The sequence below is a fragment of the Kitasatospora sp. NPDC058218 genome, assembly GCF_042882445.1.
In the GTDB taxonomy this organism is placed as follows: domain Bacteria; phylum Actinomycetota; class Actinomycetes; order Streptomycetales; family Streptomycetaceae; genus Kitasatospora.
Map to the genome: position 1 here is coordinate 1 of NZ_JBHVWC010000039.1, position 55,059 is coordinate 55,059.

Annotated in this window: 56 protein-coding genes (1 of these 56 only partly in view); 26 read left to right on the top strand and 30 right to left on the bottom strand. The window is 72.5% G+C overall.

Annotated features, from left to right (window positions below; translation table 11 throughout):
- Positions 1-465: 465 nt before the first annotated feature.
- From ACFVYI_RS23900 to ACFVYI_RS23925, 6 genes are all read left to right on the top strand, one after another.
- The gene (locus ACFVYI_RS23900) at positions 466-894 is read left to right on the top strand and encodes a DUF2690 domain-containing protein (protein WP_387888892.1); all 429 of its coding nucleotides are present in this window, start codon (positions 466-468) and stop codon (positions 892-894) included.
- A gap of 485 nt (positions 895-1,379) precedes the next feature.
- Positions 1,380-1,721: a spore-associated protein A gene (locus ACFVYI_RS23905; RefSeq protein WP_387888894.1), complete on the top strand. Its 342-nt coding sequence runs from the start codon at positions 1,380-1,382 to the stop codon at positions 1,719-1,721.
- Positions 1,722-1,850: 129 nt separating this feature from the next.
- On the top strand, positions 1,851-2,201 hold the full coding sequence (locus ACFVYI_RS23910; RefSeq protein WP_387888896.1) for a spore-associated protein: 351 nt from the start codon (positions 1,851-1,853) through the stop codon (positions 2,199-2,201).
- Between the two features lie 527 nt (positions 2,202-2,728).
- A complete protein-coding gene (locus tag ACFVYI_RS23915; protein WP_387888898.1) occupies positions 2,729-3,166 on the top strand; it encodes a hypothetical protein in 438 nt (145 codons plus the stop codon).
- A gap of 110 nt (positions 3,167-3,276) precedes the next feature.
- Positions 3,277-3,693, top strand: coding sequence for a DUF2690 domain-containing protein (locus tag ACFVYI_RS23920; RefSeq protein ID WP_387888901.1), 417 nt, complete (start codon positions 3,277-3,279; stop codon positions 3,691-3,693).
- A gap of 260 nt (positions 3,694-3,953) precedes the next feature.
- Positions 3,954-4,265 (top strand): hypothetical protein, encoded by a 312-nt coding sequence (locus ACFVYI_RS23925; RefSeq protein ID WP_387888903.1) that lies wholly within the window; start codon positions 3,954-3,956, stop codon positions 4,263-4,265.
- Positions 4,266-4,375: 110 nt separating this feature from the next.
- Here ACFVYI_RS23925 and ACFVYI_RS23930 read toward each other — a convergent pair whose 3' ends face one another.
- Entirely contained in the window at positions 4,376-4,852 is a 477-nt protein-coding gene (locus ACFVYI_RS23930) for a hypothetical protein (RefSeq protein ID WP_387888904.1), read from the bottom strand.
- 367 nt (positions 4,853-5,219) lie between these two features.
- On the opposite strand from ACFVYI_RS23930, the gene ACFVYI_RS23935 reads away from it, so the two are divergent.
- Positions 5,220-5,501, top strand: coding sequence for a peptidylprolyl isomerase (locus ACFVYI_RS23935; RefSeq protein WP_360642073.1), 282 nt, complete (start codon positions 5,220-5,222; stop codon positions 5,499-5,501).
- Positions 5,502-5,591: 90 nt separating this feature from the next.
- Here the strand turns inward: ACFVYI_RS23935 and ACFVYI_RS23940 are convergent, their stop codons facing one another.
- Complete coding sequence (locus ACFVYI_RS23940) at positions 5,592-6,029, bottom strand: PPOX class F420-dependent oxidoreductase (protein WP_387888906.1); 438 nt, start codon at positions 6,027-6,029, stop codon at positions 5,592-5,594.
- Between the two features lie 218 nt (positions 6,030-6,247).
- Here ACFVYI_RS23940 and ACFVYI_RS23945 point away from each other — a divergent pair, with 218 nt between their 5' ends.
- On the top strand, positions 6,248-6,562 hold the full coding sequence (locus ACFVYI_RS23945) for a hypothetical protein (RefSeq protein ID WP_387888909.1): 315 nt from the start codon (positions 6,248-6,250) through the stop codon (positions 6,560-6,562).
- 64 nt (positions 6,563-6,626) lie between these two features.
- Here ACFVYI_RS23945 and ACFVYI_RS23950 read toward each other — a convergent pair whose 3' ends face one another.
- Positions 6,627-7,283 carry a maleylpyruvate isomerase N-terminal domain-containing protein gene (locus ACFVYI_RS23950; protein ID WP_387888910.1) on the bottom strand — a complete coding sequence of 219 codons (657 nt, stop codon included), beginning with the start codon at positions 7,281-7,283 and terminating at the stop codon, positions 6,627-6,629.
- 228 nt (positions 7,284-7,511) lie between these two features.
- Here ACFVYI_RS23950 and ACFVYI_RS23955 point away from each other — a divergent pair, with 228 nt between their 5' ends.
- The gene (locus ACFVYI_RS23955) at positions 7,512-7,727 is read left to right on the top strand and encodes a hypothetical protein (protein WP_387888913.1); all 216 of its coding nucleotides are present in this window, start codon (positions 7,512-7,514) and stop codon (positions 7,725-7,727) included.
- An 86-nt stretch (positions 7,728-7,813) separates the two neighbouring features.
- Here the strand turns inward: ACFVYI_RS23955 and ACFVYI_RS23960 are convergent, their stop codons facing one another.
- The 3 genes from ACFVYI_RS23960 to ACFVYI_RS23970 all read right to left on the bottom strand — a co-directional run bounded on the left by ACFVYI_RS23960 (position 7,814) and on the right by ACFVYI_RS23970 (position 11,083).
- The gene (locus ACFVYI_RS23960; RefSeq protein ID WP_387888916.1) at positions 7,814-9,634 is read right to left on the bottom strand and encodes a methyltransferase; all 1,821 of its coding nucleotides are present in this window, start codon (positions 9,632-9,634) and stop codon (positions 7,814-7,816) included.
- A 79-nt stretch (positions 9,635-9,713) separates the two neighbouring features.
- Entirely contained in the window at positions 9,714-10,880 is a 1,167-nt protein-coding gene (locus ACFVYI_RS23965) for a 4-hydroxybenzoate 3-monooxygenase (RefSeq protein ID WP_387889091.1), read from the bottom strand.
- Positions 10,881-10,921: 41 nt separating this feature from the next.
- Positions 10,922-11,083 (bottom strand): hypothetical protein, encoded by a 162-nt coding sequence (locus ACFVYI_RS23970; protein ID WP_387888918.1) that lies wholly within the window; start codon positions 11,081-11,083, stop codon positions 10,922-10,924.
- Positions 11,084-11,159: 76 nt separating this feature from the next.
- Between ACFVYI_RS23970 and ACFVYI_RS23975 the strand changes: the two genes are divergently transcribed.
- A complete protein-coding gene (locus ACFVYI_RS23975; RefSeq protein WP_387888920.1) occupies positions 11,160-11,891 on the top strand; it encodes an HAD family hydrolase in 732 nt (243 codons plus the stop codon).
- Between the two features lie 52 nt (positions 11,892-11,943).
- On the opposite strand, the gene ACFVYI_RS23980 is transcribed toward ACFVYI_RS23975, so the two are convergent.
- Complete coding sequence (locus ACFVYI_RS23980) at positions 11,944-12,933, bottom strand: LuxR C-terminal-related transcriptional regulator (protein ID WP_387888922.1); 990 nt, start codon at positions 12,931-12,933, stop codon at positions 11,944-11,946.
- 800 nt (positions 12,934-13,733) lie between these two features.
- On the opposite strand from ACFVYI_RS23980, the gene ACFVYI_RS23985 reads away from it, so the two are divergent.
- The 4 genes from ACFVYI_RS23985 (at position 13,734) to ACFVYI_RS24000 (ending at position 17,139) form a co-directional block, all read left to right on the top strand.
- Entirely contained in the window at positions 13,734-14,237 is a 504-nt protein-coding gene (locus ACFVYI_RS23985) for a hypothetical protein (RefSeq protein ID WP_387888924.1), read from the top strand.
- 124 nt (positions 14,238-14,361) lie between these two features.
- A complete protein-coding gene (locus ACFVYI_RS23990; RefSeq protein ID WP_387888926.1) occupies positions 14,362-14,559 on the top strand; it encodes a hypothetical protein in 198 nt (65 codons plus the stop codon).
- Positions 14,560-14,803: 244 nt separating this feature from the next.
- Complete coding sequence (locus ACFVYI_RS23995; RefSeq protein ID WP_387888928.1) at positions 14,804-16,357, top strand: hypothetical protein; 1,554 nt, start codon at positions 14,804-14,806, stop codon at positions 16,355-16,357.
- A gap of 161 nt (positions 16,358-16,518) precedes the next feature.
- A complete protein-coding gene (locus ACFVYI_RS24000) occupies positions 16,519-17,139 on the top strand; it encodes an L-threonylcarbamoyladenylate synthase (protein ID WP_387888930.1) in 621 nt (206 codons plus the stop codon).
- A gap of 218 nt (positions 17,140-17,357) precedes the next feature.
- Here ACFVYI_RS24000 and sigJ read toward each other — a convergent pair whose 3' ends face one another.
- On the bottom strand, positions 17,358-18,281 hold the full coding sequence (gene sigJ / locus ACFVYI_RS24005; protein WP_387888933.1) for an RNA polymerase sigma factor SigJ: 924 nt from the start codon (positions 18,279-18,281) through the stop codon (positions 17,358-17,360).
- Between the two features lie 101 nt (positions 18,282-18,382).
- Between sigJ and ACFVYI_RS24010 the strand changes: the two genes are divergently transcribed.
- Positions 18,383-18,760, top strand: a complete 378-nt coding sequence (locus tag ACFVYI_RS24010; protein ID WP_387888936.1) for a hypothetical protein — start codon at positions 18,383-18,385, stop codon at positions 18,758-18,760.
- 90 nt (positions 18,761-18,850) lie between these two features.
- Here the strand turns inward: ACFVYI_RS24010 and ACFVYI_RS24015 are convergent, their stop codons facing one another.
- From ACFVYI_RS24015 to ACFVYI_RS24080, 14 genes are all read right to left on the bottom strand, one after another.
- The gene (locus ACFVYI_RS24015) at positions 18,851-19,270 is read right to left on the bottom strand and encodes a hypothetical protein (RefSeq protein ID WP_387888939.1); all 420 of its coding nucleotides are present in this window, start codon (positions 19,268-19,270) and stop codon (positions 18,851-18,853) included.
- A gap of 184 nt (positions 19,271-19,454) precedes the next feature.
- Positions 19,455-20,159 (bottom strand): hypothetical protein, encoded by a 705-nt coding sequence (locus ACFVYI_RS24020; protein ID WP_387888941.1) that lies wholly within the window; start codon positions 20,157-20,159, stop codon positions 19,455-19,457.
- A gap of 263 nt (positions 20,160-20,422) precedes the next feature.
- Positions 20,423-21,709, bottom strand: a complete 1,287-nt coding sequence (locus tag ACFVYI_RS24025) for an MFS transporter (protein ID WP_387888943.1) — start codon at positions 21,707-21,709, stop codon at positions 20,423-20,425.
- Positions 21,706-22,245, bottom strand: coding sequence for an ArsR/SmtB family transcription factor (locus tag ACFVYI_RS24030; protein WP_387888945.1), 540 nt, complete (start codon positions 22,243-22,245; stop codon positions 21,706-21,708). Before ACFVYI_RS24030 ends, ACFVYI_RS24025 begins: the two co-directional genes overlap by 4 nt.
- Before the next feature lie 301 nt (positions 22,246-22,546).
- Positions 22,547-24,043, bottom strand: a complete 1,497-nt coding sequence (locus tag ACFVYI_RS24035) for a hypothetical protein (protein WP_387888947.1) — start codon at positions 24,041-24,043, stop codon at positions 22,547-22,549.
- A 175-nt stretch (positions 24,044-24,218) separates the two neighbouring features.
- Complete coding sequence (locus ACFVYI_RS24040) at positions 24,219-25,133, bottom strand: ribosome-inactivating family protein (RefSeq protein WP_387888949.1); 915 nt, start codon at positions 25,131-25,133, stop codon at positions 24,219-24,221.
- Between the two features lie 367 nt (positions 25,134-25,500).
- A complete protein-coding gene (locus ACFVYI_RS24045) occupies positions 25,501-26,592 on the bottom strand; it encodes a VWA domain-containing protein (protein WP_387888952.1) in 1,092 nt (363 codons plus the stop codon).
- A gap of 230 nt (positions 26,593-26,822) precedes the next feature.
- A complete protein-coding gene (locus ACFVYI_RS24050) occupies positions 26,823-27,374 on the bottom strand; it encodes a hypothetical protein (RefSeq protein ID WP_387888953.1) in 552 nt (183 codons plus the stop codon).
- 341 nt (positions 27,375-27,715) lie between these two features.
- Positions 27,716-28,846: an FAD-dependent oxidoreductase gene (locus ACFVYI_RS24055; protein WP_387888956.1), complete on the bottom strand. Its 1,131-nt coding sequence runs from the start codon at positions 28,844-28,846 to the stop codon at positions 27,716-27,718.
- 125 nt (positions 28,847-28,971) lie between these two features.
- Positions 28,972-29,775 carry an SDR family oxidoreductase gene (locus tag ACFVYI_RS24060; protein ID WP_387888959.1) on the bottom strand — a complete coding sequence of 268 codons (804 nt, stop codon included), beginning with the start codon at positions 29,773-29,775 and terminating at the stop codon, positions 28,972-28,974.
- A gap of 49 nt (positions 29,776-29,824) precedes the next feature.
- Positions 29,825-30,718, bottom strand: a complete 894-nt coding sequence (locus tag ACFVYI_RS24065; protein ID WP_387888961.1) for an RNA polymerase sigma-70 factor — start codon at positions 30,716-30,718, stop codon at positions 29,825-29,827.
- Positions 30,719-31,038: 320 nt separating this feature from the next.
- Positions 31,039-32,010 (bottom strand): hypothetical protein, encoded by a 972-nt coding sequence (locus ACFVYI_RS24070; RefSeq protein ID WP_387888963.1) that lies wholly within the window; start codon positions 32,008-32,010, stop codon positions 31,039-31,041.
- The gene (locus ACFVYI_RS24075; protein WP_387889094.1) at positions 32,007-32,339 is read right to left on the bottom strand and encodes a PadR family transcriptional regulator; all 333 of its coding nucleotides are present in this window, start codon (positions 32,337-32,339) and stop codon (positions 32,007-32,009) included. Before ACFVYI_RS24075 ends, ACFVYI_RS24070 begins: the two co-directional genes overlap by 4 nt.
- A 133-nt stretch (positions 32,340-32,472) precedes the next feature.
- Positions 32,473-33,738, bottom strand: coding sequence for a chitinase (locus ACFVYI_RS24080; protein WP_387888965.1), 1,266 nt, complete (start codon positions 33,736-33,738; stop codon positions 32,473-32,475).
- A 381-nt stretch (positions 33,739-34,119) separates the two neighbouring features.
- Between ACFVYI_RS24080 and ACFVYI_RS24085 the strand changes: the two genes are divergently transcribed.
- The gene (locus ACFVYI_RS24085) at positions 34,120-34,677 is read left to right on the top strand and encodes a hypothetical protein (RefSeq protein ID WP_387888967.1); all 558 of its coding nucleotides are present in this window, start codon (positions 34,120-34,122) and stop codon (positions 34,675-34,677) included.
- 125 nt (positions 34,678-34,802) lie between these two features.
- On the opposite strand, the gene ACFVYI_RS24090 is transcribed toward ACFVYI_RS24085, so the two are convergent.
- Entirely contained in the window at positions 34,803-35,837 is a 1,035-nt protein-coding gene (locus ACFVYI_RS24090; RefSeq protein WP_387888970.1) for a hypothetical protein, read from the bottom strand.
- Positions 35,838-36,218: 381 nt separating this feature from the next.
- Between ACFVYI_RS24090 and ACFVYI_RS24095 the strand changes: the two genes are divergently transcribed.
- Together ACFVYI_RS24095 and ACFVYI_RS24100 are read left to right on the top strand one after the other, a co-directional pair.
- Positions 36,219-37,133 (top strand): hypothetical protein, encoded by a 915-nt coding sequence (locus tag ACFVYI_RS24095; RefSeq protein ID WP_387888973.1) that lies wholly within the window; start codon positions 36,219-36,221, stop codon positions 37,131-37,133.
- Positions 37,134-37,303: 170 nt separating this feature from the next.
- On the top strand, positions 37,304-39,655 hold the full coding sequence (locus tag ACFVYI_RS24100) for an FHA domain-containing protein (protein WP_387888975.1): 2,352 nt from the start codon (positions 37,304-37,306) through the stop codon (positions 39,653-39,655).
- A 339-nt stretch (positions 39,656-39,994) separates the two neighbouring features.
- Here the strand turns inward: ACFVYI_RS24100 and ACFVYI_RS24105 are convergent, their stop codons facing one another.
- Complete coding sequence (locus tag ACFVYI_RS24105) at positions 39,995-40,864, bottom strand: PhzF family phenazine biosynthesis protein (protein WP_387888978.1); 870 nt, start codon at positions 40,862-40,864, stop codon at positions 39,995-39,997.
- Between the two features lie 109 nt (positions 40,865-40,973).
- Complete coding sequence (locus ACFVYI_RS24110) at positions 40,974-41,285, bottom strand: EthD family reductase (RefSeq protein ID WP_387888981.1); 312 nt, start codon at positions 41,283-41,285, stop codon at positions 40,974-40,976.
- Positions 41,286-41,560: 275 nt separating this feature from the next.
- On the opposite strand from ACFVYI_RS24110, the gene ACFVYI_RS24115 reads away from it, so the two are divergent.
- The 4 genes from ACFVYI_RS24115 (at position 41,561) to ACFVYI_RS24130 (ending at position 45,999) form a co-directional block, all read left to right on the top strand.
- Positions 41,561-42,448, top strand: a complete 888-nt coding sequence (locus ACFVYI_RS24115; protein WP_387889096.1) for a LysR family transcriptional regulator — start codon at positions 41,561-41,563, stop codon at positions 42,446-42,448.
- Between the two features lie 534 nt (positions 42,449-42,982).
- Entirely contained in the window at positions 42,983-45,712 is a 2,730-nt protein-coding gene (gene lanL / locus ACFVYI_RS24120; protein WP_387888983.1) for a class IV lanthionine synthetase LanL, read from the top strand.
- 5 nt (positions 45,713-45,717) lie between these two features.
- Positions 45,718-45,837, top strand: coding sequence for an ALQxL family class IV lanthipeptide (locus ACFVYI_RS24125; protein ID WP_360642026.1), 120 nt, complete (start codon positions 45,718-45,720; stop codon positions 45,835-45,837).
- Positions 45,838-45,879: 42 nt separating this feature from the next.
- Positions 45,880-45,999, top strand: coding sequence for an ALQxL family class IV lanthipeptide (locus tag ACFVYI_RS24130; RefSeq protein WP_387888986.1), 120 nt, complete (start codon positions 45,880-45,882; stop codon positions 45,997-45,999).
- 641 nt (positions 46,000-46,640) lie between these two features.
- On the opposite strand, the gene ACFVYI_RS24135 is transcribed toward ACFVYI_RS24130, so the two are convergent.
- Together ACFVYI_RS24135 and ACFVYI_RS24140 are read right to left on the bottom strand one after the other, a co-directional pair.
- Positions 46,641-47,006, bottom strand: a complete 366-nt coding sequence (locus ACFVYI_RS24135; RefSeq protein ID WP_387888989.1) for a darcynin family protein — start codon at positions 47,004-47,006, stop codon at positions 46,641-46,643.
- A gap of 71 nt (positions 47,007-47,077) precedes the next feature.
- Positions 47,078-47,971 carry an NAD(P)H-binding protein gene (locus tag ACFVYI_RS24140; RefSeq protein WP_387888991.1) on the bottom strand — a complete coding sequence of 298 codons (894 nt, stop codon included), beginning with the start codon at positions 47,969-47,971 and terminating at the stop codon, positions 47,078-47,080.
- Between the two features lie 112 nt (positions 47,972-48,083).
- On the opposite strand from ACFVYI_RS24140, the gene ACFVYI_RS24145 reads away from it, so the two are divergent.
- On the top strand, positions 48,084-49,028 hold the full coding sequence (locus ACFVYI_RS24145; protein ID WP_387889098.1) for a LysR family transcriptional regulator: 945 nt from the start codon (positions 48,084-48,086) through the stop codon (positions 49,026-49,028).
- A 40-nt stretch (positions 49,029-49,068) separates the two neighbouring features.
- Here the strand turns inward: ACFVYI_RS24145 and ACFVYI_RS24150 are convergent, their stop codons facing one another.
- Positions 49,069-49,611: a hypothetical protein gene (locus tag ACFVYI_RS24150; RefSeq protein WP_387888994.1), complete on the bottom strand. Its 543-nt coding sequence runs from the start codon at positions 49,609-49,611 to the stop codon at positions 49,069-49,071.
- A gap of 440 nt (positions 49,612-50,051) precedes the next feature.
- Between ACFVYI_RS24150 and ACFVYI_RS24155 the strand changes: the two genes are divergently transcribed.
- Both ACFVYI_RS24155 and ACFVYI_RS24160 read left to right on the top strand, forming a co-directional pair.
- Positions 50,052-52,352: a tetratricopeptide repeat protein gene (locus ACFVYI_RS24155; protein WP_387888997.1), complete on the top strand. Its 2,301-nt coding sequence runs from the start codon at positions 50,052-50,054 to the stop codon at positions 52,350-52,352.
- A gap of 256 nt (positions 52,353-52,608) precedes the next feature.
- A complete protein-coding gene (locus ACFVYI_RS24160) occupies positions 52,609-53,364 on the top strand; it encodes a hypothetical protein (protein WP_387889000.1) in 756 nt (251 codons plus the stop codon).
- A 46-nt stretch (positions 53,365-53,410) separates the two neighbouring features.
- Here the strand turns inward: ACFVYI_RS24160 and ACFVYI_RS24165 are convergent, their stop codons facing one another.
- The gene (locus tag ACFVYI_RS24165) at positions 53,411-53,803 is read right to left on the bottom strand and encodes a nuclear transport factor 2 family protein (RefSeq protein ID WP_387889002.1); all 393 of its coding nucleotides are present in this window, start codon (positions 53,801-53,803) and stop codon (positions 53,411-53,413) included.
- Between the two features lie 120 nt (positions 53,804-53,923).
- Here ACFVYI_RS24165 and ACFVYI_RS24170 point away from each other — a divergent pair, with 120 nt between their 5' ends.
- Positions 53,924-54,367 (top strand): MarR family winged helix-turn-helix transcriptional regulator, encoded by a 444-nt coding sequence (locus tag ACFVYI_RS24170; RefSeq protein ID WP_387889099.1) that lies wholly within the window; start codon positions 53,924-53,926, stop codon positions 54,365-54,367.
- 149 nt (positions 54,368-54,516) lie between these two features.
- On the opposite strand, the gene ACFVYI_RS24175 is transcribed toward ACFVYI_RS24170, so the two are convergent.
- Positions 54,517-55,059 carry the final stretch of an oxygenase MpaB family protein gene (locus tag ACFVYI_RS24175; RefSeq protein WP_387889005.1) on the bottom strand. The gene runs 978 nt beyond the window's last position, so 543 of the gene's 1,521 nt are visible here — the last part of the coding sequence; its start codon lies beyond the right edge, outside the window; its stop codon occupies positions 54,517-54,519.

Sequence of the window (55,059 nt, forward strand, 5' to 3'; positions counted from 1 at the left end):
TACCGGGTACGGCCGGCCATGACCCGGTAGGTGACGTCCCCCGCGTCCCGGCGCAACTCGCGCAACTCGAACGCGAAGCGCTGGACCGGCCCGGCAGCCGGATCCAGCGGGCTCTCCTGGCGCCCCATCCCGTGTCCTCCCCCACTCGGCGACACCAACCGGACCGTCAACGTACGCACCGGGGAGAGCCGCTGCAACGGCTCCTCAACGACCCGTCCTGTTCCAGTCCTCGTTTCGGCCGACCGAGCGGCACTTTGTTTCACGTGATGAGGAGGCTGCGCAACAACCGGTCGGCCGTGAAAGCTCGGCTGTGTCAGGGCCGGAGCGCGACAACGGCCGGCCCTGGCGCCGGCACGGCTGCGCCACGGTGGCACCGCCCCCGTGCGGGCCGCGGTGCGCATGCGGCGGACGGTGCCGAGCCTGCTGGGCAGCGTCCGCCACCTCGTCTCCAGGGAGGGAATCCCCATGAAGCGCACGAATCGTACGGTCCGGATCCTGTTCGGCCTCGCGGCAGCTGCGACCGCGCTGACCGGGCTCGCCGCTCCGACCGCATCCGCCGCCACCACCCAGGTGACGGCCGGCTGCTACGGGTACTCCTGCAACGGACAGGACCCGGTGGACATGGGCTGCAACACGGACGCCTACACGGTGGAGTCGGTGGATTCGGCGAAGGGCAAGATCGAACTGCGCTACAGCTCTTCGTGCAGGGCGAACTGGGCCCGGATCTCCGGCACCTCGGTCGGGCAGAACTTCTGGGTGCAGAACACGAACGGAAACATCCACGGGTGGATCGCGACCGGCTCCACCGGTTTCGGCAACATGGTCAATGGTTCGGTCGAAGCGCGAGCCTGCATCGATAACTGGGACCAGCCCATCTGCACCGGCTGGCACTGAGGCGCCTCCGCCCGTCCGGGGATCCGGGGAGCTGCCGTGGTAGCGCAGATCCCCGTCTTCTTCAGGGCCTGTGGCTGATACATCGGCGGAACTCGGAATCCGCAGTGCGGGCATTCGCATGGCTCCAACCGTTCTGCCGAGATGGTACGAAGCGGGGCCGGTGCGACCGCCCGGGTGGGGCGTGACCGACGTTCACTCCCCACGTCTATGCCAAGGGAACGTGCGTGGACTGGGGCAGCTCGTACCTCTACGGAAAGACCCGGCAGTTCAACTCGCACTGCAGTTGCCCCCCAACACCACAGCGCTTTCCGATCTTCCACATTCCCGGGAATTCCGACGCGGATCATCCACCTCCACCCACTCGGTCAATCACACAAGGAGTCCCAGTGAGAAGAATCCATTCACTCCGCCTCCGCATCGCAATCGCCCTGTCATCGGCGGCCGTCGGTCTCTTTGCCTTTCCGGACGCGGCCGCAGCAACTCCGGTGAACGGGACCTACAACGGATCGTGCGGCGCCGGATACAGCGAGGTCGATTCGCTCGACATCGGCGGATACGGGCGCACCTTTCTGACCTGGAACAAATCCAACGGCTACAACTGCGTCGTCACACAGAAGTACGGAGCGAACGACGGACCCGTCGAGCTCTACTACATGACGGCCTGGATCCAGCGGACCGCCGACGGCTTCGAGGCGGAGGACAAGAACCTCTACCACCACTACGCGGGTCCGGTGTACGCGAACGGGCGGGCCACCTGCATCAACTGGGGCGGCTACGTGGACGACGCACCCACCGGGGCGTACCAGTTCAGGTCGCACTGCGGGTAGCGAGGAGAAGGAGGAACGATCATGATCGTCGAAGCACTCCATTGCGGTGGGGTCGGCCCTCGCGACGGTCCCGGACGGCTCCGGGGCCTCAGAAGTTCCGTTCCCGCCGTCATCGCGGGAGCCATGACGATGGGACTGCTTGCCCTTGCCACTCCCACCGCCCACGCTGCCGCGTCCGGACTCTGCGGGAACGGATACGAACCCATCGACTCCGCGCCGATCGGGAACCTCGGAACGGCCTACCTGACCTGGAACGCGGAGTCGGGCCGCAACTGCCTGGTCGTCGTGCGCAGCCACCCGGGCGCCGCCCTCTCGATGAATGCCTGGATCGGACGGGACGACGGTATCCAGGACGTCGACTCCGGCTACTACACCTCGTACGCCGGCCCCGTCTCGGTGAACGGCCGCGGCACCTGCATCGACTGGGGCGGTGTGATCCACGACCAGGAAGTCAGCCGGTGGCACACCCATTGCGACTAGGGTCCGTCTTCAAAGATCAAATCCAGAGCAGGATCGAGGCGATGGTGACGGTGGCCTGATAGGACTCGCAGGTCTTTTCGTAACGGGTGTGCGCCACGAGGCGCCGTGGAATCGAGTGAGGTGCGAGACCTTCATCGCCGGGTTGTCGCAGCAACCGGGTTGAAGCTGGGGGCAGTTCGTCTCGTCCTCCTGCTCCCCATCTGGAGCGCCACCCACTGACACCCGGGCCGGACGCTGCCCACCACCGCGCCCGACGCCCCCGAGCCACCGGTGGCAGGTGCCCCGACCGCCGCCATCGTCAGCTTCGAACAGCCGGGGGCTGCGCAACAACCGATCGGCTGTAAACACTCGAACTGCGCTGAAGTCCGAGTTCGGCAACGGCTGCTTTCGGACGTCGGCACCACCATGTTTCGGCGACACCAGCGCCCGTTCGGGCCCGTTCGCCGCTCCCGTGAGGCGCAACTGCATCCGAGACCCCACGGCGCTTGGGACGCCTCAAAGCCCCCGCCGTCCGACAGGAGACAGCAATGCGACCCGTCAAGTTCCGTACCGCCATGGTCGCGCTCGCATCGAGCGCGGCGCTCGTCGGCAGCGCCATGGCCTTCGCCGCACCGGCCTCCGCCGCGCCGCAGCAGCTCAACTCCTCGATCACGTGCTCGGCCGGCTACCACTGGTGCGACACCGTCAGCGCCACCGGCGAGGTCGCGTGGATGAACGTCTACTGGGGGGACGACGGTCACGAGTACATCGACTCGTTCTTCTACAGCACCCACGAGGGCCAAAACCTGTGGATCCTGACGTGGAACGGCAGCGGGTGGGACTGGTCCGGTGCACCCGCCAGGACCGTCTTGGGCACTGGCTGGTGGGCGGCAAGCGACCACGGGCGTTCCGACGCCGGTAAGACCATCAAGCTCGCCATCTACGACTGGGACACCGGGAGTTACATCTACACCAACGCGCACTGAGGTTCCACCCTGCGGCCGGCGGCGTCGTGCAGTCCGGTGCGCATGCGGCGGGCAGTGCCGAGCCCGCCGGGCAACGTCAATCACCTCTCTCTCCAGGGAAGGAAATCCCAATGAAGCGCACGAATCGTACGGCCAGGGTCCTGCTCGGTCTCGCAGCAGCCGCGACAGCGCTGACCGGGCTCGCCGCTCCGACCGCATCCGCCGCCACACCCCAGGTCACGGCGGGCTGCTACGGGTCCTCCTGCGCCGACAAGGACCCGGTGGACATGGCCTGCAGCACGGACGCCTACACGGTCGACTCGGCGTCTTCGGCGCTGGGCACGGTCGAACTCCGTTACAGCCCTTCATGCAAGGCGAACTGGGCCCGGATCTACGACGCCTCGTACGGGCAGGTGTTCTGGGTGGAGAGTCAGAACGATTTCGTGCAGTGGCACGCGCAAGGTGCCACTGGCTACAGTGACATGATCGACGGCTCGGGCCCGGCGCGGGCCTGCATCCCTTCCTACACCTGCACCGTCTGGCACTGAGGTTCCGGTGCCCGTTCGGAGATTCTCGGAGCCGCAGCGACGGTGCAGTTCCGTCTCTACAGCAGGGTCAGCGAGCGGCGCTGAGGTGGGACCAGATATCTGCGAGGCATTGCGAGAAGTCCCGGCCCTCGTACCTGAGTAGTGACCAGCCGTCGAACGGGCACGATGCCTGGTCGACGCGATGCGCCGGGTGGGGTGTGGCCGAGGGGCAAACCCCACCCGGGCAGTCCACGGGAACCACCGCGCCGGCGGGGATGGAGGTGTCCCGTGCCGAGGCGGGCCCCGGCTTCTTCACCGTCGACTACCGCCCCGTCCGACCGGGAGAGGAGCCCGCGGAGGAGGGCGTGGCCTGCGCGGTGGACGCGCACGGCGAGATCCTCACGGTCCGTGAGTTCTCCGGTGGCAGCCGCGCCGTCACCCTCGTCCGCCGCTACCCGAACCGGGATGTCGAGGTCTCCAGCCAGACACTCGACGAACCCGGACTACGCCACTTCCTGGATACTCTGCACCCGCTGTCGGACGCGGAGTCGGAGACGTTGATGCGGGAGAGGAAGATCGACCACCGGATCTGAGGCGGGTCCACTGTTCGCGTCACCCCCCGTCTGTCACACCACGGTGGCGGTACGCCGTGACGCTCCTGCGGGGGCGGGGCCGTCCTGACGCCCGCCCCCGGAGGCCGGCGTCAGTAGACCAGGATGTCCCAGTGGTTGCCCTCGTTGCAGTACAGGTTGCCCGAGGCGGCCTTCCACTGCGGGTAGCCGTCACCCCGGTAGCCGATGTAGGTGAAGCTGTTCTGGATGTAGCCGTCGATGCAGGAGTTGCGGGAGATGTCGACCTTGTAGCCGTTGTAGTGGCTGTAGGTTCCGGAGGCGTGGCCCACCTCGGTGCCGCCCGTGATGTTGATGGCACAGCCGCTGGACTGCTTGAGGGTGATGATCGTGCTCACCGTGCCGGAGTTGATCTGCTCGAACGAGGTGCAGGTGGAGTTGGATCGGGTGGTGCAGCCGCCGCTGGAACTCCAGGTGATTCCGGCGTTCCTGAACTGGGCGGCGGCCGTCGACTGCGACAGCTTGGTACCACTGGCGCCGGCCGTGGGCGCCGCGATGGCGAGCCCGGCCATGGCGAGGACGACGACGGTGACTGCGCTACGGGGCTTCATCTGCTCTCCCGGTGAGGGCGGTGGACCTCGGACTGGGGAAACCGTGCGGGAAGCGGTACGCCACCAGGATCGCCCGACGCCGTCTATGCGGGTAGATGCCTGCTTGTGAATTTCGGGTGGCGGCCACGTATCCGAAGAGCGCACACACCCCGTGAGGTCCGCCCCAGCACGCGGTGACTCGGCGAGGACGGTGCGGGACCGCTTTGAAGCGTCCGGCGGGGTGCGGATACCGTGGTGCGTGCCCGGCCTTCGAAGGCGGGTGGTGAGGGTCGAGGGGCCTGCGGCTGGTCCGGTTGGTGACGCTGCCGTGGAACGAGGCCCCGGGCGCCCGAGCCCGGACAGCGTGGTACTTGAGAGGACGTGACAGATGGCCAGGGCCACCGCACGGCACATTCTGGTGAAGACCGAGACGGAAGCGTTGCAGCTGAAGGAGCAGATCGCGAACGGCTCCGACTTCGCCGAGCTGGCGAAGAAGCACTCGTCGTGCCCCTCGGCGCGCGACGGTGGCGACCTGGGTGCGTTCGGTCCGGGACAGATGGTGCCCGAGTTCGACCGGGTCGTCTTCTCGGCCCCGGTCGGTGAGGTCCAGGGACCGGTGAAGACCCAGTTCGGGATGCACCTGCTGGAAGTGACCAGCCGCCAGGACTGAGGCCGGAGGCCCGCCCGCATGACGGCGAAGCCCTCGCACGCGGAGTGCGAGGGCTTCGGGCCGCTCGGGCGCGGACCGGAGGAACCGGGGTCAGTCGGTGAACCGGGCGGCCGCGGGCAGCGGTTCGACCCCGACGACGCGGCGGATCCGGGTGGGCTCGACGAACACGGTGACCCGCCGCTCCCCCGGGATCAGCCAACCGTACTGTTCGACGCCGAGGTACTTCTGTGCGAGGCGGTCCATCTGCCGGTCGGCCTGCTCACCGGTCACGAACTCGACGGCCCGGCCGTGGATCTGGATGCGGTCGTACGGATCGGCCGGGTCGGCGTGGGAGAGGCAGACGCGGGGGTCGTGGCGCAGGTTCCGCTCCTTGACCCGGCCGATGGTCGTGTTGAAGAGCACCCGGTCGCCCTCCAGCTCGATCCACATCGGGGTCACGTGCGGGGCGCCGTCCGCCCCGGTGGTCGCCACGAACCAGATCCGCGGCTCCCGCACCCGCGCCCGGATCTCCTCTGTCCAGCCGCCCATCGGCCCTCTCCCGCTTCGGTTCCGTGGCAGTGCTCGCGGTCTCGCGCCGCTCCCGGCTGCCTGACGTGGCGCCAGATTAGCCGACGGCGGGGCGGCCGACGGCCGAACCCGACCGGCGCACCCGGTTCGGCGGAACCGGCCGGGAGGGGTGGCGCGTCGAAGTGTCCGAGGGCGCGCCGGTTCGGCGGCCGCACGAGGGACAGGGGGCCGTGCCGGTCATGGGAATCGTGATCCTGCTTCTCGTGCTCGCCGGTGGCGCCGGCCTGGTCCTGTCCGGCGTCGACAAGCTGAACACCGCGGTGCCCAGCTGTTACGGCCGGCCGATGGTGCCGGGTGACATCTGCCACCCCAAGGTCACCGGCTCGTTCTCCGAGGGGATGCCCGAGCCGCACGACACCACCTACCAGGAACAGTTGGACAGCCTGACCGGCGGAGGCTGGACGTCGATCGTGCTGGGTGTGGTGCTCATGGTGCTCGCGCTGGTGATCGGGATCGGCTGGGCGGCCGCCGCCGGCCGTGATCGGCAACCGTGAACCGCACCATCCGGCGCGAACTCCCCGGCCTCCAACCGGCCCGCGCTCGGCTCCGCCGCTCCGCTCAGCCGAGGACCAGCGGCAGCCTCGTCCCCAGGGCCCCGAGCTCTGCCCGCTCGGCCCGGGTCGCGACCCGCCGGCCGGTGCCGACCAGCAGCGCGTCGGCGTCGGGGAACGGTGCCGGGAACGCACCGCCGGCGATCCGCTCCAGCAACCGCCGCGCCGCGGCGAGTCCCTCGGCGGGCGGGCCAGGCACCTGCGGCAGGTGGGCCACCAGGTCGAGGTGGTGCAGCGTCCACTCCAGCACGTACGCGTGCAGGTAGTCGCCCACGGTCAGCACCTGCCCCTGGGTGGCCACCCGCAGGCGCGGATCGGCGAGTTCGGCGGCGCGCCCGGCCGCCGAGCCGACGTCGTCCAGGTGGAAGCGCAGCAGAGCCGGGTCCCCGTACGCGGCGGCCAGTCGTACGGTCAGCGCGTCCAGCGGGTCCTGCCCGTCCGGTGGTTCGGTGGCCGCCTGCCAGTACGACGCCGCGTCCCGGGTGGGCTCCGCCGGGGACGGGGTCACCAGTGTGATCAGCACATCCTGGGCGTCGATCACCAGATGGCACACCAGGTCCCGCACCAGCCACCCGGTGCACCCCGACGGCTCGGCGAAGTACTCCTCCGCGAGCCCGTCCACCGCCGCCCGCAGGGCCGCCCATGACCGTCCGAAGAGTTCCACGCCCGCAAGCTACCACCGCCCGCGCCCCGGTCGTCGGGGGCCGCTTCGGCGAGCCCCTCTTCCTGGCGGGCCGCCCCTGTTCACCCCCGTCAGCGGAGCTGTCGTGAACCCTGAAGCATCCGGGCACTGAGCGATCAACCACGGATCAGCGCGGCGTGGGTCGCGTGGTGCCTCCTCCAGGACTGGCCGGACAAGAGGTTCGAGGAGAGGTGTGGGGAGAGGGACCTGTTGGAGTTCTGCCTTCTGGAGAGCGAGTGCCTGTCGGGTGACGAGGTCGTCCGGATCCTCGCTCTGGCGGACCGCTGCCCTGCGTCCTGGTCGGCCATGGCCGGTGGCCTCACCCGTGACCCGCTCATCGAACGTGTCACCTCCCTGCGCGCTGAGTTCCTGGAGGCCGCGCGGTCCGCGTGTTCGCACCTGTCCGTCACCGGCCGGGCGGCCTGAGCCCCCCGCGCTCGGCCGCACGCGGGCCGTGCCCCCGGCCCCGGACAGCCGCCTCGCGGACGGGTCCGGGGGCGGGGGCCGACCGGCTAGTGGGCCGTCGCTCCCACCGCGGCCGGCGCCCGGCGGTCCGACCGCGCGGGGGCCGGTACCGCGGCCTTGCGAGCGTGCAGGACGGTGCCGTCGAGCGGCAGCGGCGTGCCGCCCACGAGTTCGAGGCCGGCGTCGGCCAGGAGCCGGGCGAAGTGGTCGGCGCGGCGTTCGCGGCCGCCGGTGTTGCACATCATGTGGAGGTCCCACGCGGTGGCCAGCGAGGTCGAGCCGTCGGCGGGCAGCACCCGCTCGACGATGAGCAGGTCGGCGTGGGCGGGCATCGCACCGGCCACGTGGCGCAGGATCTCCCGGCAGCGCTCGTCACTCCAGTCGTGCAGCACCCGGGAGAGCAGGTAGACGTCCGCGCCCGACGGCACGTCCGCGAAGTCGCCCGTCAGGTACGTGCAGCGTCCGCCGCAGCCCGCCGTGTCCAGCAGCCTGCGGGCGGCGGCGACCGCGTGCGGGCGTTCGAGCAGGACCCCGCGCAGGCGCGGGTGCGCGGCCAGGACGTGTCCGAGCAGTTCCCCGTTCCCACCGGCGATGTCGACGACGGTGCCGGGATCGGGCGCCCGGCCTGCGGCCGCGAGGACCGGATGCGCGGGAATCGGCTCGAACATCCGCGAGCTCGCGGCCATCGCCCGGTCGAACAGCTCCGCCAGTTCCGGGTCCCGGGCGAAGTGGTCGAAGTGGTTCTCGCCGAAGAGGTGGTCGAAGGCGGCCTGTCCGGTCCGCACGGTGTGCCCGAGTTCCGCGAAGGAGCGGTAGAACGGACCGCCGTACATCAGTGCCAGCGGGCGCATCGACCCCGGGGCGTCCGTCCTCAGGAGCGCCCCGGTGCCGGTGAGCCGGAAGCCGTCCGGGTGGTGCGCCACCACGTTCAGCATCACGAGGTAGCGCAGGAGGGTCGCGAGGCTCTGCGGGTGGGCACCGACCCGGTGTGCCAGCGCCTCGGCACTGGTCCCCGTGCCGGTGTCCAGGAGGTCGGGCAGCCCCAGGCGGGCGAACACCGTGAGGGCCTGGGTCGTCCAGGCTCCGGTGAGCAGGTGCAGGAGCGTTTCGGCTTGGCGGTGCGGCTCGGCGGGCCCGTGCGGGTGGCGCTGCGCCGGGCGCTCGCCCGGCGTACCCGGGTGCTCGCCCGGGTGCTCGCCGAGGTGTGCGGCCAGGGTGTCCGGGTGGGCGCCCGCCACGTGGAGCTCCAGCCGCCGGTACCCGGTCAGCGAGCCGGCGGGAGCGGTGAAGTAGAGGACGGTGCCGTCCTCGTGCGGGTTGTAGCCGCCGCCGTCGGGGCGCGCGCCGTGCCGGGCGAGGAGCGCGCACAGGCCGTCCAGGACGAGCGGGTCGGCGGACCCGACCTCGAAGGCGAGGTGTGCCTCGTGCTGTGCGGCACGCTCGTGCGCGGCGATCGGGGCCAGGTCGGACCCCGGCGGAACGGTCAGTGCGAACACCTCGACCACCCTGGGCTCGCCGCGCGGACCGTGCAGCGGCGGCCGCAGGATGGCGACGTCCAGGCCCGACGCGTCGTGCCCGTGCCGGAGCGCCAGCCGCTCGCGGACCACGGTGCTGGGCGTCGGCGGCGCGTCGGCCGCCAGGCCGCAGGCGGCCAGTTGGTCGTGCAGCGCCTCCTGGTCCGGCGGGAAGACCAGCACCGCGGCGTGCGCGAAGCTGCAGTGGTCCGCCAGCGCCCGTAGCCGCGGTCCGCGGAGCCCGGGAAGCAGGAGCCGGAGCAGCGCGGTGCTGTCGTGCTCCCGGACGAACGCGGCCGCCGCGAGGAGGCGGGTGGCATCGTCGGCGTCCGGGGGCGTCGTTGTGGTCGGCATGGTGCGTTTCCTTGTCAGGGTGTGCGGGAGTCCGGCAGCCGGCGAGCAGCGGGCAGCCGGGCGGAGTGGGGCGGGCGGTTCAGACGCCGGTGTAGTTCTCGGCGAACCAGTCCTGGTGGGTGCGCGAGGTGCGCAGCGATTCGAGGCGCGAGAGCCGCAAGGATTCGTGGAAGAACGATTCGCTTCCCGGAGCGGAGGGCTCCCGGTGCAGCAGCCGGATCATCCAGTGCGAGAACTCCTGCGCCCGCCAGATGTGGGCCAGGGCCTGCCGTGAGTAGCGGTCCAGGGCCCGGGGGTCGCCGTGCGCGAGGTCGGCGACCAGGGCGTGGGCGAGCAGTTCCGCCTCCAGGACCGCGAGGTTGGCCCCCTTCGCGGCGGACGGGCTGATCAGGCTCGCGGCATCCCCTGCCAGCAGGAGCGATCCGTGGCGCAGCGGTTCGATGACGTCGGACTCGAAGTCGACGACCCCGCGGTGGAGGAATCGGCCGCGGTTCAGCGGTCCGTGCTCCGGGGCGTACATCCGCGTGTCGAGTTCGTCCCAGAGGTCCTCGTCGGAGCGGGCTGCGGCCGCGGTGCCGCGCTCGCACTGCAGGTAGTAGCGCGTGACCTCCGGGGTTCGGGCCATGTGTCCGGCGAAGCCGCGGTCGTGGACCGCGTAACCCACGGCGTCAAGGCTCGGCGGCGCCTGGGCGAGCAGGCCGAGCCAGGAGATCCCGTGGTCCCGGTGGTGGCGTACGGCGCCGGGCGGCAGGGACCGCCGGGCCGCACCGTGCCGGCCGTCGCAGCCGGCCACGTACCTGGCCCGCCAGTGTCCGGGGCGGCCGTCCGTCTCCCGGACGGCCACGGACGGGCGGGTGGTGCCCGCGTCGTGGACGGCCAGGGCCTCGGTCCCGAAGTGGATCCGCCCGCCTGCCTCCAGGTAGTGCGTCAACAGGTCGGTGACCAGGTCCTGCTGGGGGTAGACGGTGTGCCGCTCGCCCCGGCCGAGGCCGCCGTAGTCCAGGCGGAAGCGGCCTTCGGCGGTGCGGAACTCGCAGGCGCCGTGCTCCCTGCCGTGCCGGTGCAGGCCCCCGGCCAGACCGTGGCGGTCCAGGATCCGTACGGTGTTGGCCGCGAGGAAGCCGGCGCGCGCCCGGGTCTGGACGTGGCCGCGGTCGGCGCGCTCCAGGACCACGCAGTCGATCCCGCCGCGGTGGAGCAGGTTCCCTAACAGGAGGCCGGCAGGGCCGGCGCCGAGGACCACCACGTCGGCCGACTGCGGTGCTGTTCTGGTGCTCTGACTGTTCGTCACAAGAAGTGGATCATAATCACCGATATGCGCCCGACATGGTGCCAGTAACCCGAATTGACTAATAGGAGGACAATCCTTTCCATGGCCACCGAGGTTGGCCGGCCGTCGCCGCGTTCGCGACCGGCGCCATCGCCGCCCGCGACGGCCAGGCCGTCCACGCCCGCAGGGCACCCCGGGCTCTTGCCGGCCCCCACCGGCTGGTGCCGGGGACGGACGGCGGGCGATGATCCACCCATGGCAGATGTGATCTTCTTCGATCTGGACGGCACCCTGGTCGATCACCGCAGCGCGGTCTTCGAAGCGATCGGCCGGATCGTACGGACCGCACCGAACGCGACCGCTCCCCCGCAGGACCTGGCGGCGCTGTGGTGGACGCTGGAAGCACGCCACATGCGGGAATACCTGGCCGGACAGTGCTCCTTCGCCGAGCACCACCGGCGCCGGGTCCGATCCTTCCCGCCGGAGCTCGGCGAGCCGGTGCCCGGGAGTCCCGACCTTCTGGACGTCTGGATCGCGGAGCGCTACCTCACCGCTTTCGAGGAGTCCTGGCGGTGCTATCCCGATGTCCGGCCCTGCCTGGAGCGCCTGAAACGGCTCCCACGAGGACCTCGGCTGCCCGTTCTCACCAACGGCGACCCCGGACAGCAGCGCGCCAAGCTTGCCCGCCTCGACCTCCTCCAGTACTTCGAAGCCGTCCTGACCCCCGCCGAGCTGGGTGCGGCCAAGCCCGCCGCCTACGCCGCCGCCTGCCGGCGGATGGGGACCGACCCCGCGCGGGCCGTCAACGTGGGCGACATGCTGGACGGCGACGTGCACGCGGCCACCCGCGCCGGACTCACCGGCATCTGGCTCGACCGCGGCATCGACTTCGTCACCGGCGGACCCTCACCCAGCACGGACGGCACGGTGCTCCGCATCGAACACCTCACCGCCCTCCCCGAGCACCTGTCACCCACGAACCCCTGACCCTCCCCCCGCCCGCACCCCCGTGACGGGCGGGGGGACGCGCCCCGGCGCCTCACATCGTGAGCCAGCCGACCTGGGCCGCCCGGACGCCCGCCTGGAAGCGACTGCGGGCGTCGAGGCGTTCCATGAGGTCGGTGGCGATGCGGCGGGCGGTACGGGGCGAGACCCCGAGGCGCTTGGCGATGGCGTCGTCGGTGTGACCGTCCGCCAGCAGGGCGAGGGCGGTCCGCTCCTGGGGCGAGAGCCCGTGCTCGTCGAGCCGGGCGGCCGAGCCGATCGGCCGGGCTCCCGCCCAGACGCTCTCGAACAGGGCGCACAACGCGGTCAGCATCCCCTGACCGGTCAGAACGACGGCGCCGGCCGCGGTGTCGTCGCTGCGCACCGGGATGACGGCGGTGGCCCGGTCGACCACGATCATCCGGGTCGCGAGCGCGGGCACGGTACGGACCTGACCGCCCTGGCCGGCGAGCCAGTTGACGTACTCGACGGTGTGCGGGCTGTTGCGGACGCTGTCCAGGTAGACGGTCCGCATGCGAATGCCGCGCCCCAGCAGGTCGAGGTCGAGCGGCTTGGCGGCCTCGATGTTCTCGGGCTTCTGCCCACCGTCGGGCGCGAAGGTCATGACCTCCTCGCGCACCTCCCGGGTGAGCACGGTCAGCCGGTCCCGGATCCGGTCGAGTCCCGTGAGCTGCTCGACACCCGGATGGCTGCCGACCGACCGCAGGTCGGCGAAGTCGGCGATCAGCTGGGCGGCCGCCGCCCGGGACGCCTCGATGCGCAGCTGCTGCGCGGCGAGTTCGGCCTGCTGGCGAGCCATCAGCGCCTCCATCCCGACCTCGGGGGGAACGGCGCGCAGCTCACCCTCCCGGTCGGCGGACGGGCGCAGCAGCGCCAGTTCGCTGAGGACGTCCAGAGACTTCCTGACCTGCCGTTCGGGCAGGGCGAGCCGGGTGCCGAGGGCGGCCACACCCTCCTGCGGGTGAGCGAGCATCGCCCGGTAGACCACCTCCGAGACGTCGTCCAGCCCCAGTGCCGTGAGCATCTCCCCCCCTTGTGATGAACTCGTTCTCGGAACGCGCGCGGTCACTTCGCGGCGACTGCGGCACCGGTGGGCGGTCGCGGTTACGACCTCACCCACCCACGCTGACCCCCCGTGCGGTGACTCGCTGTACGGTGGTTCCCCGCTTCGGCGCGCCCGGTCCGCAGGTCCGCGCACCGGCGCCCGCACCTCCCTGCGCCCCTCACACCGCCGGCGCGCGAACTCCGGGCGCCGGTGACGGTCGCCGGCCGTTCGGGCCCAACGGCCGGGAACCGTACGACGGGTGGCCGTGGGACGGTGGCGGCGGCCGCACGTCGCTCGCCCGGCGCGGGAGCGAGCCGCCGACGGTGGTCCTCACGAGGCGGTGCTCCTGTGGACCGCCGCCTCGCCGAGCACCCTCCGATCCGCACCGAACGACAGTCCCAAGTACGCCCTGTCGACGTCGAATTGCATGATCAAAGGCTAGCTCGACGATCCCGGCGCACGGAACCGATTCCTCGCGGTTGTGATCGCGACCTCGCGCAGTTGTCCCGGTGGATCCGCGACATCGCCGTGAATGTTGACGCCCCGGGGGCCGACGGGCTCGGCGGCCCGGTGCGCCGGCGCCGGGGCGCGCCGTCGGGAGCGAACCACACGATGCCTCGCACGGCTCCCGGACGAGCGCGGCGGGCTACGGAACGCGCCCGTCATCTCACGAGCGACGCCGGTTGCGGCACCGCTGTCGGTGGACGGTTCCGGCCAGGGCCGAAACCGTCCACGGGCATCCCCTATACGGCGAATGTCCGCTTCGCCACGCTCGGTCCATGTACCTCGTCCACGCCACTCTGCGGCCTCCTGCGCCGGGCGGCCCGCTGCCCCTCGACGCCCGCGAACTCCTGCTGGCGGCGGTCCGCCCCGAGGACCGGGTCGAGCACGTCGTCGTCCACCCGGACGCGGTCCCGCAACCCGTGCTCGGCGTCTACCTCCTCGCGGGCTCCCTGGCCGAGGCGGAGAGCCGGACCGCCAGGTTCTGCCGGCGCGCGCTGGCCGCCACGCCCCGCCTCGCGGGCTGGCGGACGGCGACCGTCGCCGTGCCGCTCGTCGCGCCCTTCTACGAGCGGCTGCTGTCCGGAGGGGACGGCCCTGACGGACCAGGCGACCCCGGCGGACCCGACGGACCCGGCGGACCCGGCGGACCCGGCGGACCCGACGGACCCGGCGGACCCGACGGACCCGGCGAATCCGGCGAATCCGGTGGACCCGACCGTCCTGGCCGGAACGGTCCAGGGACGCTTCCGTCCATCCGGTACCCCTTCCACCCGCCCTGACCGGCGACGAAGCTAGTGGTTGTCGGAAGGGGACACCAACTCGGACGACACACCGGACAGGGCGTCACCGCGGGATGCCCACACCGGAATCCACCTGTCGTCACACCCGAATGAGGAGATCGTCATGTTCCGTACCGTCATCGCCGAGGCCGCCGCGGTCACCGCTCTCGCCCTCGCCGCCCTGGTTCCCACCGCGGCCGCCCACGCCGCCCACGCCGCCCCCGCCGAGCCGACGACCACCGTCCAGGCCGTCACCGTCCACGAGGACGTCGCCGCCCAGCCGGGCACCCCCGTCCAGGGCGACAACATGATCTGGGGCTGACGCCCCGCTCGACCCACCCGGCCCGCCCGGCCCGCCGACCCACCGGCCCGCCGCATCCCGCCGACGGCTGCTCCTGCAGGGCAGCCGACCGGCTCACCGGGCCCGCGCCACAAGGGTGCCGAGCGCGAAATCCCGGCCCCGCCATCGCCGGCGGCGGCCACCCGCCCCCGCTCCTCGCCGCAACGGCGGCCTGAGCACCGCTCCAATTCTGTCATGCACACGACCACAGAAGGGTCCATCCGCCATGTCCCGTCGTACCGTCTCCCGCGGCCTCGCCATCGCCCTCGCCGCCGCCTGCGCCTCCGCCGTCCTCTCCGTCCTGCCCGCCCAGGCCGACACCCTGGTCACGAGCTGGGCCCGGGCCGCCACGACCGGCACCCTCGGCAACGGCGCCGCGCCCGGCGGCACCGTGACCCGCAGCCAGGCCGTGGCCCGGGCTCAGGACTGGGTGAACAAGGCGGTCCCGTACAGCCCCAACGGCCTGACCAGCCCGTACGGTTGGTGGTCCGACACGGAGACCGGCGGTCGCTACCGCCAGGACTGCTCCGGTCTGGTGTCGATGGCCTGGCAGCTGCCGGACAGCCTGACCACCAACTCGCTGCCCGACGTCTCCACCCGCATCAGCATCGACAGCCTCCAGCCCGGCGACGCCCTCAACAACATCACGACCCACACCGTGCTGTTCACCGGCTGGGCCGACAGCTCCCACTACACCGCCAACATCATCGAGGAGTGGGGCCGCTCCGGCCCGACCCGGGCCCGCACCATGGACCGCTCCGAGATGTCCAGCCGCGGCTTCCTCGCCTACCGCTACGACCAGATCGCCGCCGACGCCCCCGCCCCAGCTCCCGCACCCGCCAGCCGCACCAAGGGCCAGTTCTTCCACGGCACCCGCAATGCCGACGGCACCTGGACCACCCTCGGCGCGCTCGCCGGTGTCGGCTCGGCCCCGCAGTTCAACGGCTACGGCGAGTCCATCGCCGCCGCCCCGGACGGCTCCGCCCAGGTCGTCGGCGTCGGCCTGGACGGCAACATCTACCACACCGTCCGCTACATCAGCGGCGGTTGGCAGCCCTGGGGCCCCCTGAACGACAACAGCGGCCACCAGATGGCCGCCAGCCAGGTCTCCATCGCGGTCGGCCCGGACAACACCGCCCAGGTCCTCGCGGTCGGCGCCGACAACGCCCTCTACCACGAGATCCGCCGGCCCGACGGCACCTGGACCGGCTTCCAGCCGCTCACCCTCGCGGACGGCTCCGCGATGAAGGCCGGCCACGTGTCGATCACGGTCGGCCCGGACGGCTCCGCCCAGGTCCTCGCCATCGGCGGCGACGGCGTCGCGTACCACACCGTCCGTGCGGCCAACGGCACCTGGACCGGCTTCCAGCCGCTCACCTCGTCCAACGGCGCCGCGATGCAGGCACTCGACGTCTCCATCGCCGCCAACCCCGACGGCTCCGCCCAGATCCTCGTCATCGGCGCCGACGGCAGGGTCTACCACGAGATCCGCCGCGCCGACGGCACCTGGACCGGACTCACCCCCATCAGCGGTGTCGGCACCCCCGACATGTACGCCACCAACGCCGCCATCACCATCACGCCCGACGGAACCGCCCAGATCCTCGCCATCGGCAACGACGGCAACGCCTACCACCGGACCCGCCGCCCCGATGGCACCTGGACCCCGTTCAACCCCATCGCCGGCGCCAACGGCGCCTCCACCTTCAACGCCCAGCGCGTCGGCATCGCCGGCATGCCCGACGGCTCCGCCCAGATCCTGGTCACCGGCGGCCGCTGACTCCACACCCACCCGACACGCGTTGCGAGCCCCGCCCACCCCGGGCGGGGCTCGCCCCGTTCCCGCGTCCGGACGGCTCCGCTCGCCACCCGGGCAGGCGCTCGGCCTCCACCCCGCGGGCCAGCCCCCGGTCGGCCCGGTCGATCCCGTAGGGTCGACCAATGGCGAAGTACTTCGACGTGCACCCGCAGACCCCCCAGGCCCGGACCATCGGCAGCGTGGCCGACAGCCTCCGCTCCGGCGCCCTCATCGCGTACCCGACCGACTCCTGTTTCGCCCTCGGCTGCCGCATGGGCAACCACGAGGGCCTCGAACGGATCCGGTCGATCCGGCGGCTCGACGACCGCCACCACTTCACCCTGATGTGCGAGAACTTCGCCCAGCTGGGGCAGTTCGTCCACATCGACAACGCCGTCTTCCGCGCCATCAAGGCGGCGACGCCGGGCAGCTACACCTTCATCCTCCCCGCCACCAAGGAGGTCCCGCGCCGTCTGATGCACCCGAAGAAGAAGACGGTGGGGGTCAGGATCCCCGACCACGTCGTCACCCAGGCCCTGCTCGCCGAACTCGGCGAGCCCCTCGTCTCCAGCACCCTGCTCCTGCCCGGCGAGGAGGAGCCGTTGACCCAGGGGTGGGAGATCAAGGAGCGGCTCGACCACGTGCTGGACGCCGTGGTGGATTCCGGCGACTGCGGGACGGACCCGACGACGGTGGTCGACTTCTCCAACGGCGCGGCGGAGATCGTCCGACGGGGGGCCGGCGACCCCACGCGCTTCGAGTGACGGCACGGGTCGGCTGAGGGTGCGTCGGGGGCCGCCGAGGCCGGAGTCGGCGGCCCCGCCCACGACCGCGGCGCGCGCCCGGCCGGACACGGCCCCCGCTGTGGCCCGGGCCGGTGGGCGGGACCGGTGAAGCCGTCCCCGCCGGTGGGACACGCCACGACGACGGTGCCGGTCAGCCGCCCGGCCGCCGGTGAGGACGGCCCCCGGTGGTGGGCCGCTCAGCCCTCCCGCACCCAGGGGCGCAGCTTCTCCGGGTTGCGCACCGCCCAGATGCGGGTGACGCGGCCGTCGCAGACGTCGAAGGCGGCCACGGTCAGGACGACGCCGTCGCGATGGGCGACCAGCCCCGGCACACCGTTGACCGACCGCTCCAGGAGTTCGAGCCCCGGGGCCTTGTCGGCGATCGCGACCATGTACTGGGCGATGCGCGCGCCCCCCTCGACCGGGCGCAGGACGGTGCCGACCATGCCGCCACCGTCCGCGGTCATCACGGCCGCCGGATCGAGGAGGGCGACCAGAGCCGCGATGTTCCTGCTCTTCCACGCCTCCTTGACGTCTCTCACCACGTCGGCCCGGCCGGTCGCCGGCGCCGGAGCGCGCTCGGCGCCCACCCGGCGCCGGGCCGAGGAAGCCAGCTGCTTGCAGGCGGCGGGGGTGCGGTCGAGGACGTCGGCGATCTCGGTGAACGGGTAGCGGAAGACGTCGTGGAGGACGAACGCCACCCGCTCGGCGGGCGTCATCGACTCCAGGACCACGAGGAAGGCCATGGACACCGACTCGTCCAGGACGACCTGGTCGGCGGGGTCCTCGGCGCCGGCGGTCCCGGCTCCGCCCGGGTGGTCCCACTCGGTGCGGTCGGGCAGCGGCTCGGGCAGCCACGCGCCGACGTAGCGTTCGCGGCGGGCCCGCGCCGAGCCGAGCACGTCCAGACAGATCCGGCTGGTCACCGTCGTCAGCCAGGCGCCGGGCGAGAGGATCTCCTCCTGCCGGCTCCGCGGCAGCCGGTACCAGCGCGTGTAGGCGTCCTGCACGGCGTCCTCGGCCTCGGTCACCGAGCCGAGCAGCCGGTAGGCGACGTTGATCAGTTGTGGCCGCTCGCCGGCCATCCCGTCCGGTCCCGTGCCGGCCCCTGCGGTCCGCATGATTCCGCTCGCCCCCTCGCCTTACCTTTCGCAGGCCCGTGTCGTCGGGCTGGTGAGACCTTATCGATCTACTGCCCGAGGGCGGACAAGGGGACTGCGACATGGCCACTCAGGTGACGACGGCGACGGTGAACGCCCGGCGGGGCTCCTCGTTCCTGCGGGTCGCGATCGGCCTGCAGACGTTGACCATCTTCCTCCAGGCGGTCTCCGCCGGGCTGCTGCTGACCGCCTCCTACGGCGAGACGCTGCACAGTGTCGGGGCCCGGGTGATGTACGGGGCGTCGATGCTGTACGTGCTCGCGGCGGTGCTGGCGTGGAAGCCGGGCGGCGGCTCGCCCCGACCCGTCTGGTACGCGTCGGGCTTCCTCGTCCTCGCGTCGGTCCAGGTCGTGCTCGGTGTCGCGCACGTCCCGGCGGTCCATCTCCCGCTGGGCGTCCTGATGTTCGCCCTGAGCGTGCTGGCCCTGGCCCGGCGCTGAGGCGACCGGCGGGTCGGCGGCCGCGGGCAGGTCGGCGCCGGGCAGGGCCGGGCGGAAGCCGGGTTCCGCCCGGCCCTGCGGGCAGGGGTGCTACGAGACGCGGGCCCACGCGCTCCAGCTGCCGTCCGCGCCGTGGCGCCGGGACCAGATGCGGTCGTCCGTGCCCTTCGCGCCGATCTCGAACTGGCCGCCGCCCACGTCGGTGGCGAGGATGCCGACGCCACCGGCCAGGTAGCCGCCCAGCGAGGACCAGGAGCTCTTCTTGCCGGAGGCGCTGCTCGAACGCGTCCACACGGCGTGGTCGGTACCGATGACGAACACCATCCGGCGGCCGTCCCGGTAGCCGTACTCCGCCATACCGGGCTGGCCGTACTCGCCACCGCAGAGGTACTCGCCGCCCCAGGTGGGACTGGTGCAGTGCATCGGCTCGGCCGACGCCTCGGCGGGCGCCGCCGTCAACGCGACACCGGCGAGAACGGTGGCGGCCACCGCCGTCTTGATCTTCTTCACGAGTGCTCCCTCAGTCGCTGCGAACCGAGGCCGCCCGTCCACCGGGCAGCCCCTCCAGACGAAGGGACGGATGATCGGGATCAGCGGGTTCACCGGGCGCGGCGGGCGCAGCGGGCGGCGCCGGGCTCGGAAGCATCGGTGGCCCTACGCCCGGGCCGGCTCGACTGCCGCGCAGCCGGCAGGATCAGGGGCGCGGTCGGCGGTGGCCGCCACGCAGCACCAGGGCGGGCGTCCCGTCGTCGTAGGCGCCGCAGGCGGTGGCCGGCCACGGTGACCACTGCTGCGGGACGGCGTAGTACGGCACCAACACCGGGCCGCCGCCCCGTCGGCGGGCCCCGGCCGGCAGCAACGCGGGCAGCACGTCCGGGCTCTGCCCCGCCAGGATCGCGTTGCGGCAGGCCGCGCAGGCCGGTCGCCGCTCGGCGGCGGCCTCCCGGGCACCGACCGTGGGCCGGCGGCGGGACCTACGGCCGGCCTCGGAGGACTTCGGCGCCGGGCGGACCGCGTCACCGTGCAGCGGATTGTAGAAGCAGCGGACCGCGAACGGGCGGGGACGCCCGCCCGCGTGCGCCGTGTGCGCGGCGGCCAGCCGCTCGACCGCCTGTTCGGCGAGCACCACGGCGGCGGTCAGGTCCGGCAGGTCGGCGGCCTCGTCCAGCAGCCGCCCCGCCGCGTCGTACGCCTCCAGTGCCCAGAGGTAGTTCCGACGGGCACCGATCTCTTCCGGTGGGAGCTGCAGTTCGGCCGCCCGCAGGATGTCGCCGGCCGCCGTGACCCGTTCGGCCGCGATCTCCGCCAACCGGTCGCGGAGCACCTGCCACTCGCGCAGCACCATCTCCCCGGCCTGCTTCGACTCTCGGCGGCCCGGCGGGCGCGGACCCTGCTCCACGGGTCGGAGCAGACGCAGGAACCACCAACGGCGAAACACCTGACCCCCCTCTGCGGTCCCGGCCGGACGGACCGCACGCCCCGGGGCGCGAACCACCGGACGCAGCCTAGCCACCGCGGCCCCGAGGTGACCAGGCAGTTGCAGCAGGCAGCCGGGAGCAGCACCGGGGCCGGACCCCACGGTCACGTGCCAGAACTCGGCTGTGGCCAGGGGAGCTTCTTCCCCCCTCTGCGTGCACGGTCGGACTGTGACGCGACTCGGGATCAAACGGCACCCTCCCGAACGGGAACCCGGGCTTCCGGGTGATCTGGATCATCCGCCGGGGCGGCGGCCCGCAGCGCCGCCTCGACCTGGCGGTTGCTGGTCATGGTCGACGTGACGGCGGTCATGGTGAGGAGGAGGCCGGCGGCGGTGTAGAGCGGGGTGCGCACGTCGTAGGCGGTGGCCAGCCAGCCGCCGAGGAAGGCTCCGAACGGGGCGGCGCACATGGCGAGCATGCGGGAGGTCGAGGCGACCCGGCCCATCAGGTGGGCGGGAACGATCGCCTGTCGGAGGGAGGGGGCGAGCACCATCGTGGCACCCATGCCCGCTCCGCAGACGGCTAGCGCGAGGCCGGCGACGTACGGGTTCGGGGCGAGGGCAAGGCCCAGGATGGCGAGTCCCTCGACCGCGGCCGTGCAGGTGAGCGCGGCGCCGGTGCCGAGTCGTCGGCCGAGGAAGGAGGCGATGCCCGCGCCGAGCAGACCGCCGGTGGCCTCCGCCGTGAGGAGCAGGCCGAAGCCGAAGGTGCCGATGCCGAGACGATCGTGCGCGAAGAGGGCGAGTACGGTCTCCACGGCGAGGAAGGCGATGTTCCCGACCGCCGGACGCAGCGCGAGCCCGAGCAGCAACTGGTCCCGGAAGACGTACGAGGCGCCGGCCCGCGCCTGCCGCAGCAGCGACTCACGGGCCTGCGGCACGGGCCGGGGCGCGGCGGGCAGCGACCGTACGAGCAGTGCGGAGAGCGCGAACGACACCGCGTCGGCGAGCAGCGGAACCGCCCGTCCGAGCGCGAGCAGGGCACTGCCCGCAGGCGGCCCCGCGAAGCCGGAGGCGGCGGTCTGGGCTCCACGCAGCCGGGAGTTGGCGCGCTCCAGGAGCGCGGGGTCGCGGCCGAGCAGATCCGGCAGATAGGCCGTGGCGGCCGTGTCGAAGAAGAGTCCGCCGACGCCGAGCAGGAAGGCGACGGCCGCGAGCAGCGGAATGCTCAGCACGTCGAGCGCGGTGGCCGCCGCCGGTATCGCGAGCAGCGCCGCACGCGCCGCGTCCGTGACCCACATCGTGCGCCGACGGTCCCAGCGGTCCACCAGCGCACCGCCGAGCACCCCGAAGAGCAGCCACGGCAGCGTTCCGGCGGCCGTGACGACGGCGAGCGCCATCGGATCCCGCGTCAGCGTCAGGGCGAGCAGCGGCAGCGCGGCGTGCGACACCCCGTCACCGAGCGAGGACACCGTCTGCGCGGTCCACAGCCGCCCGAACCCGGTCGGCAACTTCTTTGCGTCTGACGTCACTTGGCGTCCCCTTCGGCCTGCTCGCGCGATGTCGGGTGGAACAGCGCGAAGACGAGTGACGCGTCCGGCAGCGACGGATCGGACAGCTCCCGGTACTCGTCCGCCAGGGCGTGCAGCCGCGCCCCGAGCTCGGCGAACTGCTCGTCGGTGAGACGCAGATGCGCCATCCGTACGTGCCGCCCGCCGTCCTGCGGCGCCGCCTCCAGGTCCGCCACCGCATGCCGCATCAGAAGGTCCGGCCCTCCCTCGCCCGGATCCGGCAGCACGATCGACCGCGCGGCCATGGCGTAGTACCGCTCGTTGACCCCCCGGACCTTCCGCGTTCGTACCACCTTCACCAGGCCGGCCCGTTCGAGCAGCCGTACGTGGTAGCTGGAACTCCCCTTCGCGAGACCCACGCGCTGGGCGATCTGAGTGATCGTCGCGGGCTCGAAGCGGAGCACGGCCATGATCCGGTGACGCGTGAGGTTGGAGACGGCGCGCAGCTGCTCGTCGGTGGTGACGTGGAACGTCTCAGGAAGATCATCGGTGGACATGCCCCTAATGGTCAACACTTCTTGACCATTAGGCAAGGGGTTTGTTCGGACTTCCGGAATCCGCTGTCCGGCACGGGAGGCTTCGCTCCCTGCTCTCGGGTCCTTCGACCGGCAGACACCGCAGCCGACCCTCACGCCCCACCGCGACAGTGTTGGAGGAGGCCGAGCGACTCCTCACCTTCATCGCACCGGATGCCGCCGACCGGAGCATCGGCTTCACCTGAGCACGACGTGGCACCCCCCGGTGCCACGTCGTGCAGGGACGCCCTCGCCCCAGGACGCTCAAAGTCGCCCGTGACTCCTAGTCATCGAGCGCGGCCACGAGGTGGTGCATCACCGGCAGGGGCAGGGCCGGGTTGGCGGCGGCCTCGTGCGCGAGTTCCTCGTCGTCGAGGAGCTGGGTGAGCCGCCGCAACGGCAGATGTGGATGACGGGCGGCGCCCACCCGCACCTCCGGGTCGGAGTCGCCGGACAAGCGGTCCACGGTGACCGCGGGAATCCGCGGATCGAGCAGGGCGAGCCGTCGGAGCATCGGGTCCGCAGCCTCGGCGTAACCGGCGAGTTCCGCGGTGGGGAAGTTCGGGCGGGTCGTCAGGTGCCACCGCTCGCGGCCGGTGTACTCCAGGAAGCTGCGCAGGAGCAGCGCCGCCGGGGCCTGGGGGTGGTTCTGGGCGAGCAGGACCCGCACACCGATGTCCGGGTCGACGGACAGGCGCGCCACGAGGTCCGGCGGCAGGGTGGGGTCGCAGGCAGCCCGGCGGCGCAGCAGGGGGTGGCCGCTCAGGGCGTGGCGGCGGGACCGCGCCGAGTCGTACAGCGAGGTGGGGGCGTCGGAAGGGCCGAAGGTCTGGTCCGAGCTGACCTCGTAGTCGATGGCAGTGCGTTCTTCCTCGGTGAGTGCGGGGTGCAGGGAGATCCGGGTCCGGACCGCCGGGTGCGGGTCGTCTGCGAGGACCCGTCGCTGGTGTGCCGTCAGTTCCGGTCGGTCCGCGACCGTCTCGCGCACGTGCGGGTCCGGGTCCCGGATGAGCCGCGCCAGGATGTCGAGCGGGAGGCTCGGGTTGCCGGCGATCATCGCCAGGTCTTCGCGTCCGGCCGGCGCGGCCAGTACCTGCTCCACCACGCGGCGGGAGAGCGCTCCGTGCATCAGCAAGTGCGTCCGGGCATGGCAGGGCCGGTCGGGGAGCTCGCGCTCCACGTACTCGGGGTCGAGGATCCTGTTCGTCAGCAGGGTCTCGGCCTTCTCGCGTACCTCTTCGTCGGGGTCGGCGAGCAGGGCCGACCGTTCCTGCGCGGTCAGCTCCGACCACCAGAAGCAGGCGTAGGCCCTGACCTTCGGCTCCGGGTGCGACGGGAACGTCCATCGCGCCGACCTCGGGACCTGCCGGTAGATCGTATCGAGGTGCTCACGGTCGTAGGTCGTCAGCATGCGGACCACCGTGTGCTCCGGGAGTTCGCTTCGCCCGTGTCGGTAGCCCGGTCCGCCGGCCAGCCAGGCGCGGACGATCCAGTGCGGATCCTCCACCAGCCGGGCGCGCTGGGCCGGGTCGACGTACGGGTTGGCGGCGAGGAAGCGCCGGGTGTGCTGGTCGGGGTGGGCGACCACCGCGTCCACCACCTCCCTCGGCAGGTCCCGGTCCCGGCAGAGGGTCATTCGTACGGCGGCCGAGTCGCACGCGAGCAGCCGGAGCAGCACGCCCGTCGGGGCGGCGGGATTGAGCGCCACTCCGGCGAGCCGACGGGCAGGAAGATCGGCCGCCTGCCAGATCGCCTCGGCCGTACGTGGACGGTCACTCATGCCCGATGACTCCCCTGATCGGCAGAACGGCGATTCTAGCCTCGCGAAGGCGGCGGAGGCGGAGACGGGCAGGAGGCCGCTCCTCCCCGCGGTCGCGGGGTGGAGCGGCCTCGAACGCGAGGGGCGGGCCGGGGCACTGTGCGAGAGGCCTCAGGTGATCACGCCCGCGGCGGATCTACAGCAGCGCTTCCGAGCCGTGGAGTTCCACGAAACCGACCACTCGCCGCAGGCTGTCGAAGCTCGTGACGTTGTTCCCGATCACTCGCACCGAAGCCGACCGGCCCTCGCGCCAGCTGTGCGCGGCTCGGGACAGCGCCCCCCACTGGTTCTCCAGCTCGGCGTAGTCCCGGCTCAGCTGGTAGTTGGTGAACCCGTTGATGTTCCCGTAGACGCGGTTGAGGATCGGCCCGAACCGGGCGGCCTCCGAGAAGATGGTGATGGCCATCAACATGCCCCGGTCGATGCGTGTCGCGTCCCACTCCGAAACGGAATGCAGATCCCGGAGCGCGTTGAAGATGTTGGTGGAACCGAGGTACATGTCCTGCCGGCCGGACCCTCCGGTCAGGCTGAGGTAGCTGCCGTTGCGCGGCATCAGACGCGCCGTCACGCCCAGGTCCTGCTGGAACTGCTGCTGGCGGCCGTCCTGGAAGGCCCAGTGCCGGTTGGCCCCGGGGGAGTAGAAACCCGCGACATAGAGGTTGTCGGCCCACAGGTAGACGGAGACGAGGTCGCTCCCCTCGTTCCTCACCCGTACCTGGATCAGGCGGTTGGTGTTCCGGGTGGTCTGCTCGACGAGTCCGCTGCCGGTGTCGGTCGAGTCGCCGTAGCTGTTGCGGTGGATCGCGTCGATCAGGTTCCAGTAGCGGTTCGCGTGCTCGCCCCGGCCGGCGGTGATGTCGGTGATGTCCCAGTCGATGACGGGCCAGCTCTGCAGCGCCGCCGCGCCGCTCACGGGTGCGGGCCGCACCTGGCTCGTTCCCGCCGGCCGGCCGGCGGAGGCGGTTGCCGCGGAGGCCGTGCCGGCCAGGGGTGCGAGAAGTGCGGTGGCAGCTGTGATCGACAGCAGCGCGGAGTAGGTCCTCTTGAGCATGGTTCCCTCTTGGAATGACCAGGCCCGGACGGCGAGCGATCGATCACCGCGGCCGGACGCGAGGCGGGTGGGTGAGCGGCGACGCCGGCACGATGGTGCGGCGATCGCCGGGAGGCGACGACGTGGTCCGTTCTGACGTCGCGATCCCCAGCATGCACGGGCTCCCGCCCCGCCTTTTGCCTTGCAGCGCATGCCGGTTGATCCCTGCGCGTACGTTGTCCTCGCACGTGCCCGGAGATGCGCCGGACCGCCCGGGCACGGACCCGGCCGACGGCCGGACGACCACTCACGCATCCCTGTCGATCCGAAGGGAAGCGCCAACCCCACCCTCACCTCGAAGCGGACACTCGCTGTGGCCGGCTCGCGGCTACAGGAGGACAAGCAGCTTGGTGTCCGGCACCAACTTCCGGTTGACGGAGGTCGACTGGACGAACACGGTGTACGACGGGTTGTCGCCCGGCTTCACCGTGACCTCCGACTTCGGCAGGCCGAGGAGCTGGCGCGCCGCCGGGCCCGAGAACACCCTGCCGGTCATCCGCCCGGTGGCCGGGTCCTTCTCGGCGACGGCGAGCTGCTTGGTGCCCTGGATCTTCTCCCGCTTGGACAGCTCGTAGAAGGCGCAGCCGGTCTTGTACGCGTGCCCGGTGCTGGTGACGAATTCGCGTATCGGCATCTGCTGGTCGACCGGGATCAGGATGTACTTGCCGGTGTCCAGGGCATCGAGGTTGGCCTTCACCTCGGCGGTGTTCAGGTCCTGGCCCATGGCGAAGAGGTTCCTGGTACCGCGCACGCCCTGTTCGCGGCCCCGCAGGAAGCTCGTGGCAGCCGCCTTCACGGTGCCGATGGCCTCCTCGACGCCCTTGCTGGAGTCCGCGTCCCAGATCGCGATGTTGCCCGCGGGGAAGCCGTACTCCTGAGCGGTGCGCTTGGCCAGGGAGTTCGGGACGAGGATCGCCGAGGTCCAGTGGTCGGGGAGGCCGTCCAGGGCGCCCTGAATGCGGTCCATCCACGTGCGCAGGACGGCCGTGCCCCGGCCGGCGCCCATCCGGATGTGCATCTGGCCGGTCTCCGAGCAGCCGGAGGCGTTCTCCTCGCCGTCGGTGACGACGACCTGAAGGAAGGAGTGCTCCCCGTACCCCTCCCAGATGTTCTTCAGGTCGTCGATGGACTTCACCGCCGCCTCGATCAGCGCCGTGGCACCGTTGTTGACCTCGTACAGGCCGCGCAGGGACGGCAGGTGCTTGACGTCCATGTCCCAGACCAGGTTCTGCACCTCGTGGTCGAACGCGTAGAGGCTGATGCGGGTCTCGTGGCCGAGTCGGTCGGACTCCTCCTGAAGACCCTTCACGAACTCGTCCACGACACGGACGAGCTGTGCCTCGTGCTGGCGCATCGAGCCGGACTTGTCGACCACGAGCGAGACGTGGTTGACCTTGTGCTTGATCCTGTTCGCAGACATGGCGCTACCCCTTTTCCAACGCTCTTCCGACGCCCTTTCCGGCGCCCCTCCAACGTTGTTCCCACACTATGAGGGGGCACTGACAGTCGGTCTGACCTGGGGTTCTCCAGAGTCCGACGTACCCGCGACGGAGCCGGGAAGTCGACAAGCCCCTGGTTCATCGTGACCGGGAACCTTCGCCGGCCCGCGACGGCCGGCGCCTCGCGGGCGCGCTCGGCCATCGACGCGCGTCAAGCGACCGCTTCTCCGCGGCGCCGCAGGTAGTACGCGTACGTCACGGCCAGGAGAAGTGGGCCCCACAGCGTCAGTGGGAGAGTGGCCGCCGCTGCAAGCGCCTTCCACCATCCACTGGAGTACTCGACGAGGGGGACCCCGCCGATGTGGAGAAGGGCGAGGGGCAGGGGATCCCACAGCACGACCAGCGCCAGACCGCCCAGCGTGGCCGGGACGATCGCAGCGAACGGTGGAATGCGCCTGCCGCCGACGAGCGGGAGCCAGGAGGGTGCCACTTCGCCCCACCGGGCCACCAGGCCGAAGGAGAGGTAGGCCAGTCCCTCGGAGAGCAGGCTGAGTCCGAAGACATAGAGGATCACCCACCAGTGCCATGGCTGGTGAACCGCGTAGACCTGGCCCATCTCGTAGTCGAACGCGAACGGCAGACGCCACAGGCACGACGGGAGGACGAGGAGGGGTACGAGCCGGGCGCAGCGGATGGCCCACCTCGGGACGGGCCGCGCGGTGTCACCGACCGGCGGGGAGGGGTGAAGCGTCCTGATTCTCATGAATCGATCTTCGTTGCTCGGTGAGCGCCCGGGATCCGACTCAAGACGGGTTCGGTGGTCATCTCTGCGACGGGCATCGACTCCCCCGCGCGGGGGACCCCGGGCGAACCGTTTCACATCACCGCTGGTCGCACGTCCGCCCCGCCGCCGGGTCGGAGGACCGCCGCATGATCGAGCGTCCCACGACCGCGGCAGCTGATCGCACGTCACTCGATCCACGACCCTTGACGATCACTGGTCGATCGAGGGCCCGTTCCGGCACGGCGGTCGGCCCCGCGCGCACGACCCCGGCCCTCGGCCGCGCTCCCCCGCAGCGACCTGCGGGGGACACGGGTCGCGGCTCAAGCCCGCTTCCCGATCGTCGTGTCGCTCAGGCCGTGGGCCGTGGTGTCGTCGGGGTCGCCCCCTCGGAGCTCAAGGCGCTCGAACGCGGCGAACTCGGCGCTGCGGGGGAACATGGCCCGCTCGTACGCGGTGAGCGCGGCCTCGACGTCGTCGGGGTGTGCGGCGAGGGCCCTGCCGAGTTCGGCGCCGTCGAGCATGGCCAGGTTGGCGCCTTCGCCGTTCGGGGCCACGAGGTGGGCCGCGTCGCCGAGCAGGGTCACCCCCGGCACCCGGTCCCACCGGTGTCCGGCGGGCAGGGCGTAGTGGGGGCGCAGGACCGGCGCGGTGTCGCCGTCGGTGATCAGCGCGGTGAGTTCCGGCGCCCACCCGTCGAACTCCTGGGCTATCCGCGCGGTCGCCGCGGCGGCGTCGGCGAAGTCGATCGCGGCGAACCAGTCCTGAGGCCTGGTCAGCACCACATAGGTGTGCAGGGTGTCGCCGCTCTCCCGGTGGGCGAAGATCTCCGCGCCCGGCGAGGGCGCCATCATGGACCCGCCGCCGACCGCCCGCGCCGCGGCCGGGTGCCGGGTGTCGGCGTCGAAGAGGTAGGTCTCGACGAACGCCGTGCCGTCGTACGCGGGCGTGAGGGCGGAGAGCAGCGGCCGCACCCGTGACCACGCGCCGTCCGCACCGACCAGCAGGTCCGTGACGATCGTGGCGCCGTCGGCGAACGCCACCTCGTGGCGGCCCCCGCCGAGGGCACGCGCGCCGGTGACCTTGTGCCCCCACCGGACGGTGCCGGCGGGCAGCGAGTCGAGCAGGACCTGTCGCAGGTCGCCGCGCTGCACCTCGGGGCGTCCACCCGTGCCGTCGTCGGCCTCGTCGAGCAGGACGGTGCCGTCCTGACCGAGGACCCGCATCGCCTGGCGGCCCTCCAGGACGATGGCGCGGAACTCGTCCATCAGGCCGGCCGCGTCGAGGGCGAGCTGCCCGTTGTAGTCGTGGATGTCGAGCATCCCGCCCTGCAGGCGCGCCGACGGGGAGGGTTCGGCCTCGTAGACCGTGGCCGGGATTCCGTGGACGTGCAGGACGCGGGCCAGCGTGAGTCCGCCGAGTCCGGCGCCGATGATCGTGACGTGGGTGTCCATGATGGCTCCTCGGGATCGCGCCTCCCGGTGGCTCCGGTCGGCCGTCTCCGGAAAGGTCGCAGACCCCACCCACAACCGACCGGCACCCGACCGACAGCCCTCCCACATCCGACCGACACCGCAGGTCAGCCCCCGACGTTCTCGGCCAGGTACTCCTCCCAGGTCCCCCTGCCCACCGCCCGGTCGGGTGCGGTCAGGGCGCCGGAACGGAAACCCGCCCCGATCTTCCCCGGGATGAAGAGCGGCAGGACGCGGCGGCGCTTGCCCGCCGCTCGCAACCAGTCCTCGGCCAGCCGGTCGGCCGTGTACACCGTGGGCCCGGCGAGGTCCGGCACCCTCCCCCAACCGCCGGCCGGCGGCCGGCCCTTGCCCGGCTCGCCCACGGCCAGTTCGACCAGCCGGTCCGCCACATCGCCCTGCTGCACGGGCTGGCAGGCGGTGCCGCTCGGCACGATGACCACCGGCAGCTTCGACAGGACCCCGAAGGCCATGTTCAACAGCTCGGGGAACTGGGTGGCCCGCAGATTGGTCCAGCCGATCCCCGAGGCCGCCAGCAGCCGCTCGCCCTCCAGCTTGACCCGGTAGTAGGGGTACGGGATCCGGTCGACGCCGACGATCGAGATGTTGACGACATGCTCGACCCCGGCGCGCCTCGCCGCCTCCAGCAAGTGCCTGAAGGCCGGGATGTCGTTCTTGAAGTGCCGGATGTCGGTCGCGCAGTGGATGACCGTGCGGACCCCGGCGAACGCCTCGTCCAGCCCGGTGCCGGTCGCCAGGTCACCGGTGAACCAGGCCACCCCCGGGTCGTCCGGCAGCGCGGCCCGGCGGGTGAGGGCCCGCAGCGGCAAACCGGTGCGGCGCGCCCGGTCCAGCACCTCGCGGCCGAGCACGCCTGTCGCACCGGTCACCATGATCGCGTCGTTCTTCATCAGCCACAGCCCTTTCTCGTCCTGCCGTCACCGATGAAGAACCGACGACTCACGGGTTCTGTGACAGCTCCGGCAACTGATTCGCCAGAAAGGCCAGTTTGCCCGGGTTCCTGACGATCCGGACGCCGGTGATCCCGGTCTCGCCGAGCTCCAACGCGCCGAACGAGGTCAGCTCGCCCTCTTCCCAGCCGAGCACCACCGGACTGCCGTTCGCCTCGACGACCTCGATCCGCACCCCGTTCACCCACCGGGCGAACAGACCCGCCAGGAACCGGGCCACCATCTCCCGTCCGACGACCGGCCGCCGCGCCGCACCCGCCTTGCCGCCGCCGTCCGACCACGCGACCACCTGGTCGGCGAGCAGCGCCTCCAACTGCGGCATCGCCCCCTCCGCCGCCGCCTCCAGGAACCGGGTCAGCAGTTCACCGCTCAGCTCCCGCGAGGAGACGAACCTCGGGCGGCCGTCCGTCAGGTGCTGCTTGGCCCTGCGGTACAGCTGCCGCGCGTTCGCCTCCGAGCAGTCGAGCACGCCCGCGATGTCCCGGTGGCTGTAGTCGAAGGCGTCGCGAAGCACCACGGCCGCCCGCTCCGGCGGCGTCAACCGCTCCATCATCACCAACACCGCCAGCGACACGGCGTCCCGCTGCTCCGCCGTCTCCATCGGCCCGAGTGCCCCGCCGTCGGTCCGCACGGGCTCCGGCAGCCACGGGCCGACGTACTCCTCGCGCCGGGCCCGCGCCGAGGTCAGCCGGTTCAGGCACAGATTGGTGAGCACCTTCGCCAGCCACGGCGCCGGCGCCGCGACCTGGCCCGGTTCGGCCCCGTGCCACCGCAGGTAGGCATCCTGCACGGCGTCCTCCGCCTCCGCCGCCGACCCGAGCATCCGGTACGCCAACGAGAACAGCCGGGGCCGGTACGCCTCGAACTCCTGTGCCTTGTCCATCCCCCGATCTTCGCAGGGAGTGCCGGCCGCCGGGCCGGTCGGGCATGCCGGCTCCGACCCGCAGCAGCGAGGCGGACGCCGTCGAGGCTGTCGGCCGGCTTCTGGGACAGGGCGACCGGCCCCGCGAAGCACTCCCCCGTGGATCGTGGGACCACCGTGCGCGCGCCCCAGACGGACGGGCGGGCGGGTGCGGTCGAGCGGTGCGGCCGGGCAGCGTTTCCTGCACGAACGGGCCGGCCGGATGCCCCACCGGGCGCGGAACGCCGAACTGCCCGCGCTCACCGGTGGGCGCGGGCAGTTCGGCAGGACGGCGGGCGGGGTCAGGGGCGGGAGAGGCCGGTCCGGCGGGCGAGCAACCCGGTGAGCCGCACGACACCGAAGGCGATCACGAAGCCGGAGGCGTACAGGACGGTCACCCGCTGCAGGGCCGGCACCTGCAGGTGGGCGCCGCCGATCAGCTCATAGGTGAGCAGGAGCGGCGCCGACAGGAGAGCGGTGGCCAGTGCCGCGCGGCCGATGGTACGGGCGGTGCAGGCGACCGCGGCGCCGGTGGCGACCGGTGCGAGGAGGTCGAACCCGGTGAGGATGTTGTTCTCCCCGAAGGGGGCCGTGAGGCTCACGACGACGGTCGCTGCCACGACGAGGGCGGCGACCACCCGGGGCGCGGTGGAGTGCGGGTGCGTCCCGTCCGGCGGCGCGACCAGCAGCAGGACGGCGTTCAGGACGAGCAGCGCGAGGTCGGAGTGGGTCAGGTGGAAGGAGGCCTGGATGTCGGCCGACCTGCCGATCAGGTCGGGGCGGCCGAGGAAGTGGATCAGCGGTGTCGCCACCACGGTGACCAGCGCGAGGATCCTCGCGGCGGGCCAACGGCCGACCAGCACCGCGCCCGCCATCAGCGCCGGCCCGGCGACCAGCGCGGCCATCGCGAGGTTGGGGCCGTCCTTCTGGACTCCCGCGTCGGCGAGCGCGAAGAAGTCGGGATCGGTGGCGGTCCGGACGGCGTGCCACCCGAGGACCAGCGCGTGGGTCGCCGCCAGCACCGCGGCCAACGGGGCCACGGTGGCGAACGCCCGGCCCAGGGGGCGGTGGGACGTCAGACCGAACCGGACGCGGGCCCCGTGGCCGGCGACACCGGCCACCTCGCGCAGCCCGGCGAGCCGGCCCGCGCGGGCGACGTGGCGCTCGGCGTGGTCGGCGACCTCGGCCCGCGCGCCGGCGCCGTACCAGGCGGGGTAGAGGGCCAGGGCCCACCGCAGCAGTCGGTCGTTCAGGGGGTGCCGGTTCGACGTCATGCCATGCCTCCTGCGGGACTGGTCCGGGCCGCGGCCAGGCGCCGGTCCGCCTCGCGCAGGGCGGCCCGCATGCGCTCGCTCTCGGCCTTGAGCGCGTCGGTACCGGTGGGGGTGAGGGCGAACACCCGTCGGGGACGTCCGTCCACCGTCTCCTCCCGCTCGACGCGGATCAGCTCCTCGGCCAGAAGGCGGTCGAGGGTGCCGTACAGGGACCCGGCACCGAGCCGGACGCGGCCGCCGGAGATCTCGGCGACCTCCTCACCGAGCGCGTAGCCGTGCCGGGGCTGGTCGGCAAGTGCGGTGAGGAGAAGGAAGGTTGGCTCCTGCATGGAGCGTTTGTTCTTCACGTCCCCCACCATAGTACGGTCACCGTAGGGTTGGGCAAGGGTTTCTGAGTATCGGTCAACCGAGTGCCGGCGAGCGCCCGCTGTCGTGGCCGGGGAAGCGGTGGACGGCGGCCCGTCACCCCGCGGACCGCGACAGCCGGGGCCGGCCGCCCGGCCCGGCCGCCCCCGGGTGCGGGCGGCGCGCGGCGACGGCGGGCGGCAGGACCGCCGGGGCCAGGGGCCTGCCGAAGTTCGCGGCGCTCCCCCGCTCCTGCGGCGGAGCGGCGCCCGGGGCGTCCGGAGGGGTCGTCGACGCGTGCCGCAGGACGCGGGCGAAGTCCCCCGCATCCTGCACGGTCCCGCTGCAGTCCTCGGCCAGGATGCCGAGCACCGGGCACGGCCGGTCGCGCCCCAGCCCCCAGTAGGACAGCATCCGGATGCCCTTCTCGTCGGCGAACGCGGCCAGCTCGGCGGCGTCAGCGGTGCTGAACACCTCGTTCACCGCGTCGTTGACACCCACCATGGGCGTGTTGCCCTCCATCGCCCATAGCTGCCGCTCGCTCCGGTCCGGCCAGATCCCGGCGAGTTGCCCGTGCAGGCCCGCCGCGGCCCGGATGGCGGTCCGGCCCATGTCGAGGTCCGGCCCGTAGTCCATGGTCATGATGTTGACGAGACTGACGTCCACTCCGCGTTCACGGGCATCGCGCAACAGGTCGAGCCCGACCTCGGAAAGGCCGTGGGGGTGGGTCGGCAGTGTGTACTGCACGGCGAGTTGGCGCCCGGCCGCGGCGTACTCGCGCTGGAGTCGCGCCAGCGCCTCGTTGCGGCGCTCGTTCGCCGCGCCGTCCTGCAGCGTGGGGCCCTCGATGTCCAGGTCGATCCGGGGAAGGCCGAAGGCCTCCACCACCCGCCGGTAGGCATCGACCAGATCGTCCACCGACGCGCACGCCCGCGCCAACTCCGTCCCCGCGCCGCCGCCCAGGGAGACGATCACGTCACCGCCCACCGCCCGCAGCCGCGCCACCGCCGCCGGCCACTCGGACTCCGCCAGCGGCATGGTCCCGTCGATCGCCCCCTCGCACCCGCCGTCGCTGATCACGAACCCCAGCGTGAAGTACGACAGCCCCCACTGCCGGCGGGCCCGCTCCAGCACGTCCGGCGATCCCCAGCCCTCCACGTACGGCGCGGTGAACCGCGCCGGGTAGCGCTCCTGGCTCCCCCGGACCGCGACGGGCCGCGCGGGCCCGGGAGCGACAACCACGGTCTCCGCACGCTGCCGAACCTCCCCCGGCTCCTCGTGGGACCGGGTGTCGGACCGCGCGGGAACCACCCCCACGGCCGACAACGACAACACCAGCACCCCGGACGCGAGACACGGCACCAGGCCGGACAGCCAGGGCATCACCACACTCCTCGCGCAACGAAACGATGGAGGACACCGCTCCGAACGGAGCTGCCATCGATCATCGCCGCCCGACGCCGCCCCGCCCCGCACCGGCGAACCCGGCGCGGCGGCGGTACCTCCGATCGCAGTACTGCCGACCGCAGTACCGCCGCGCTGCCGCAGGCCCCGTCCGTCGCCTCGCCGCCCACCCGGGGCCACGCTCCGCGCTCCCGACGGGCCGCACCCGGCCGTGCGGACCTTCGACGGCACGTGACGGGGCCGGTGTCCGCGTCGTTGATCGACGGGAGACGCTCCGACCGCCCCCTCTCCCGGTACCTCGTTCGAGGGGATCCCGCGCCGACGGCGATAGGCGCCGTCCGGATCCGGGAAGGGGGCCGCGTGTCCACCAGGGCGGGCCACCGCCCGTACGCCTCCGCACCAGACATCGGGAACGTGATGACGAGCATCGACCGCAGGAACGCCCTGCGCATGGCCTCCGCAGCAGCCGTCGGCGTGGGAGCGGCCCTAGGCGCGGCCGGGAAGGCCCATGCGGCCCGGCGTGCCTCGACCCTCAACCTGTCCGGCAAGCGGGCGGCGGCCGACATCCCGAACGTCCTGACCGCCGGCGCTCCGTACTTCGTCCACTACGAACTCCGGGACGCAGCCGGCACGCCGGTCGGCACCGAGAGCGCGCACAGCCTGCCCATCACCGTCGGGCTGGACGAGGCCCTGGTCCTCTCCACCGTGGTCCTGCGCCTCACCGACGGGACGCTGACCGCCGCCGGTGCCTTCGAGCGTCCCCTTCCGGCGGTGACCGAAGTGGTGCTGGGCTACCAACCGTGGTCCCACACCTTCGCGGTCACGGGCGGCACCGGCGCCTACAACGGCGCGTCCGGAGAGCTCACGATCGAACACCGTACGCGGGACGACTCCGCCCTCACCGCCACCCTGAACTGAACCGAACCGGCTCCGGTCCGTACCGGACTCGACGGACCGGAGCCGGAGCGGCAGCGGACGCGGCCGGGCGAGGCAGGCGTGCGCCACCTCGCCCGGACCGGCCGGGCACGCCCGCGCGCCTCGGGTCAGCTGAGAGGGCCGGACCAGACGACGTTCTTGCGCTGCCCTCCGGAGCCGTAGCTGAAGTCGACGGAGAACCGCTCGGCCGCGCCGTTCGGCAGGGCGTACGCGGACAGGCCGGTGGCCTCCTGACCGGGGGCGAGAGAGCCGGTGAGGAGCTTCATCCGTCCGCTCCCGTCGGTCAGTATGAAGACGAGGTTGCCGTTGGCGTCCCTGACGAGGGGCATCCCCGACCCGTACAGCGAGACCTCCGCGGACCCGGTGTTGACGACGGTGATCCTCACCTGGACGATCGTGGCGTTCTTGGGGGCCGGGAGTACGGTGTCGCGCGGGACGTACGGCTCCGGTTTGGCCATCGTGACCTTCAGCCCGTCCCCGTAGGTGTAGGACTGGCCGAACGACAGACGCCGGGCCCTCTCGTCCGCGGCCTCCTTCTCCCGCTCGGCCTCGATCCGCTTCCGCTCCGCCTCGATCCGCTGCCTCTCCTTCGCCGCCTGCTCCTCGGCGGCCTGGACCGCGGCCTCGGTGCGAGCGCGCGCGGCGTTCTTCTCCGCCTGCCGCTCCTCGTTGGCCGCCTGCAGGTGCGCCACGACGAACACGCCGGCGCCGACCGAGATCAGCAGACCGGCGACGCCCAGGATCACACCCGCGAGCGCCAACCCCCGGTTGGTCGCCAGGCCCTTGCGCACGTAGCCCAGTCCGATGGCGCCGAAGATCACGGCGAGCAGGGCCGGCAGCCAGGACAGCCAGAACAGGACGACGGCCAGGCCGAGGAGGGTACCGACGATGCCGAGCACCATGGCCGCGGTCCCCAGGCCGTTGCGCGGCGGCGGTGCCGGCAGCGGATACGGCGGCCAGTACGGCGCGCCCGGGGCGGCCGCGGGGGCAGGAGCGGTGGCCTCCCCGCGCCCCGGAGCCGTGCCCCCGCCGCCGGCCCCGCCCTCTCCCCCGCCCGAGGCCGGACCCGGCGGTGCCCACGGGTCGGTGTCGGCCGGTCCCTCGACGGACCGCGGGCTGTCGGGCGGGGCAGGAGTGGTCATACGAAGTCCTTCGAGCACAGTGAGATGACGAACGGCCGTTCAGCCCCGCCGCCGAGGCCTGTCCTGCCCCCCGGGCGACGGCGACCCGTTCTCCGCACAGTGGTCGGGCGCCCGGACCGGACCCGCACGTCAGCACCCCGGGGCGGGTCACCGACAGGGCCGGCGGGTGATCAACATACAGGTGTCCGGTGACCGCCCCGACGGCACGGTCCGGGCCCGGGCCGGGACGGTCTCCGTGGTTCGCCGGCAACCGGCCGCGGCCCGGGGCGGCAAGCACCGCGCACCGCGATTCTCGGCCATGACCCGCCCCGCACCGGTTGGGCGGGGAGCACGGACGGGAAGGCTGCGCGTGACCGCTTCGTCGTGGTGAGGAGTGCCGTGGTGCGCAGGGGTGCGGGTACGACTGCTCAGAAGGGCCATCCGTTCGGTCGCCTGCCCGGTGGCGGGCTGGCCGACGTGCTGTGGGACTGGTCGAAGTCCGGCACCCGGAACGCGGTGCGCAACCGGCTGTTACGGCGGCTGCCCGGGGTCGGTTCGGCGTCGGCGTACCGGTTCGGGCTGGTGGAGCGGCCGCACTACGCCTACGGCGTGCGCCGGGCCACCGAGCTGGCCGCGCGACTGGGGCACCGGGGTGTCACGGTGATCGAGTTCGGGGTGGCCGGGGGCAACGGGCTGCTGGCCCTCGCCGAGCACGCCCGGCACTACGCCGCCGCCACCGGTGTGGCGGTGCGGGTGGTCGGCTTCGACGGCGGTGCGGGCATGCCCCCCGCCAAGGACCCCCGGGACCTGCCCTACCTGTTCGCCCCCGGCTTCTACGCCATGGACCACGACCGGCTGCGGGCCCGCCTGGGCACGTCCGAGCTGATGATCGGCGACCTCGCCCGGACCCTGCCCGACTACCTCGCCACCCGCGCGGACGTGCTGCGCGATCACCCGGTCGGCTTCGTCTCCCTCGACCTGGACTACTGCTCCTCGACGGCGACCGCCCTCGACCTCTTCCGGGGCCCCGAGCACGGGCACCTGCTGCCGCGGGTCACCTGCTATCTCGACGACCTGCCGGGGACCATCGAACAGATCGGCGAGGCCGCCGCGGTCGCCGACTTCAACGCCACCCGTTCCGACCGGGCGATCGGACGGGTCCTGGGCCTGCGCGCGTTCACGCCGTTCGACCCGCCGTGGGCCGACCAGATCTACGTCCACCATCGCATGGACCACCCGGACTACGCCCGCCTGGAGGTCGGCGCCACCGGCGACCAGCTCCCCCTGGCGCCGGCCCCGCGACCACGCGGGCGCTGAGACGTCCCGCACGGGCGCGCAAGGACCGCACGGTCGGTGCGACCCGGCACCCACCACGCCGCCGCCCGCGGCCACGCGGGCGGCGATCGCCCGGTCCGCCGGGTGTCACTCGGGCGGGCGAGATCCGCCCCCTTGGGCAGGGGCCCACCCACGGGTCTAGCATCGGTCATATGGCAGAGCGAGAATTCGCGCTCACCGCGCCGCAGCTCGTCCTCGAGACCGACGACCACTCGCAGGTGATGAGCCCGGGCCGCAGCTACGCCGTAGGCCGCGACCCCACCAGCGATGTCGTGTTCTCGGACCCGAGGGTTTCCTGGCACCACGCCGTCCTGCACGTCGGAGACGGCCACTGGATGCTCGACGACACCGGCTCCACCAACGGCACATTCTGCAAGGGCCACCGCGTCCAGCACCTGGATGTCGGCCCCGGGTACACGCTCCGCTTCGGCAACGCCGCCGACGGCCCCTGCTGCACCCTGAGCGCCCTGCACAAGTCGACCCAGCTCAGGGAGCAGCCGTCCGGGCTGACCGCCATCACCGGCCTGGACCGGCCGCCGACCAGCGTCCGGCGACTGCCCGCCAAGGTGATCCGGATCGGCCGGGCGCACGACAACGACCTGGTGCTCGGAGACCTGTCCGTCTCCCGCCACCACGCCGAACTGCGCGCCCACACCGACGGCCGGTACGAGATCGCCGACCTGGAGAGCCACAACGGCACCTACCTCAACGGCCTGCCGGTCCGGCAGGCCCTGGTCGGCCCCGGTGACATCGTCGGGATCGGCCACTCGGCGTTCTGCCTGGTCGGCGACCAGTTGCAGGAGTTCGTCGACACCGGCGACATCGACCTCGACGTCGAGGGCCTCACCGTCGAGGTCACCGAGGGCCGCGTCCTGCTCGACCAGGTCACCTTCCCGGTCGGCCAGCACTGTCTGCTCGCCGTCGCGGGCCCGAGCGGCGCCGGAAAGTCCACCCTGCTCAACGCCCTCACCGGGCTGCGCCCCGCCGACCGGGGCACCGTCCGGTACGACGGCCGCGATCTCTACCACGACTACGCGGAGCTGCGCCACCGCATCGGCCTCGTGCCGCAGGAGGACATCCTGCACACCCAGCTGGGCGTCCGCCGGGCCCTCGGCTACGCCGCCGAGCTGCGCTTCCCCGACGACACCGTCCCCGCCGAACGAGCCGCCCGGGTCGAGGAGGTGATCACCGAACTCGGTCTGACCCAACGCGCCGACCAGGTGATCTCCACGCTCTCCGGCGGCCAGCGCAAACGGGTCAGCGTCGCCCTCGAACTGCTCACCAAGCCCTCCCTGCTCTTCCTCGACGAGCCCACCAGCGGCCTCGACCCGGGCATGGACCGCTCCGTGATGCAGATGCTCCGCAACCTCGCCGACGACGGGCACACCGTCATCGTGGTCACCCACAGCGTGCTCAGCCTCGACCTGTGCGACCGCCTGCTGCTGCTCGCCCCCGGCGGGCGGCTCGCCTGGTACGGGCCGCCCGACGAGACCCTCGACCACTTCGGGTTCGGCCGCTGGTCCGAGGCCTTCGAAGCGTTCGAGAACGAGACCGACCGCGACTGGGCGGGCCAGTACCGTGCGTCCCCGCCGTACCAGCGCTACATCGCCGGCGCGACCGCCCGCCCCGCCCCGCCCGGCCCCGCGGCCCCGGCGGCCGAGATCCCGCCGCCCCGGCCCAAGCCGAAGCCGCGCCGCTGGCGCAAACAGGTCTCCACCCTCGTCCGGCGCTACGCCACGGCGCTCTCCGCCGACCGCACCTTCCTCGCCGTGATGATCGCCTTGCCGTTCGTCATGGGCGCCTTGACCCGGGCCCTGGCCGGCAGCCGCCTCGACGACTCCACCGCCCTCAACACGCTGCTCATCCTCTGCGTCAGCGCCGTGCTGATCGGCGCCGCCAACGCGGTGCGCGAACTCGTCAAGGAACGCAGCATCTACCAACGCGAGAGAGCCGTCGGCCTGTCCAGATCCGCGTACCTCTGCTCCAAGATCGTGGTGCTCGGCACCGTCACCGTCGTCCAGTCCGTGGTCCTCACCATGGTCGCCCTGGTCGGTGTGCAACTCGGACCACCGGGCACCAAGGGCATCTTCATGCCACCGCTGTTCGAGATCACCCTCGCCGTCGCGCTGCTCTCGGTGACCGCGATGATGCAGGGTCTCGTGATCTCCGCGCTGGTGAAGAAGGAGGAGGTGACCATGCCGCTGCTGGTCCTGCTCGCCATCATCCAGGTGGTGTTCTGCGGCGCGCTGCTGCAGCTGGACCACGCGCCGGTGCTCAACCAGCTCTCCTGGCTGGTCCCCTCCCGCTGGGCCTTCGGCGCGATGGTCGCCACCATGGACCTCGGCGGCGTCTTCCCCGACACCTTCACCGACGACCCGATCTTCGCCCACCAGGCCGGCACCTGGCTGATCGACATGGGCATGATGGTCGTTCTCTCGGTGGCCTGCGGACTCCTGGTCGCCCGGCTGCTCCGCCGCCACGAACCCGTCATCATGCGCGGGTAGCGGCCGACCGGACCGCACCGGGGAGGGCGGCGGCGACGAGCCCGCGCTGGGCCTGCGGGTTCCGGACGGCGTCGAAGGGTGCGTCCTCCCGCTTGAGGACGAGGAACCCGTGCACGCGGTCACCGGGTTCGTGGGCGTAGAGGACGGCCGCCCGGCCGGGCGCGTTCCGGATGACCTCTTCGTGAGCGAGGCGACACCGGGGAACAAGTAACCCGCCGGTAGCTTTGGCGGCTCAGGCATTCGCGGCCGTGGTGACGTGTTCATCTTGTTCGCGCAGCCTGCGCAGGACGGTGGCGGGCCCATGCGCGGATCGCAGAAGAGGACGGTCCAGTCGTCGCCTCAGTGTCCGTCGCGGACCACCGCCAACCCGCCGACCCGGGTCGTGATGCCCTCCGGTCCGCGCCGGGCCGAAGCGAGCACGCTGGCCGGTCGGCCGAGGGTGTCGCCCTGCTCCACCTCGATCGCGACCGTCTGCGCCCCTGCCGTGTCGAGCAGGTGGGCGGCCAGGCAGCCGGTGCTGTTGGCGTTGGCGACGTCCTCGCCGACACCGATCGCCGGCGCGAACATCCGCGCCGCACCCGGTCGGCCACCCGCCGGCGGTACGTATACGAAACAGCCGAGGAGCCCGTACCGCCGGCACGCCGCTGCCAGCCTGCCGAGGTGTGGGTGGACCCGGAACAGGGCCGACCGGTCGTGGACCGCTACCAGCATGCGTGGTGCGCCGGGTGCGGCGATCCGTGGCGCGTCGGTCGGATGCAGGTCGTCCGCGGTGAGCCCGAGCGCGGCGACGATCGCGGCGCGCTCGTCCGGTGCCGGGTGGCGCAGCGCGACGAGGCCCTGGTCGAACCACACCTCGATGCCGGCGGGGCGGCGGATCGCGACGGTGCCGAACGTGCGCCCGCCGGTGTGTTGGCGGTCGTTCAGCTCGCCCAGCGCGGTGCGGGTCAACCGGACGGCCTGCGCGGCAACGGTGCCGTGGCCGCAGCCGGACAGTTCGGCGGTGGCGGTGAAGAACCGGACCGGCCAGCCACCGTCCGGCGTCCGCCCCGGGCCGAGGAGCGCCGCGTGCGAGGTGCCGGCCGCAGCAGCGACCGCACGCCGGTCCGCGTCCGTCGCCGCCGGGTCGTCGTCGGTGACGGACGTGGGGCTACCGCCCCGGCCGTCGCGCCGCACGCACGCATCAACCACCGTGACATTCGGCCAGGACATCGGCCCACCTTTGACGCTCAACGAGCCGGCAACCGCGAACGGCGTCCGCCGACAGCCGGACCTGGCCGCAACGGCCGACCGAACGCGTCCCGGAGCGTACCGACCTGCCTCAGCCGGTGCCGTCCTGCACCGGATAGTGGATGACGATCGCACCGCCGGTGGCGTAGTTGACGACATCGGCGGCCACCCGCCGGCCTTGCGGCGACGCCCGCGCCGCGGCCAAGGCGGCGGCGTCGGCGAAGTCGCCTTCGAAGACCGCGAAATACTGCGCTTCTCCCTTGGTCGCCACCACGTCGAAGCTGTAGCGCCACGCAAGCAGGCCGGGCCAATTCATGACCAGTGGAAGGTGGTTGGTCACGTAGTAGTCGCGGAAGTGGTCAGGGTCGGCGGGCTTGGGATACAGGACCACCAACTTATGCATGACGACCTCCGCCCAGAGGCGAGACCGCAACACTCCGGGTGACCTGGGAGTTCCTGCCAAGAACTGCCGCCGACCTCGCCAGGTGCGGAGCGTCGGGATCCGGGTGAGGACGGAGGTGGTTTCGAGGAGCGCGTGGGAGTCGGTGGGCTGCGGTCAGTTGAATCGCCATATGCGCAGGTTAGGACTTGATGTGCGGTCGAGGGAAAGACCGGTACGGGATAGGCTCAGAACGGATCGTTATCAATCGGCAGGGAGGGCACGTGGCACCGGATACGGTGAGCCTGCGGTACTTCCTGGTGCTGGCGCAGGAGTTGAACTTCACCCGCGCGGCCGCACGGATCGGTGTCGCACAGCCCGCGCTCAGCGCCCGGATGCGCCGATTGGAGGCGGAACTCGGTACGGCTCTGCTGGTCCGCAACACGCGTAGCGTCGTATTGACCACGGCCGGTGCGGCTTTGGCGGAGTCCGCGCCGCCCGCGCTGGCGGCGCTGGACCGGGCATGGGACACCGCCCGGAGCGCGGCGGCCGGTGAACTGGGCACGCTGCGCATCGGATACAGCCTCAGCGCCGGGGCCGAGACGGCACCGGCCCTGGTGGACAGGCTGGTTCGCGGCAACAGCGGACTCGAGGTCGGCGCGGTCCCGATGGCGACACCGGAGATCTCCCCCGCGGTCGCCGACGGCCGCATCGATGCCGGGATCACCCGCGGTGAACAACCGGGCCGTGGCGTGCGCCGGTACCTGCTGCGGCGTGCGCGCATCGGGGTCCAGCTGGCGCAGCACCATCCGCTGGCCGAGCACCCGGAGATCGAGATCGCCGACGCGGCCGCGTATCCGCTGCGGCTCCCGGACCGTGCGGCCAACCCCGTGATCCACGATCAGCTGTCCGCACTGTTCCGAGACATCCGACCACACCCCCGATTCCACACGCCCGCAGTCTCTTTCGACATGTCTCAGCGCGACCTGCGTGACGGGGTCACCCTCGCCCCGGCCGGAGAAGCCGCGGCCACGGCACAACCGGCCGGTCTCACCTGGCGACCGCTGCGGGGCGCGCCCAGCCTGACGTTCCACCTGGTCCTCCCACGCGAGCAGTCGCCACTACACCGCCGCATCCGTGCCGTCGCCGAAGCCCTGGCGCACGAGCTGCACTGGCTGCCGGACTGACGCGCAAGAGGTCGAGCGAGACGGACGTCTGCGGTGGCGAGGCCGAAGACCTTGTGCCGGGCGGCCGTGGTGACGGCGAACTCGTGTTCGGTCAGCGCGAATCGGGCCACCGCTTCGACCTCGCGCACCACGGTCACCGGATTGTGCGGGCGCCCGGTGTTCCACAGGACCTCGCCGACAGGCGGCCTCGTCGAGGACGGGCCGCGAAGAGGGCCTTCTCCGCGGCATGATTCCGGATCCCGTGCGCGAGATGTTCCCGGCCGGACGGGAGCGGGCGTTCCCACACCACCCACCAACCCTCCAGCCTTCAACCTTCACTGACGATTCGTCACCGACTCCCCGACAAAACAGTTCGAGTACGATCAAAGTATCGAGAGGGCACCGCCGGTAGCACGCCGGGCGGACATATGGGGGTTCACCGATCGGAAGATACGTACTCACCACCCATGAACCGCTGGTCCCCACGACGGCAGGATCAGCGGCGCGGTCGGACGCCGACCAGTTCCGGCAGTCTCCCGAAACGAAGGAAGAGCGATGGCAGACGGTTACCAGGCGGGTGGGGGCTCGGCAGATCCGTACGCCACGTTCTTCCCCGACCTGATCGAGGCGGTGCTGCGCAGGCAGGGCGCGCAGGGCTGGTCCGTCACCCCGGAGGACTTCTGGTGCCACGTCCGCCCGGGCGATGCCGGCGCGGGCCGTAGGCAGGGCTGGAAGCTCCACGTGTCGGCCACCCCGCTCTCCGCGCCGATGGTGCTGACCCGCGCCGCCGAGGTGCTCGTCGCCGCCCGGGCCGCGTTCAAGTTCGCCGGCACACCCGGCCGTCTGACGGAGCTCGTCTCCGACCGCTACGACCGGGGAAGCGGCGGGAAGTTCATCACCGTCTACCCGGCGGACGACGACCACTTCCGGCAGCTGGCCGAGGAGTTGGACCGGGCCACCGCGCCCCTGCCGGGGCCGGGGATCCTCTCCGACCGCCAGTACCGGCCGGGCAGCCTGGTGCACTACCGCTACGGCGCCTTCCGGGGCTTCCCCCGGCTCACCAACGACGGCTCGGCCGAGCCCATGCTGCAGGCTCCCGACGGGAGCTTCGTCCGTGACCGGCGGGCGGCCGGTTTCAGCCCGCCCGCCTGGGCCGTCTCCCCGCTGCCGCCGCCCGAGGAGCCCCCGCCCGCACCCGGGACGAGCGTCCTGCTGAACGACCGCTACGTCGTGCACAAGGCCATCCGACACGCCTACAAGGGCGGCGTCTTCCTCGGCACCGACCAGCGGACCGGACGGGAGGTCGTCATCAAGGAGGCCCGCCGGCACGTCGGGGCCACCCTCAGAGGCACCGACGCGGGCGACCGGCTCGACCACGAGGCGCAGATGCACACGCTGCTCGCACCGCTCGGCCTCTCTCCGAAGGTGTTGGGCGTCTTCGGCCAGGGTGGCAACCGCTACCTCGCGGAGGAGCGCATCGCCGGGCAGACGCTGCGCTCCTGGGTGGTCGAGCGGCTCCGCCCCGATCGGGCCCCGGTGCTGGAGCTCGCCACGCAACTGGTGACCACCGTCGGAGCCGTCCACGAACTCGGCCTCGTACTGGGGGACTTCAGCCCGAACAACGTGATGGTCACGCCGGCCGGCGAGATCCGCCTGATCGACCTGGAGACCATCGCCCGCCCCGGCGAGCCCGTCCTGCGCGTCCACACTCCGGGATTCTGCGCCCCCGAGGTGGTCGACGGCACCCCGAGCGGCCTGGCCCCCGCCCTGGACTCCGACCTCTACAGCCTCGGCGCCGTGCTGTTCCACCTGCTCACCGGCGCCGAACCCGGGCTCGCCCCGGACCGCGGGGCGACGCGCAGCCGTCACGATCGCCACGCCGCCCTGCTGGCCGCCGCCCTCGCCGACCGCCCGGAGCTCGCCGCCTTCCAGCCGCTCGTGCTGGGGCTCATGGCGGAGAGCCGGCACGACCGGTGGAGCCTGGACACGGTCCGCGAGACGCTCGCCGAGCTGCTCGCCGCCGTCCCCTCGGACGCGCCCCCCGCCGACGGGAGCGTCCCCTCCGGCGAGAGCGCCGGGAACGTCCTGGACGACCGGACGGTGGAGCGGCTGCTCTCCGACGGGTTGACCCACCTGATGGACACCATGACCCCGCTGGACCCGGTACGGCTCTGGCCCGCCGACCCCACCGCCGAGCGGACCGATCCGCTGAACGTGCAGCACGGTGCGGCCGGCGTCCTGTCCGTCCTCACCGCGGCCGCCGCACACCGGACGGACCCCCGGCTGCGGGCGACGGTCGCCGAGGCCGCGCAGTGGATCGCCACCCGGGCCGAAGCGGGCGGGCAGCAGCTGCCCGGGTTGCACTTCGGCCGCTCCGGCACCGCCTGGGCCCTGCTGGATGCCGCCCGGCTGCTCGACGACGACGGCCTCGCCGCTCACGCGGCCCGGCTGGCCCGCGAGGTGCCGGTGCGCTGGCCCAACCCCGACGTGTGCCACGGCGTGGCCGGCGCCGGTCTGACCCAGCTCCACTTCTGGCACGAGACCGGCGACAAGGAGTTCCGGGAGCGCGCGACAGCCGCCGCCGAACACCTGCTGACCACCGCCGCGAAGGGCCGGTCCGGGGTGGTGTGGCCCGTCCCCGCCGACTTCGACTCCGAGCTCGCCGGGATCACCCATCTCGGCTTCGCCCACGGCGTCGCCGGCGTCGGCACCTTCCTGCTGCTCGCCGGTCTCGCCGCGGAGCGGGAGGACTTCGTCCACGCCGCCCGGGCGGCCGCCGAGACCCTGCTCGCCACCACACGCGTCCGGGACGGCGGCGCGGGCTGGCCCGTCGAGGACCGCAGCGCCGACGCCCCCGTCCACGCGCCCCACTGGTGCAGCGGCGCCTCCGGCATCGGCACCTTCCTGATCCGCCTCTGGCAGGCCACCGGGGATCCCCGCTACCGCGAGTGCGCCGAACAGGCCGCGACCGAGGTGTACCGCTGGCGGTGGCTGAGTTCGTCGGCCGCCTGCCACGGCCTCGCCGGAAACGCCGAGTACCTGCTCGACCTCGCCGAAGCCCTGGACGACCCCCACCACCGGCGCCGCGCCGAGGAACTCCTCGCCTGCGCCCACGCCCGGCACGTCACCCACGACGGGCTGCTCCTGATCCCCGACGACACCCTCACCAGGGTGGGCGTCGGCTACAACACCGGACTCGGCGGGCCGCTCGGCCTGCTGGTGCGGCTCCGGCACGGCGGGCCACGCCTCTGGCTGCCCGCCCCCGACCCGGCCGGAAGGAGGTGACCACCATGACCAACGACGTCAACGCCCTGCAGCTGCTGGACAGCGAGGAGCAGACCACCACGGACTACGTCTGCTTCCCGTTCAGCATCTTCACGTGCGGCAACTGGAGCTACGGCGACATCTAGCAGATCCACCCGACCAGACCTCACCCGACGAAAGGAAGTCCCATGACCAACGACGTCAACGCCCTGCAGCTGCTGGACAGCGAGGAGCAGAGCACCACGGAGTACATCTGTTTCCCGTTCAGCATCTTCACGTGCGGCAACTGGAGCATCGACGACATGTGAGCCCGACGGGGAAGACGCGAGCACGATCCGATGTGACCGTCCTGCCGGTGCCGGAGACCGGCGACTGCGGCGTGGCCCACACGGACACGTGATCGCGGAACGCCCTACGACCGGCGCGGGCGACCGAGACCCTCTCGGCACCCGCGCCGGTCGCCCGTCTGCCGACCGCCGTCCGCAAGGCCGGTCGGTCCCCGGCGACCGCTCCTCTCCTCTCCTGGCGGGGTGACGGAACCGAGGGGCCGACTGCACCCGACCGGGGTGCCCCGGGTGGTCCGAGGACGGTCCGTCGTAAGGTCCGCCGAGGCAGGCGCTCTTCGAATCCGGCTCTGACCGGATCTGCGTGAAAGCTGCTGACCGGCAGCCCACCCTCGATCTGTCGGGTGCGTCGGAGAAGATGCGGCTGTGAACGACGTCGAGCTTTTGATCAACCGAGTCTTGGCTGCTTCAGCAGCGAGTGACCTGCTCCAGCCCCCGGTTTCCACCACAGAGTTGGCCGAAGCCGAGCGAAAGCTGGGTGGAAACGATCCTGCATTCACGCCGTTGACCTGTGTCTTTCCCGAAGCTCCGGTCAGAGCCTCGAATCCCCCCGCCCGGTGCTCACCGGGTGGCCAGCCCGCCCTCTCGGCCGCCTGACGGCGGCATCAGGTGGTGATGGTGGCGACGGCATCGACCCCGTAGGTGCGGGCGTAGCCGTTCTCGGTGCCGACGAGGAGTTCGACGACGTCGAAGTAGCGGTCCCAGAAGGGGGTTTCACGCAGCGCGTCGACGAGGCGCTGGTAGGCGTGGTGGTCCCGGGCCTCCCACACCCAGACATCGGTGACGCGCGCGGAGTAGAACTCCGTGTCGTAGAAGCGGGACCGGACGCCCGTGACCTGGCCCTCGATCGCGGGGACGACCTGGGTGGTGAAGGCCTCCACCCGCTCCCCGGGGGTCATCGCGAGCCATTCGGGGGTGGTCTTGACGAGCATGAACGCCGTCACGGGCGCTTCGGTTTCCTGAGTGGGCACGGCAGATCCCTTGGAGAATAGGAGTGTGACGGTGCGGTGGGCACCGGGGGTGCGGCGGTTCGTGGTGGGTGTCAGGGGTGGAGGGCGGGCATGAGGGTCTCGGCGCACCACCGCTCGAAGGTGGTGCGGGAGGCGGCGTCCGGGGTGCGCGTGATGCCGGCGTCCAGGCCGTCGTCCTTGGCCTGCTTCATGTCGACGATGCCCTGGACGAACGCCTCGTTGAGGCCGTAGCCGACGAGGGTGTCGCGCAGGTCGTGGGGCTTCTGGCGCTCGTAGCGGACGGGACGGCCCAGCTGCTCGCCGATGATGCGGGCGAGGTCGTCCGGGGATAGGTCCTCGGGACCGACGACCGGGACGTCGGCCGTGCCGGTCCAGGAGCGGTCCAGCAGCAGCCGGGCGGCGACTGCGGCGATGTCGGCGACTGCGACCATGGGGGCCTTGCGGTCGGCGGCGACGACATCGGTGAAGACGCCGTTCTCGCGGATCGAGCCGGCCTCCTCCAGGAGGTTCTCGAAGAAGGAGGGACTGGCCAGGGCCCGGTAGGCCGCACCGGTGCCCGCGATGAGGTCGTCCATGGCGAGGGAGGCGGTGACGAGCCCGGCGCGGCCGGCGACCGCGGTTCCGCGGCCGAGGGCGGAGACGCCGACGACGTGGCCGACGCCGTGGGCGGCGAGCGCGTTCGCGGCGGGGAGGGTGAAGCCGGAGTAGGCGTCGTGCGGGGCCAGGGAGGCGTCCGGGGGGACGAGCCAGAAGACGGCGTCCGCACCCTCGAAGGCCCGGTCGACGACCTCGGCGGTGCCGTGCGAGCCGCTGACGACCTCGACGCGCTCGCGCACCGCGTCGGGAAGCCGGGCGGGGTCGCGCACGATCACCCGCAGTTCCTCGCCCCGGACCGGGGCGGACCGCAGGAGCAGGGGCAGCAGGTGGCGGCCGATGTTCCCGGTGGGAGCAGTGATGACGATCATGAAAACCTCGTGGGTCGTGCCGGTGGGGTACGACCTCATCCTGCTGAGGACCGAGGTGTTGCCACAATGGGAACTTCAGCAACGGATCATTGCCTGGAACGGAATTACTCTGGTGAACAGCCCGGACCCCGTCATCGACGCCAATCTCGCCGTCGCGCTGGACGCCCTGCTGACCGAGCAGAGCGTGACCCGCGCCGCCGAGCGCCTGCACACCTCCCCCGCCGCCATGAGCCGCACCCTCGCCCGCCTGCGCCGCATCCTCCAGGACCCGCTCCTGGTCCGGGCCGGACAGGCCATGGTCCCCACCCCCCGCGCCCAGGCCCTGCGCGACGAAGCCGCCACGGTGGTGCGCAGTCTCGGAGCACTGCTCTCCCCCGGCACCGGCGTCGACCCCGGCTCGCTGCGCAGCACCTTCACCCTTCAGGCCGCCGACCTGGTCGGCGCGGCACTCGCCCCCGGACTGCTGCGACTCGCCCGGCAGGAGGCCCCCGGGGTCTCGTTGCGCTTCAGGGCCGAGGACCTGGAGGCGGGACCGGCCCTGCGCGAGGGCCGGATCGATCTGGAGATCGGATCCATCGACCACGTCGACCCCGAGACCCAGGTCGAGGAACTGGTCACCCTGCGCATGGTGCTGGCCGTCCGCCCCGGCCATCCCCTCACCGGGGACGCCCTGACCCCGGAGCGGCTCGCCGCCGCCGAGCACGTCGCGGTCAGCCGACGCGGCCGGTTCACCGGGCCCCTCGACACCGCCCTGGCCGAGCGGAACCTCCGCCGGCGGGTCGCCGTCGTCCTCCCCAGCCACCTGGCCGCGATGACCCTCGCCGCCCGCAGCGACATCGTCTGCCTCGTCCCCGCCACCGCCCCCGACGCCGCACCCTCTCCTCTCACCGAGACCGCCACCGCCCTCGGGCTCCAACTCCTCGACGTCCCCCTGCCGCTGCCACCGCTGACCATCGGCATGGCCTGGCACCCCCGCCACGCCGCCGACGGCTCCCACCGCTGGCTCCGCGACGCCGTCCGCCGGACCGTTCGCACGACCGACGGGACGAACGCCTGACGGACCCTCGGGGGCCGGATCCCCGGGGCCCGCGGAACGGTCAGGCGGCGCGGCAGAGCACTCCGGGACCGGCCGGCGCCGAGGTGCGGGCCATGGTCACCGGAACGGGAACGGGATGGGGAAGGGAACGAGCGGTGCGGACGGCGGCCGCGGCCTGCGAGCGGTTCCGCGCGAAGACGACGAGGCGCAGCACCGCGAACCGGGCGACACCGGCGAGTGCGGAGGCGGACAGGTAGACGACCTGTTCGAGCACCGCACCGGGCGCTGCCACCAACTGCTGCAGGGCGAACATCGCCGCACAGGTGACGGCGTAGGCGGCCGCCGCGGATCCGGCCGACTGCGCGTGCTGGCGCCAGGTGGCGCGCCCGCCGGCGCCGAAGGTGAAGCGTGCGTGCAGTTCGGTGGCGAGGAGCGTGGAGAGCACGGTGATCAGGGCGTTGGCCAGGACCCAGGGAATCCGGGAGGCGAGGGCCGTCACGGCGAAGCTGGAGGCGAGCCCGACCCCTCCGCCGCAGAGCACGAAGCGGGCGAAGGCGGCGAAGGCACCGGGTGCCGCCTGCTGCTGGCTCTGTGCTGTCCCCATGATCCGACCCCTTAGATGGCTCACCCCGGCGAAACGCGCGCCCATCGGTCCACGGGGCCGAGGAGCGCGCCATTCATGGTGCCATGATGGCACATCCATGGTGCCATGGCGAGCCATATGTGGCGGCGAACGTGACACCATGCACTCCGGGCCATGGTCGCCGGTGCAGGTCCCGGTCGTCGGCGCGTTGTTGACTCGCCGTCGACGCGCCGCTTCCAACCTGACGGGACAGCACGCCTCACCGACACGGGACGCCCGGCTCCAGCCATCGCGCGAGTGCGTCATCATGACGCCACAGGAGACCGGACGATCCCGGCGCCGGCTGCACACCGACCCCGGTCCGTCCGGCTGGCGGACGAGTGGGCCGGCCCGGTCCCGGTGTCGGTCATACTTCCGCCGGGTCGGAGCTGGGCCGGACCGGGCTGATCGGGGATGTTCACATGGGGAACGGCACATCCGACAGGGGCGAACTCGGGCAGCTGCTGTACGGGCTGCGCACCGACGCCAAGCTCAGCCAGGAGCAACTGGCCCACGCCGCAGGGGTGAGCGTCCGCGCCTTGGCCGACCTGGAACGCGGGCGGGCCCGGGGACCGCGGCGCCGGACGGTACGGGCGATCGCCGACGCCCTGGGGCTGGACGAGGTCGGCGGCCGGGCGTTGGAGAGGGCCGCCGCGGCGGGCCGGCCCCGCCCACCGGTGGACGGCGCACCGGCGATCCGCGGTGCGCTGGCGCTGCCTCGTGACATCGCGGACTTCACCGCGCGCGGTCCGGCGCTGGACCGGCTGCGTTCGCTGGTGGAGCGCGCCGACGGGGAGCACGCGCCGGTTGCCGTGATCTCCGGGGAGCCGGGACTGGGGAAGACGTCGTTCGCCGTGCACGCCGCGCACCGGCTGGCGGAGCACCATCCGGACGGACAGTTCGCCGTCGACCTGCACGGCATGGGGCGGGAGCCGACATCCGTGCGGGACGCCCTCGCGGCGCTGCTGCGCGCGGCGGGGGTGGCGGAGAGCGCGGTGCCCGCCGGGACCGGGGACCGCTCGGGACTGTGGCGCTCCGTCGTGCGTGACAGACGGGTGCTGGTGCTGTTGGACGACGCGGCCGGTGAGGAGCAGGTCCGTCCGCTCCTACCCGGCGCCGGGCGTTCGCTCACGATCGTCACCAGCCGGCAGGCGCTGGCCGGTCTCGAGTCGGTCCACCGCTGCGACCTGGGGGTGCTGCGGCGGGAGGAGGCGGTCGAGCTGATGACGAGGATCGTCGGCCCGGAGCGGGTCGGGCGTGAGGCGCAGGCCGCCCGCGACATCGTGGACCTGTGCGGGCTCCTGCCGCTGGCGGTGCGGATCGCCGGCCAGCGGCTGGCGGCCAGACCCGACGAGCACCTGGGCAAGCTGGCAGCCCGGCTCGCCGACGAGGGGCGGCGTCTGGACACGCTCCAGGCCGGCAGTCTGCAGGTGCGGGCCGTCTTCGCGCTCTCCTACCGACAGCTGGGGCCGGCCGCCCGGCGCGTCTTCCGGCGGGCGGCCCTGGCAGCCGGTCCCGACCTCAGCCCCGAGGTCGCCGCCCTGCTCGCCGACCTGCCGATCGCCCAGGCCGCCCGATGCGCGGAGGAGCTCACCGACGCGGGCCTCCTCCAGCCCCACCCCACCGCCGAGCGCTATCGGTTCCACGATCTCCTCAAGGTGTTCGCCGGGGAGCAACTGGCCGCCGAGGACGGGCCCGAGGGCTCCCGCTCGGCGCTGGACCGGGCCGACCGCTGGATCCTGCGACGGGCCTGCGCGGCCGCGCTCCGCTTCGACGCCGACCACCACCAGGACGCGCCGCACGGCGATCCCGACCCGGACTCCCGCCCCGCCGACAGGGACGCGGCACGGGCCTGGCTGGAGGCCGAGCGTGCGAGCTGGCTCGCCGCCCTGCGCCGCGCCGCGCACGCCGGGCGCCACCGGGAGGTGATCGACACCGCGGAGGCGATGCACTGGTTCTCCGATCTCAACCAGCACTGGGAGCTGTGGGCCGAGGTCTTCCGGCGCTCCTCCGACGCGGCCCGCGCACTCGGCAACCGCAAGGAGGAGGCGGTCCACCTCAACTACCTGGCCTGGGCGTACAACATCTGTGTCTACGACCACCACGCGGCGTTGGCCGCGGCCGTCGCCGCACTGACCGCGGCCCGCGAGGTCGGTGACGAGCTCCAGGTCGGCTGGGCCCTGGGCTACGGTGCGGGAGCGCTGAGCCGTACCGGGCGGGTGGCCGAGTCGATCGCGTGGCTGCGGGAGGCGGCGGCCTGTCTCGGCGCGCTCGGCTCCGTCCAGGCCCACCTCGGTGAGTTGTCCGTCCTCAACACGCTGGGCAACACCCTGCGCCAGCACGGTCGGGCGGAGGAGGCCCTGGAGGTCCACCGGCGCGCGGAGGTGATCTGCCGCACCGGCACTCCCGGGCGATCGGCCCACCTCGCCGAGATGTACGGCGCCATCGTCCAGCAGAACATCGGCAACGACCTCGCCGCCCTCGGACGCTGGCACGAGGCCGAACCCGAGCTGTCCAGCGCCCTGGCGCGGTTCGACGCGCGAGACGTGAAGGCGTGGAGTGCACCGGCGCTACTGGACCTCGGCCGTGTTCTTGCCCGACTGGGCCGCCACCGGGAGGCCTTCGAGATCCTGACGGCTGCCCGCGAGGCCCTTGACGCGCTCAACAGCCCGCGCCGGCAGGAGGCCGCCGCCGAACTCGACGCCCTCGGGGCGGTCCGCTGACGCCGGTGCCCGCGGATTCCCCTTCCGGCCCCGAACGGCCGGGGAACGGGCGGGTCCGGGCCGGTGTTCCCGGGCTCGAAGGGCCGGGAACGCACCGGAAGTTGACCGCCGGGCGGTAGTTCTGCCGGTTCAACCGCCTGGCCGCCGATCGGATCGCCGTGATCCACTTCAGGTGCCCGGGCCCGCGGGCACCGCCGGCCCGGCACACCCTGCCGGTCCCCGGCCCGCCAGACATCACCGACCGGAAGGACACCTGATGACCGAGCAGACCATCCGCCTGGGCACCCGCGTCCTGCGTGCCCTCTCGGGCAGCAGTGCCCCGCGCGCGGTCCTCGCCGGTGCCGCCGCGGGCCTCGGCGCCTACCGAGTACTGCACGCCCGGCCCTCGGGAATCCGCGTCACCCTCGCCCTGACCGTCGCCGGCCTCACCGCCGCAGGGGCCGACCGGCAGGCTCGCCGCCACCCTGGCCGCCGGGAGCCCGGTACCGAGCGGCGCACGGCGCCGTCCCCGCCCCTGCGGGCGTCGGCATCGGCGCGGCTCACCGCCGACGCCCTCGCCCACGCCGCCGTCCAGGCCGCCTCCGACGCCCACGCGCTCGACCGCGGCGGCGGGGCGCTCACCAGGCCGGGCAACTGGCAGGGGCTGGAGGACGGCTCCGCCACCTTCGAACTCACCCCGACCGCGCACCTGCGCTACAGCCCCGCCGACCGGGGCAGCGGGCTCCCCGGCGACCACGGCCACGACCACGGCCACGGCCACGGCCACGACCGACCGCACCGCTACGAGCTGCTCGTCGAGCACGAACGCCCCGTGGTCGTCACCACCGTCACCCAGCTCGCCGGCCTCCTCCGGCGCCACACCGCCGGCCGCCCGCTGGACGGCGGCGACCCGGTCGCACCGGGGCCACTCCCCCGGCCGAGGCACCGCCACCACCGCCGCCTCGGGCAGGGGCGGCCACTGCGACCGGCGCCGCGACCGGCCTGCCGGAGCCAGGCGGACGGGCCGCGCTGAGGGCACTGCGGAACGCCACGGCCGGCTGTCGTGGACGGAACCGGTTTCAGCGCGCACTGCCGATGCCGCGGTCGGCGGCGGCGCCTTCGAGCATCAGCGTGGTCTCCTCGATCCGGCAGAACCGGCCGTCGGGCCCGAGCTCGCCGAACAGGTACACCTCCATCCGCACGGTGGAGCCGTCCGTCTTCGTGATGTGGGCGGTGTGCCGGTCGGCGTACCTGCTGCCGTCGTAGAGCTCGTCGTGGACCTCGACGTGACCGTCGGCGACGACGGTGCGCAGGTGGGCGATGTGGTCGAGGAACTCGGCGCGGTCGGCCCACTCGCCGTCCGTGCGCTGGCGGTACTCGGGGGTGAAGTGGCGGTCGGCGGCCTCGGGCACGGTGAGGTCGCGGTTGAACAGGAGGTCGGTCAGGGCGGCCTCGATGCCGGTACGGGTCATGGGACTACCTTTCGGGATGCGGGAGTTCGCGAGATGCGTGCGCCACGCACGCTTCTCCTGAACTGTAGCACCCGATGCGTGCGCCGCGCACGCTAATCTGGTGGCATGAAGTCTGCTGGCATGAACCACGAGGTGGGCAACGAGATCGCGGATGCGCTGGGCGTCCTGCTGCGGCGCACCACGCGCACGCGGCTGCACCAGCGGCTGACCGAGGGCCTGGGCGACGAGCTGGACGAGCTGACGTACCCGGTGCTCAGCGCCCTGGCCCGGACGGGGCCGAGCAGCGCCGCCGACCTCGCACCGGAGGTCGGGCTCGACCGCTCCGGCGTCACCCGCCGCGCGTCCCGCCTGGAGGACGCCGGCCTGGTCCGGCGCGAGCCGGACCCGCGCGACCGGCGTGCGCAGTTGCTCGTCCTGACCGAGCAGGGCCACCGGGCCGTGGCGGAACTGCGCGAGCGGCTGGCCGCCCACATCACCGCGAGCCTGGCCGCCTGGCCGCCCGGCGAGGCCGAGGCGTTCGCCCGCAGCCTGCACCGCTTCACCCGCGAGGGCCCGTTCGCGTAGCGGACCACCCACGAGGTGGGCCGGCACCACCCCCGCCGTGGACGGCCCGCCGCGGGGGCGGGCAGACCGTCCTGCCCGCCCCCGCCAGGCCTTCGAACGCCGGGCCGCCCGGACGACGCGACGGCCCGGCCCCGGGCGCCCGGCCCGGATCAGGCCTGGGCGAGCAGCGGATCGTAGGCGCTGGAACGCTGACGGCCCGCCATGAAGGCGAGGAAGTCCTTGACGAACGCGGCCCGCGTGTACGTCCCGTCCGAGTCGAGCAGTTCGCGTCGGAAGCCGGTGCGGAACAGGGCACGGTACTCGTCCGCGTCGATGGTCTGGTTGCCGTCGGCGTCGGTCACGTCGAACAGCACCTCGGCGACCCGGATCAGGGCCGGACCGGCGAGGGAGGGGACCGCCTCCGCGTACTCCTGCCGGCTGATCCGGCCGTCACCGTCCGTGTCGAGCGTCGCCTGGAGCTCCCGCCACCAGGCGGCATAGGCGGCGTAGAGCCTGGTCTCCTCCGGCTCGTCGAGGTCGAGTCGACCGGACAGTTCGCGTGCCATGGCCGCGAGGTCGGGCCAGTCCAGGTAACCGTTCCCGGTCTGGTCCAGTACGTCGTCGAAGAACTCCTCGGCGCCGCGCCGTCCCGCGCCGCCCGACGCCGGCCGCCCGGACGACCCGCCGGGGCCGGGCCCGTCGGACTCGTCCGA

What these genes read in the sequence shown, in the direction of transcription:
- ACFVYI_RS24090 (WP_387888970.1), bottom strand. Translation starts at nt 35,837, where the DNA reads ATGACCACTCCTGCCCCGCCCGACAGCCCGCGGTCCGTCGAGGGACCG.
- ACFVYI_RS24075 (WP_387889094.1), bottom strand. Translation starts at nt 32,339, where the DNA reads ATGCAGGAGCCAACCTTCCTTCTCCTCACCGCACTTGCCGACCAGCCC.
- ACFVYI_RS24055 (WP_387888956.1), bottom strand. Translation starts at nt 28,846, where the DNA reads ATGGACACCCACGTCACGATCATCGGCGCCGGACTCGGCGGACTCACG.
- ACFVYI_RS24000 (WP_387888930.1), top strand. Translation starts at nt 16,519, where the DNA reads ATGGCGAAGTACTTCGACGTGCACCCGCAGACCCCCCAGGCCCGGACC.
- ACFVYI_RS24050 (WP_387888953.1), bottom strand. Translation starts at nt 27,374, where the DNA reads ATGAGAATCAGGACGCTTCACCCCTCCCCGCCGGTCGGTGACACCGCG.
- ACFVYI_RS24140 (WP_387888991.1), bottom strand. Translation starts at nt 47,971, where the DNA reads ATGATCGTCATCACTGCTCCCACCGGGAACATCGGCCGCCACCTGCTG.
- ACFVYI_RS24125 (WP_360642026.1), top strand. Translation starts at nt 45,718, where the DNA reads ATGACCAACGACGTCAACGCCCTGCAGCTGCTGGACAGCGAGGAGCAG.
- ACFVYI_RS24150 (WP_387888994.1), bottom strand. Translation starts at nt 49,611, where the DNA reads ATGGGGACAGCACAGAGCCAGCAGCAGGCGGCACCCGGTGCCTTCGCC.
- ACFVYI_RS24130 (WP_387888986.1), top strand. Translation starts at nt 45,880, where the DNA reads ATGACCAACGACGTCAACGCCCTGCAGCTGCTGGACAGCGAGGAGCAG.
- ACFVYI_RS24105 (WP_387888978.1), bottom strand. Translation starts at nt 40,864, where the DNA reads ATGTCCTGGCCGAATGTCACGGTGGTTGATGCGTGCGTGCGGCGCGAC.
- ACFVYI_RS24010 (WP_387888936.1), top strand. Translation starts at nt 18,383, where the DNA reads ATGGCCACTCAGGTGACGACGGCGACGGTGAACGCCCGGCGGGGCTCC.
- ACFVYI_RS24080 (WP_387888965.1), bottom strand. Translation starts at nt 33,738, where the DNA reads ATGCCCTGGCTGTCCGGCCTGGTGCCGTGTCTCGCGTCCGGGGTGCTG.
- ACFVYI_RS23900 (WP_387888892.1), top strand. Translation starts at nt 466, where the DNA reads ATGAAGCGCACGAATCGTACGGTCCGGATCCTGTTCGGCCTCGCGGCA.
- ACFVYI_RS24155 (WP_387888997.1), top strand. Translation starts at nt 50,052, where the DNA reads ATGGGGAACGGCACATCCGACAGGGGCGAACTCGGGCAGCTGCTGTAC.
- ACFVYI_RS23935 (WP_360642073.1), top strand. Translation starts at nt 5,220, where the DNA reads ATGGCCAGGGCCACCGCACGGCACATTCTGGTGAAGACCGAGACGGAA.
- ACFVYI_RS24030 (WP_387888945.1), bottom strand. Translation starts at nt 22,245, where the DNA reads ATGTCCACCGATGATCTTCCTGAGACGTTCCACGTCACCACCGACGAG.
- ACFVYI_RS23915 (WP_387888898.1), top strand. Translation starts at nt 2,729, where the DNA reads ATGCGACCCGTCAAGTTCCGTACCGCCATGGTCGCGCTCGCATCGAGC.
- ACFVYI_RS23980 (WP_387888922.1), bottom strand. Translation starts at nt 12,933, where the DNA reads ATGCTCACGGCACTGGGGCTGGACGACGTCTCGGAGGTGGTCTACCGG.
- ACFVYI_RS24040 (WP_387888949.1), bottom strand. Translation starts at nt 25,133, where the DNA reads ATGCTCAAGAGGACCTACTCCGCGCTGCTGTCGATCACAGCTGCCACC.
- ACFVYI_RS23990 (WP_387888926.1), top strand. Translation starts at nt 14,362, where the DNA reads ATGTTCCGTACCGTCATCGCCGAGGCCGCCGCGGTCACCGCTCTCGCC.
- ACFVYI_RS23920 (WP_387888901.1), top strand. Translation starts at nt 3,277, where the DNA reads ATGAAGCGCACGAATCGTACGGCCAGGGTCCTGCTCGGTCTCGCAGCA.
- ACFVYI_RS24060 (WP_387888959.1), bottom strand. Translation starts at nt 29,775, where the DNA reads ATGAAGAACGACGCGATCATGGTGACCGGTGCGACAGGCGTGCTCGGC.
- ACFVYI_RS24160 (WP_387889000.1), top strand. Translation starts at nt 52,609, where the DNA reads ATGACCGAGCAGACCATCCGCCTGGGCACCCGCGTCCTGCGTGCCCTC.
- ACFVYI_RS24065 (WP_387888961.1), bottom strand. Translation starts at nt 30,718, where the DNA reads ATGGACAAGGCACAGGAGTTCGAGGCGTACCGGCCCCGGCTGTTCTCG.
- sigJ (WP_387888933.1), bottom strand. Translation starts at nt 18,281, where the DNA reads ATGCGGACCGCAGGGGCCGGCACGGGACCGGACGGGATGGCCGGCGAG.
- ACFVYI_RS23945 (WP_387888909.1), top strand. Translation starts at nt 6,248, where the DNA reads ATGGGAATCGTGATCCTGCTTCTCGTGCTCGCCGGTGGCGCCGGCCTG.
- ACFVYI_RS24170 (WP_387889099.1), top strand. Translation starts at nt 53,924, where the DNA reads ATGAACCACGAGGTGGGCAACGAGATCGCGGATGCGCTGGGCGTCCTG.
- ACFVYI_RS23960 (WP_387888916.1), bottom strand. Translation starts at nt 9,634, where the DNA reads ATGCCGACCACAACGACGCCCCCGGACGCCGACGATGCCACCCGCCTC.
- ACFVYI_RS23910 (WP_387888896.1), top strand. Translation starts at nt 1,851, where the DNA reads ATGGGACTGCTTGCCCTTGCCACTCCCACCGCCCACGCTGCCGCGTCC.
- ACFVYI_RS24100 (WP_387888975.1), top strand. Translation starts at nt 37,304, where the DNA reads ATGGCAGAGCGAGAATTCGCGCTCACCGCGCCGCAGCTCGTCCTCGAG.
- ACFVYI_RS24045 (WP_387888952.1), bottom strand. Translation starts at nt 26,592, where the DNA reads ATGTCTGCGAACAGGATCAAGCACAAGGTCAACCACGTCTCGCTCGTG.
- ACFVYI_RS23940 (WP_387888906.1), bottom strand. Translation starts at nt 6,029, where the DNA reads ATGGGCGGCTGGACAGAGGAGATCCGGGCGCGGGTGCGGGAGCCGCGG.
- ACFVYI_RS24165 (WP_387889002.1), bottom strand. Translation starts at nt 53,803, where the DNA reads ATGACCCGTACCGGCATCGAGGCCGCCCTGACCGACCTCCTGTTCAAC.
- ACFVYI_RS23930 (WP_387888904.1), bottom strand. Translation starts at nt 4,852, where the DNA reads ATGAAGCCCCGTAGCGCAGTCACCGTCGTCGTCCTCGCCATGGCCGGG.
- ACFVYI_RS24035 (WP_387888947.1), bottom strand. Translation starts at nt 24,043, where the DNA reads ATGAGTGACCGTCCACGTACGGCCGAGGCGATCTGGCAGGCGGCCGAT.
- ACFVYI_RS24070 (WP_387888963.1), bottom strand. Translation starts at nt 32,010, where the DNA reads ATGACGTCGAACCGGCACCCCCTGAACGACCGACTGCTGCGGTGGGCC.
- ACFVYI_RS23995 (WP_387888928.1), top strand. Translation starts at nt 14,804, where the DNA reads ATGTCCCGTCGTACCGTCTCCCGCGGCCTCGCCATCGCCCTCGCCGCC.
- lanL (WP_387888983.1), top strand. Translation starts at nt 42,983, where the DNA reads ATGGCAGACGGTTACCAGGCGGGTGGGGGCTCGGCAGATCCGTACGCC.
- ACFVYI_RS23975 (WP_387888920.1), top strand. Translation starts at nt 11,160, where the DNA reads ATGGCAGATGTGATCTTCTTCGATCTGGACGGCACCCTGGTCGATCAC.
- ACFVYI_RS23985 (WP_387888924.1), top strand. Translation starts at nt 13,734, where the DNA reads ATGTACCTCGTCCACGCCACTCTGCGGCCTCCTGCGCCGGGCGGCCCG.
- ACFVYI_RS24110 (WP_387888981.1), bottom strand. Translation starts at nt 41,285, where the DNA reads ATGCATAAGTTGGTGGTCCTGTATCCCAAGCCCGCCGACCCTGACCAC.